Annotated in this window: 54 protein-coding genes and 9 pseudogenes; 32 read left to right on the top strand and 31 right to left on the bottom strand. The window is 63.3% G+C overall.

Annotated features, from left to right (window positions below):
* Nucleotides 1-545: 545 nt before the first annotated feature.
* The 14 genes and pseudogenes from ACUSIJ_RS23430 to ACUSIJ_RS23365 form a co-directional block, all read right to left on the bottom strand.
* On the bottom strand, nt 546-2,300 hold the full coding sequence (locus ACUSIJ_RS23430) for an ABC transporter ATP-binding protein/permease (RefSeq protein ID WP_449310836.1): 1,755 nt from the start codon (nt 2,298-2,300) through the stop codon (nt 546-548).
* A 5-nt stretch (nt 2,301-2,305) separates the two neighbouring features.
* Complete coding sequence (locus ACUSIJ_RS23425) at nt 2,306-3,226, bottom strand: ChaN family lipoprotein (RefSeq protein ID WP_449310835.1); 921 nt, start codon at nt 3,224-3,226, stop codon at nt 2,306-2,308.
* Nucleotides 3,223-3,963 carry a hypothetical protein gene (locus ACUSIJ_RS23420; protein WP_449310834.1) on the bottom strand — a complete coding sequence of 247 codons (741 nt, stop codon included), beginning with the start codon at nt 3,961-3,963 and terminating at the stop codon, nt 3,223-3,225. The genes ACUSIJ_RS23425 and ACUSIJ_RS23420 overlap by 4 nt, the downstream gene beginning before the upstream one ends.
* Before the next feature lie 73 nt (nt 3,964-4,036).
* Nucleotides 4,037-6,384, bottom strand: a pseudogene (locus tag ACUSIJ_RS23415) (TonB-dependent hemoglobin/transferrin/lactoferrin family receptor).
* Nucleotides 6,385-6,733: 349 nt separating this feature from the next.
* Nucleotides 6,734-7,966 (bottom strand): NnrS family protein, encoded by a 1,233-nt coding sequence (locus ACUSIJ_RS23410; protein ID WP_449310833.1) that lies wholly within the window; start codon nt 7,964-7,966, stop codon nt 6,734-6,736.
* The gene (locus tag ACUSIJ_RS23405; protein ID WP_449310832.1) at nt 7,963-8,706 is read right to left on the bottom strand and encodes an ATP-binding cassette domain-containing protein; all 744 of its coding nucleotides are present in this window, start codon (nt 8,704-8,706) and stop codon (nt 7,963-7,965) included. The genes ACUSIJ_RS23410 and ACUSIJ_RS23405 overlap by 4 nt, the downstream gene beginning before the upstream one ends.
* Nucleotides 8,703-9,599 (bottom strand): ABC transporter permease, encoded by an 897-nt coding sequence (locus tag ACUSIJ_RS23400; RefSeq protein ID WP_449310831.1) that lies wholly within the window; start codon nt 9,597-9,599, stop codon nt 8,703-8,705. The genes ACUSIJ_RS23405 and ACUSIJ_RS23400 overlap by 4 nt, the downstream gene beginning before the upstream one ends.
* Nucleotides 9,577-10,560 carry an ABC transporter substrate-binding protein gene (locus ACUSIJ_RS23395; protein ID WP_449310830.1) on the bottom strand — a complete coding sequence of 328 codons (984 nt, stop codon included), beginning with the start codon at nt 10,558-10,560 and terminating at the stop codon, nt 9,577-9,579. Before ACUSIJ_RS23395 ends, ACUSIJ_RS23400 begins: the two co-directional genes overlap by 23 nt.
* 28 nt (nt 10,561-10,588) lie before the next feature.
* Nucleotides 10,589-12,820: a TonB-dependent receptor family protein gene (locus ACUSIJ_RS23390; RefSeq protein ID WP_449310829.1), complete on the bottom strand. Its 2,232-nt coding sequence runs from the start codon at nt 12,818-12,820 to the stop codon at nt 10,589-10,591.
* 156 nt (nt 12,821-12,976) lie between these two features.
* Nucleotides 12,977-13,303, bottom strand: a complete 327-nt coding sequence (locus tag ACUSIJ_RS23385) for a LysR substrate-binding domain-containing protein (protein ID WP_449310872.1) — start codon at nt 13,301-13,303, stop codon at nt 12,977-12,979.
* Nucleotides 13,248-13,652 carry a hypothetical protein gene (locus tag ACUSIJ_RS23380; RefSeq protein ID WP_449310828.1) on the bottom strand — a complete coding sequence of 135 codons (405 nt, stop codon included), beginning with the start codon at nt 13,650-13,652 and terminating at the stop codon, nt 13,248-13,250. The genes ACUSIJ_RS23385 and ACUSIJ_RS23380 overlap by 56 nt, the downstream gene beginning before the upstream one ends.
* Nucleotides 13,653-14,046: 394 nt before the next feature.
* Nucleotides 14,047-14,490: an energy transducer TonB family protein gene (locus tag ACUSIJ_RS23375; protein WP_449310827.1), complete on the bottom strand. Its 444-nt coding sequence runs from the start codon at nt 14,488-14,490 to the stop codon at nt 14,047-14,049.
* A gap of 90 nt (nt 14,491-14,580) precedes the next feature.
* On the bottom strand, nt 14,581-15,075 hold the full coding sequence (locus tag ACUSIJ_RS23370) for a hypothetical protein (RefSeq protein WP_449310826.1): 495 nt from the start codon (nt 15,073-15,075) through the stop codon (nt 14,581-14,583).
* A 14-nt stretch (nt 15,076-15,089) separates the two neighbouring features.
* Nucleotides 15,090-15,818, bottom strand: coding sequence for an invasion associated locus B family protein (locus tag ACUSIJ_RS23365; protein ID WP_449310825.1), 729 nt, complete (start codon nt 15,816-15,818; stop codon nt 15,090-15,092).
* A gap of 376 nt (nt 15,819-16,194) precedes the next feature.
* Between ACUSIJ_RS23365 and ACUSIJ_RS23360 the strand changes: the two genes are divergently transcribed.
* The 10 genes from ACUSIJ_RS23360 (at nt 16,195) to ACUSIJ_RS23315 (ending at nt 24,410) form a co-directional block, all read left to right on the top strand.
* A complete protein-coding gene (locus ACUSIJ_RS23360) occupies nt 16,195-17,079 on the top strand; it encodes a MurR/RpiR family transcriptional regulator (protein WP_449310824.1) in 885 nt (294 codons plus the stop codon).
* A gap of 11 nt (nt 17,080-17,090) precedes the next feature.
* Nucleotides 17,091-18,128 (top strand): ABC transporter ATP-binding protein, encoded by a 1,038-nt coding sequence (locus ACUSIJ_RS23355; protein WP_449310871.1) that lies wholly within the window; start codon nt 17,091-17,093, stop codon nt 18,126-18,128.
* A gap of 218 nt (nt 18,129-18,346) precedes the next feature.
* A complete protein-coding gene (locus tag ACUSIJ_RS23350) occupies nt 18,347-19,363 on the top strand; it encodes an extracellular solute-binding protein (RefSeq protein ID WP_449310870.1) in 1,017 nt (338 codons plus the stop codon).
* 78 nt (nt 19,364-19,441) lie between these two features.
* On the top strand, nt 19,442-21,160 hold the full coding sequence (locus tag ACUSIJ_RS23345; RefSeq protein WP_449310823.1) for an ABC transporter permease: 1,719 nt from the start codon (nt 19,442-19,444) through the stop codon (nt 21,158-21,160).
* A gap of 154 nt (nt 21,161-21,314) precedes the next feature.
* Nucleotides 21,315-21,974, top strand: coding sequence for an ABC transporter ATP-binding protein (locus tag ACUSIJ_RS23340; protein WP_449310822.1), 660 nt, complete (start codon nt 21,315-21,317; stop codon nt 21,972-21,974).
* The gene (locus tag ACUSIJ_RS23335) at nt 21,971-22,771 is read left to right on the top strand and encodes an ABC transporter permease (protein WP_449310821.1); all 801 of its coding nucleotides are present in this window, start codon (nt 21,971-21,973) and stop codon (nt 22,769-22,771) included. The genes ACUSIJ_RS23340 and ACUSIJ_RS23335 overlap by 4 nt, the downstream gene beginning before the upstream one ends.
* Nucleotides 22,772-23,058: 287 nt before the next feature.
* Nucleotides 23,059-23,202, top strand: a complete 144-nt coding sequence (locus tag ACUSIJ_RS23330) for a hypothetical protein (protein ID WP_449310820.1) — start codon at nt 23,059-23,061, stop codon at nt 23,200-23,202.
* Between the two features lie 72 nt (nt 23,203-23,274).
* Nucleotides 23,275-23,430 (top strand): hypothetical protein, encoded by a 156-nt coding sequence (locus tag ACUSIJ_RS23325; protein ID WP_449310873.1) that lies wholly within the window; start codon nt 23,275-23,277, stop codon nt 23,428-23,430.
* Between the two features lie 12 nt (nt 23,431-23,442).
* A complete protein-coding gene (locus tag ACUSIJ_RS23320) occupies nt 23,443-23,634 on the top strand; it encodes a recombinase family protein (protein WP_449310819.1) in 192 nt (63 codons plus the stop codon).
* 83 nt (nt 23,635-23,717) lie between these two features.
* Entirely contained in the window at nt 23,718-24,410 is a 693-nt protein-coding gene (locus tag ACUSIJ_RS23315; protein ID WP_449310818.1) for a recombinase family protein, read from the top strand.
* Between the two features lie 168 nt (nt 24,411-24,578).
* On the opposite strand, the gene ACUSIJ_RS23310 is transcribed toward ACUSIJ_RS23315, so the two are convergent.
* The 9 genes from ACUSIJ_RS23310 to ACUSIJ_RS23270 all read right to left on the bottom strand — a co-directional run bounded on the left by ACUSIJ_RS23310 (nt 24,579) and on the right by ACUSIJ_RS23270 (nt 32,389).
* Entirely contained in the window at nt 24,579-25,493 is a 915-nt protein-coding gene (locus ACUSIJ_RS23310) for an extracellular catalytic domain type 1 short-chain-length polyhydroxyalkanoate depolymerase (RefSeq protein WP_449310817.1), read from the bottom strand.
* A gap of 2 nt (nt 25,494-25,495) precedes the next feature.
* Nucleotides 25,496-25,864, bottom strand: a complete 369-nt coding sequence (locus ACUSIJ_RS23305) for a hypothetical protein (RefSeq protein WP_449310816.1) — start codon at nt 25,862-25,864, stop codon at nt 25,496-25,498.
* Nucleotides 25,865-25,948: 84 nt separating this feature from the next.
* Nucleotides 25,949-26,368 carry a CopG family transcriptional regulator gene (locus ACUSIJ_RS23300; protein WP_449310815.1) on the bottom strand — a complete coding sequence of 140 codons (420 nt, stop codon included), beginning with the start codon at nt 26,366-26,368 and terminating at the stop codon, nt 25,949-25,951.
* A gap of 23 nt (nt 26,369-26,391) precedes the next feature.
* Complete coding sequence (locus ACUSIJ_RS23295) at nt 26,392-26,577, bottom strand: helix-turn-helix domain-containing protein (RefSeq protein ID WP_449310814.1); 186 nt, start codon at nt 26,575-26,577, stop codon at nt 26,392-26,394.
* A 468-nt stretch (nt 26,578-27,045) separates the two neighbouring features.
* Entirely contained in the window at nt 27,046-27,840 is a 795-nt protein-coding gene (locus ACUSIJ_RS23290) for an HpcH/HpaI aldolase/citrate lyase family protein (protein WP_449310813.1), read from the bottom strand.
* 44 nt (nt 27,841-27,884) lie between these two features.
* Entirely contained in the window at nt 27,885-28,754 is an 870-nt protein-coding gene (locus ACUSIJ_RS23285; protein WP_449310812.1) for an FAS1-like dehydratase domain-containing protein, read from the bottom strand.
* Between the two features lie 18 nt (nt 28,755-28,772).
* Nucleotides 28,773-29,963 carry a CaiB/BaiF CoA transferase family protein gene (locus ACUSIJ_RS23280; RefSeq protein WP_449310811.1) on the bottom strand — a complete coding sequence of 397 codons (1,191 nt, stop codon included), beginning with the start codon at nt 29,961-29,963 and terminating at the stop codon, nt 28,773-28,775.
* The gene (locus ACUSIJ_RS23275) at nt 29,960-31,141 is read right to left on the bottom strand and encodes a CoA transferase (RefSeq protein WP_449310810.1); all 1,182 of its coding nucleotides are present in this window, start codon (nt 31,139-31,141) and stop codon (nt 29,960-29,962) included. The genes ACUSIJ_RS23280 and ACUSIJ_RS23275 overlap by 4 nt, the downstream gene beginning before the upstream one ends.
* A gap of 27 nt (nt 31,142-31,168) precedes the next feature.
* Nucleotides 31,169-32,389, bottom strand: coding sequence for an FAS1-like dehydratase domain-containing protein (locus ACUSIJ_RS23270; protein ID WP_449310809.1), 1,221 nt, complete (start codon nt 32,387-32,389; stop codon nt 31,169-31,171).
* A gap of 276 nt (nt 32,390-32,665) precedes the next feature.
* Between ACUSIJ_RS23270 and ACUSIJ_RS23265 the strand changes: the two genes are divergently transcribed.
* Nucleotides 32,666-32,983 carry a hypothetical protein gene (locus ACUSIJ_RS23265; protein WP_449310808.1) on the top strand — a complete coding sequence of 106 codons (318 nt, stop codon included), beginning with the start codon at nt 32,666-32,668 and terminating at the stop codon, nt 32,981-32,983.
* 104 nt (nt 32,984-33,087) lie between these two features.
* Here ACUSIJ_RS23265 and ACUSIJ_RS23260 read toward each other — a convergent pair whose 3' ends face one another.
* Nucleotides 33,088-33,666, bottom strand: coding sequence for a cysteine hydrolase family protein (locus ACUSIJ_RS23260; protein WP_449310807.1), 579 nt, complete (start codon nt 33,664-33,666; stop codon nt 33,088-33,090).
* Between the two features lie 82 nt (nt 33,667-33,748).
* The gene (locus tag ACUSIJ_RS23255; protein ID WP_449310806.1) at nt 33,749-34,384 is read right to left on the bottom strand and encodes a GntR family transcriptional regulator; all 636 of its coding nucleotides are present in this window, start codon (nt 34,382-34,384) and stop codon (nt 33,749-33,751) included.
* A 56-nt stretch (nt 34,385-34,440) separates the two neighbouring features.
* Between ACUSIJ_RS23255 and ACUSIJ_RS23250 the strand changes: the two genes are divergently transcribed.
* The 6 genes from ACUSIJ_RS23250 (at nt 34,441) to ACUSIJ_RS23225 (ending at nt 39,890) form a co-directional block, all read left to right on the top strand.
* Complete coding sequence (locus ACUSIJ_RS23250; RefSeq protein ID WP_449310805.1) at nt 34,441-34,638, top strand: hypothetical protein; 198 nt, start codon at nt 34,441-34,443, stop codon at nt 34,636-34,638.
* Between the two features lie 400 nt (nt 34,639-35,038).
* Entirely contained in the window at nt 35,039-35,965 is a 927-nt protein-coding gene (locus ACUSIJ_RS23245; protein WP_449310804.1) for a Bug family tripartite tricarboxylate transporter substrate binding protein, read from the top strand.
* A gap of 183 nt (nt 35,966-36,148) precedes the next feature.
* Entirely contained in the window at nt 36,149-36,952 is an 804-nt protein-coding gene (locus tag ACUSIJ_RS23240; RefSeq protein ID WP_449310803.1) for an aldolase/citrate lyase family protein, read from the top strand.
* 68 nt (nt 36,953-37,020) lie between these two features.
* Nucleotides 37,021-37,491: a tripartite tricarboxylate transporter TctB family protein gene (locus ACUSIJ_RS23235; RefSeq protein ID WP_449310802.1), complete on the top strand. Its 471-nt coding sequence runs from the start codon at nt 37,021-37,023 to the stop codon at nt 37,489-37,491.
* Nucleotides 37,427-39,019 carry a tripartite tricarboxylate transporter permease gene (locus tag ACUSIJ_RS23230; RefSeq protein WP_449310801.1) on the top strand — a complete coding sequence of 531 codons (1,593 nt, stop codon included), beginning with the start codon at nt 37,427-37,429 and terminating at the stop codon, nt 39,017-39,019. Before ACUSIJ_RS23235 ends, ACUSIJ_RS23230 begins: the two co-directional genes overlap by 65 nt.
* A 73-nt stretch (nt 39,020-39,092) precedes the next feature.
* On the top strand, nt 39,093-39,890 hold the full coding sequence (locus tag ACUSIJ_RS23225; protein WP_449310800.1) for a hypothetical protein: 798 nt from the start codon (nt 39,093-39,095) through the stop codon (nt 39,888-39,890).
* 182 nt (nt 39,891-40,072) lie between these two features.
* Here the strand turns inward: ACUSIJ_RS23225 and ACUSIJ_RS23220 are convergent.
* Nucleotides 40,073-40,249 (bottom strand): annotated as a pseudogene (locus ACUSIJ_RS23220) (IS110 family transposase); the annotation flags it as partial.
* Between the two features lie 410 nt (nt 40,250-40,659).
* Here ACUSIJ_RS23220 and ACUSIJ_RS23215 point away from each other — a divergent pair.
* Together ACUSIJ_RS23215 and ACUSIJ_RS23210 are read left to right on the top strand one after the other, a co-directional pair.
* Nucleotides 40,660-41,886: a CaiB/BaiF CoA transferase family protein gene (locus tag ACUSIJ_RS23215; RefSeq protein ID WP_449310799.1), complete on the top strand. Its 1,227-nt coding sequence runs from the start codon at nt 40,660-40,662 to the stop codon at nt 41,884-41,886.
* A 211-nt stretch (nt 41,887-42,097) separates the two neighbouring features.
* Nucleotides 42,098-42,685 (top strand): annotated as a pseudogene (locus ACUSIJ_RS23210) (pirin family protein); the annotation flags it as partial.
* 95 nt (nt 42,686-42,780) lie between these two features.
* On the opposite strand, the pseudogene ACUSIJ_RS23205 reads toward ACUSIJ_RS23210, so the two are convergent.
* Nucleotides 42,781-43,122, bottom strand: a pseudogene (locus ACUSIJ_RS23205) (pirin family protein); the annotation flags it as partial.
* A 192-nt stretch (nt 43,123-43,314) separates the two neighbouring features.
* On the opposite strand from ACUSIJ_RS23205, the gene ACUSIJ_RS23200 reads away from it, so the two are divergent.
* Genes ACUSIJ_RS23200 through ACUSIJ_RS23190 form a run of 3 tightly spaced genes read left to right on the top strand, consistent with a single transcriptional unit; the run spans nt 43,315 to nt 45,879 of the window.
* Entirely contained in the window at nt 43,315-44,892 is a 1,578-nt protein-coding gene (locus tag ACUSIJ_RS23200) for a VOC family protein (protein ID WP_449310798.1), read from the top strand.
* Complete coding sequence (locus tag ACUSIJ_RS23195; protein WP_449310797.1) at nt 44,885-45,202, top strand: GNAT family N-acetyltransferase; 318 nt, start codon at nt 44,885-44,887, stop codon at nt 45,200-45,202. Before ACUSIJ_RS23200 ends, ACUSIJ_RS23195 begins: the two co-directional genes overlap by 8 nt.
* A gap of 38 nt (nt 45,203-45,240) precedes the next feature.
* Nucleotides 45,241-45,879 (top strand): isochorismatase family protein, encoded by a 639-nt coding sequence (locus tag ACUSIJ_RS23190; RefSeq protein WP_449310796.1) that lies wholly within the window; start codon nt 45,241-45,243, stop codon nt 45,877-45,879.
* 92 nt (nt 45,880-45,971) lie between these two features.
* On the opposite strand, the gene ACUSIJ_RS23185 is transcribed toward ACUSIJ_RS23190, so the two are convergent.
* Nucleotides 45,972-46,919, bottom strand: a complete 948-nt coding sequence (locus ACUSIJ_RS23185; protein WP_449310795.1) for a ring-cleaving dioxygenase — start codon at nt 46,917-46,919, stop codon at nt 45,972-45,974.
* 141 nt (nt 46,920-47,060) lie between these two features.
* On the opposite strand from ACUSIJ_RS23185, the gene ACUSIJ_RS23180 reads away from it, so the two are divergent.
* The 3 genes and pseudogenes from ACUSIJ_RS23180 to ACUSIJ_RS23170 all read left to right on the top strand — a co-directional run bounded on the left by ACUSIJ_RS23180 (nt 47,061) and on the right by ACUSIJ_RS23170 (nt 48,866).
* Complete coding sequence (locus ACUSIJ_RS23180; RefSeq protein WP_449310794.1) at nt 47,061-47,969, top strand: LysR family transcriptional regulator; 909 nt, start codon at nt 47,061-47,063, stop codon at nt 47,967-47,969.
* Between the two features lie 383 nt (nt 47,970-48,352).
* Nucleotides 48,353-48,430: pseudogene (locus ACUSIJ_RS23175) on the top strand (hypothetical protein); the annotation flags it as partial.
* Between the two features lie 147 nt (nt 48,431-48,577).
* Nucleotides 48,578-48,866, top strand: a pseudogene (locus ACUSIJ_RS23170) (conjugal transfer protein TraD).
* Nucleotides 48,867-48,953: 87 nt separating this feature from the next.
* Here ACUSIJ_RS23170 and ACUSIJ_RS23165 read toward each other — a convergent pair.
* On the bottom strand, nt 48,954-49,814 hold the full coding sequence (locus ACUSIJ_RS23165) for a LysR family transcriptional regulator (protein WP_449310793.1): 861 nt from the start codon (nt 49,812-49,814) through the stop codon (nt 48,954-48,956).
* A 169-nt stretch (nt 49,815-49,983) separates the two neighbouring features.
* Here ACUSIJ_RS23165 and ACUSIJ_RS23160 point away from each other — a divergent pair, with 169 nt between their 5' ends.
* Both ACUSIJ_RS23160 and ACUSIJ_RS23155 read left to right on the top strand, forming a co-directional pair.
* The gene (locus ACUSIJ_RS23160; RefSeq protein ID WP_449310792.1) at nt 49,984-50,847 is read left to right on the top strand and encodes a DMT family transporter; all 864 of its coding nucleotides are present in this window, start codon (nt 49,984-49,986) and stop codon (nt 50,845-50,847) included.
* Between the two features lie 211 nt (nt 50,848-51,058).
* Nucleotides 51,059-51,148 (top strand): annotated as a pseudogene (locus ACUSIJ_RS23155) (DUF3363 domain-containing protein); the annotation flags it as partial.
* Between the two features lie 68 nt (nt 51,149-51,216).
* Here the strand turns inward: ACUSIJ_RS23155 and ACUSIJ_RS23150 are convergent.
* Nucleotides 51,217-51,804 (bottom strand): TetR/AcrR family transcriptional regulator, encoded by a 588-nt coding sequence (locus ACUSIJ_RS23150; RefSeq protein ID WP_449310791.1) that lies wholly within the window; start codon nt 51,802-51,804, stop codon nt 51,217-51,219.
* 140 nt (nt 51,805-51,944) lie between these two features.
* Between ACUSIJ_RS23150 and ACUSIJ_RS23145 the strand changes: the two genes are divergently transcribed.
* From ACUSIJ_RS23145 to ACUSIJ_RS23125, 5 genes and pseudogenes are all read left to right on the top strand, one after another.
* Nucleotides 51,945-53,192, top strand: coding sequence for an MFS transporter (locus ACUSIJ_RS23145; protein ID WP_449310790.1), 1,248 nt, complete (start codon nt 51,945-51,947; stop codon nt 53,190-53,192).
* Nucleotides 53,189-53,326: a hypothetical protein gene (locus ACUSIJ_RS23140; protein WP_449310789.1), complete on the top strand. Its 138-nt coding sequence runs from the start codon at nt 53,189-53,191 to the stop codon at nt 53,324-53,326. The genes ACUSIJ_RS23145 and ACUSIJ_RS23140 overlap by 4 nt, the downstream gene beginning before the upstream one ends.
* Nucleotides 53,327-53,333: 7 nt before the next feature.
* Nucleotides 53,334-54,272 (top strand): alpha/beta hydrolase family protein, encoded by a 939-nt coding sequence (locus ACUSIJ_RS23135; RefSeq protein ID WP_449310788.1) that lies wholly within the window; start codon nt 53,334-53,336, stop codon nt 54,270-54,272.
* A pseudogene (locus ACUSIJ_RS23130) lies at nt 54,269-54,571 on the top strand (helix-turn-helix domain-containing protein); the annotation flags it as partial. The gene ACUSIJ_RS23135 and the pseudogene ACUSIJ_RS23130, both read left to right, overlap by 4 nt.
* A gap of 28 nt (nt 54,572-54,599) precedes the next feature.
* Nucleotides 54,600-54,749: pseudogene (locus ACUSIJ_RS23125) on the top strand (single-stranded DNA-binding protein); the annotation flags it as partial.
* 68 nt (nt 54,750-54,817) lie between these two features.
* On the opposite strand, the gene ACUSIJ_RS23120 reads toward ACUSIJ_RS23125, so the two are convergent.
* A complete protein-coding gene (locus ACUSIJ_RS23120) occupies nt 54,818-55,342 on the bottom strand; it encodes a DUF1097 domain-containing protein (protein WP_449310787.1) in 525 nt (174 codons plus the stop codon).
* Nucleotides 55,343-55,461: the final 119 nt, after the last annotated feature.

Below are 55,461 nucleotides of genomic sequence, written 5' to 3'. Positions count from 1 at the left end.
CAGGCTGATGCGTCAGCACTCATGCCGGATCCGTTCGCTCAGGACATATGCCTTGCGAACCAGTCCAGCATCGGATCCGGGCGGCGCCGGAATTCGAGCTAGCCATCCCACCGCGCGGTCGTGCCGCGGATCCATTGGAACTTCTTGTCCGCGATTCCTCGCTCATCATCCCAAGGTCGAGCTTGATCTCGTTTCCAGGGGCGGCTCGTGGACATCGTCGAGCAGGGGTTCGATGCCGGCGTCCGGCTTTGTGCGAACGCTCGTTGTGCCAACTACGGATCGTGTTTGCTAGAGCATGACATTATTTCACGGAAACGATGGCATGCTTAAAGTTTTTGATTTCAAGCGAGTTCTGATCGATCAGAACTCGCTCTAGCTGCCTCCGTGGCTTTCGCGGCAGCTGGTGTCATGGACATCAATCCTTGGCAGCAAGAAGCCTGACTTCACAAACCACCTGCGTGGGAAACACTCATCCACCATCACCTTTGAACAATTCTATGAGTTTAGATTGTATATTTCTCCAGCGCATTTCGGTTTCGCTTCTCTCAAATTGGTAACGACGCACCTGCCGTCAATGCCGCATCCGCTGTCCTCCCGTCCACCGCCTCCATATCGATGCATCGCGTGATGGCCAGCCCTGCCGGAGGGCGATGGGCAACAATGATCAGGCTTGCGTCCGGCAGCGCCTGCCGCAGCTGAATGAGCGTGCGCTCTTCTATGTGCGGATCGAGGGCGCTGGTCGGCTCGTCCAGAAACACCCAGTCCGGTTTGCCAGCAATCGCGCGCAGGAGCATGAGGCGTTGCAGCTCGCCGCCGGACAGGCCCCTGTGGGCTGTCGTCGCCGGCTCGGCGGCATGGACTTCCGCAATACGGCCGGCAAGGCCAGCGTTCGCCAGCCAGGTTTCCATATCGCCGGGGGAAAGGCTGCCGGCGGGCAGCGGATAGGTGACGGCGGCGGCGAGGTTGTCAAGCGGCAGATAAGGATGCTGTGGCAGGAAAAGGCGCCTGCCGCGCGGGCGCTCGATCAGGCCTTCCCCGTACGGCCATAGACCTGCAATCGCCTTCAGCAGCGTACTTTTCCCAAGGCCGCTGCTGCCCTTGATCCAGATGACCTCATTCCGCGCCACGGAAAAGTCCGGCACCTTGAGCAGCACCCCCCCCTCCGGATTGCGCAGCGTGACACCCCTCACCCGCAGGACGTCGGCGTCCGTATCGACGACCGTCAGGCCGCCCTTCAGGCCGGCGGCTTCTTCAGTCGCGGTCATGAACTGGTCGAGGCGGGATGCGGTCGCGGCGAGTTCCGCGAGGTCCCGGTACTTGAAGATGAACCACGACAATGTCGTGACCACGTTGGAAAAGGCGCTCGCCACCTGCATGAGACCGCCGAGCGTCAGCTTGCCGGCGATGAAGGCCGGCAGCGCCAGGAAGGTCGGGATGCGCAGGACGGTTTGCATGAAAGGCCGCGTGAAGCAGCCGAGGATCAGATCCCTGCGGATCAGTTCGTACCAGTTCGCCATGATGGCGTGGAAACGCTGGCCGAGAATGCGACGCTCGGCCTCCTCTCCGTCTTGCAGGGCGATGGCCTCGTTCGCCTCGCGCATATGGACGAGCGCGAAGCGGAAATCGGCCTCGCGCTTCTGCTGCGTGTAATGCAGGCGCTTCAGCGGCGCGCCGAGCCAATGGGTGGCGAGGCTCGACAGCAGCACGTAGACGGGCGCAGCCCAGACCATGTAGCGAGGGATTTCGACCGTGAACCCGAAAATCGTGAACGACAGGGCAAAGGTCGACAGACTCCACAGCACGACGAAATAGGACACGACCGCCACGACGGAATTGATGAGCTCGGTGCCCCGGTCCGTCACGAGCTCGACGAACAGCCGGCAATCCTCCGCAATCCGCTGGTCGGGATTGTCGACCGTCGGGTGTGCGCCGTTCCCGGCCCGCAGATGCCAATAGGCCTTGTTGCCGAGCCAGCGGTCGAGCGCCGCCTCGGTCAGGGAGCGCCGCCAGCGGATCTGTGCCAGGCTCAGAATGTATCTGCCGGACAGGTAAAGGGCGGCGGTGGTAGTGGTTATCACCCCGAAAATCCCGATCTGGCGCACGATTTCCGGCCCGTCGACCTTCTGCAGCGCATTGTAGAAATCGGCGTTCCAGTTGATCTGCCAGATCGACACCGTGATGCCGATGAAGCCGAGCGCGATGACGACGACGAAATAGAGAGCGGCCAGCCGCCCGCCCTCTCCGACGATACAGAGGCGCAGCAGGCGGGCGATCCGGCGCAGGACGAGCGGCACGAGCATGAAAGTCAACCGGGGTTGGTTCGGACCTCGGGCGCCGGGCGAGGCCTTTCGCCGCGTTCGGCAGGCGGTTCCGGCGTATCGATGCGGAACACGGCCTCCGCGATGCGTCGGTCCTGCTCGATCGTGAGCGTGTCGCGGTCGTTGGTCAGCAGCACCGCCACGTCGTCGATGCCGAGATCGCGCAGCTGGTAGGGCGTGCCGTAGCCGTATTCGAGGTGGCCGCGGCCGATGATCCCGACCACGAGCGGCGGCGCGTCACCGGCCGCCTGCGCAGCCGCGATCGCACGCGCGATGTTGCAGGCAAAGGCACGGTCCCAGGTCTGCTGGGCGCGCACGAAACGGTCATAGGCCGGGTCGCCGGGCGAGGACGCCTTGCGCGTTGGCGGTCCCCGCGTGATGGAGAATAGATATTCCCGATAGGCGTCGAGGGCGGGCGCGGCAGGCGTCAGCCCGTCCCGGTCCGCCTCTGCGATCGCCTCCCAGCCTTGCTGGCCGACCTCCGTCACCAGCCCGCGGCGGCAGTTGAGCGCCAGCATGGGAACGCGCTGCTGCCGGCAGAAGTGGAACAGCGGCAGGTAGAGCGCCGGGTCGAATCCCCAGACCTGACGCCATTGGCTCTCCTCGATGAACGTCGCTGTATCGTAGCCGCCCGCCACCCAGCGGTCGAGGACCGGCTGCAGGCGCCGTGGAAACATCTCGAAGCCCACCGCGAGATTGGGCCGCAGGCCGTGCAGATACGTGGTGACATGCAGTTGCCAGCGGTGGATTTCGGCAATGTCGTGTCTTTCTCCCAGCAGCACCGCCTGCTGGCCGGCCAGCGCGCGCATGAGCACCTGCTGATCCATGACCTCGCCCGTCACCGGATCGAGCCAGGCCCCCCTTTCGTGGGCGATTTCCATGGTGCTCGCGTCCATTCCGGCGGTCACGGCCCCTCCTCCCCGAAAGCCGCGGCCGGGCCGCTCACGGTCAGCCCGCTACGTTCGCCCGACGGCCCCGCGGCATGGAAGACGACGGTTCCGCCGTCTGTTTCCCGCTCCCAGCGCGCCACCGCCCCGCCCCGCAGGTGCAGATGGAAATCGGGAGTCATGACATTGATGAAGCCGCCGCCCGGCTTCACGTCCGCGACGACGCCGGTCCATGACTGCTCGAAACCCGGGCGCGCTACCCGGATCGTCACGGGCGCGCGCCCCGCTTGGATCTTGCCGAGGAGTTGCGCGCCAGCGTCGTCATCTGCGACGGTCGACTGCTCGCGCGGGGGTTTTTCCTTTTCCGCCTCCGGCTGGCCGCGGCCGAGCGACGCGAGCGCAGCATCGAAGGGATCGAGGCCGTCGAGGGCGATGACGGAAAAGATCACCTCCTCCCGCGCATCTTGGAACTCGACGCGCGGCAGCACGTTCCCGCCCAGGACGACGGAACGGTCGGCGACCGCGCTGGCGAGACGACCGGTGTCGATGACGGCGCTGTGGATGTCACCGCCAAGACGCACCTGTTCGCCCTCGCTTGCGATGCTGCCCACCGGCCCGATGCGCTCGTGCGTCGCGCCGCCCAGCCGGGTCATGACCATGACCTTGCCGAACGCCGGAACGCACTCGAGGATGGCGGTGAAATCCGCCGACAGGATTTCGCGCGGCGCCGGTTTGCCGGCCTTGTTTTCTGTACTCATGGAATATGGCTTCCATAAAGCGAAACGGGTGGATCGCCCGCGCCCCTCGACGCTGGCCGGTGCGGGCAATGGCTCAGAACTTGACCTGTGCGCTGACCTTGAAGGTGCGGCCAGGGGCAGTCTGCAGTTCCAACGGATTGCTGACGGCCTGCGAGGCCGGTGAGGGCTGATTGCCGAAGGAGTAGCCAAGCGGCCAGTCGAAGTAGCGCTTGTCGAAGATGTTCTGCACGCCGGCTCGGATGGAAACGGATTCGATGCCGTTCCAACCCCAGTCCTTGATCTTGGGCGACCAGTTGAGGAAGGCGTCGAACACCGCGTAGCCGCCGGGGCGGAACGTGTCGGGATCGGCGGTGCGCTTGACGCTCTGTGCGAAAATGCCGGTGAATTCCGCCTCAAGCCCCCATTCCACCTTCGTCCATTTCACGCCGAGAGTGCCTGTAAGCGGAATGGCGTCGTTATAGGGGTCGTGCGGTCGCCCGGCTCCGCCTTCTGCTCGCCGCGCTGCCACGACAGCGATCCGTTGAGCGCCCATTGTTGCGTGAGCTGCACCTCGGCCGACGCCTCGATGCCCCAGATGTCGACGCTGGAGAGATTGCGCGACGTGTAGTCGTTTTCCGAGCCGGGCACCTCCACCAGGCTCTGGATGAAGTTGGTATAGTCCGCGTAGAAGGCGCCGATCGAGAACCACGCGCTGTCGAAATAGCGGTTCCCGTCGAACTGCCCGCGCAGACCGCCCTCGTAGGAGCGAACCTTCTCCGGCTGCAGATTGGGGTTGGGCACGAGGTTGAAGGTGGCTCCCGGCGACGACATGTAGAGCTGCTGCGCCGTTGGCATCTTGAAGCCTTCGGCGTAGCGCGCGTAGACGGAATAGGTGTCGTCCAGCTTGAACAGGGCGCCGACCTGCGGAACGAAGCGGGTCGAGTCGAGCTTGCGCGGCTCGGCGCCGGGCGTGACCTTGTAATCGGCGTTGGTACGCGGATCGATGGTGTAATTGGCCCAGCGGACGCCCGGTGTAACGGTGAGCCGGTCGCCGAACAGCCGGATCTCGTCCTGCACGTAGAGATCGGCGCGGGTTGTGGTGGCATTGGCGAAATTGAAACCGCCACCGCGGGCGATGGTCGTCCCGCCCGTCGTCAGATTGCGCGTGATCGTAAGATTTTCATAATCGGTCTTCGTGTGATCGCCCTGGAAACCATAGGTCAGGACGTGCGACGCCCCCAGGAAGCCGAAGCTCGACGTGCCCTGGATATCGAACTGCGCAAACTTCTCCTCGTAGTTGGTTTCGCTATAGGTCGTCTGCTGCTGGCCGTTGGCGAGTACCTGCAAGCGGTTCGAGGTGAGGTCGCGCTTTTGCGGCGAATAGGACAGCTGCCATTTCAGCTGATCGAGAAATTTCGCCTTCACCTCCCATTCGTGGTCGAGCGAAACCCTGTAGCGGGTCTGTTCCTGCTCGCGGATGTAGGGGCCGTTGAACGCGCCCGTGGTCTGGCGGCCGAAATCGTAGCGCTGGTCCACAGTGCTTTCGGATCTGAAGCCCTCGCCGGTCAGCCGGAACTGGTGGTCGGCCGAAGGACGCCAGACGAGCTTGCCCAGCCCGTTCCAGACGTCGGCATCGAGCGGGTTCAACTCGTCGCAGCGGATGGCGTCCGGCACGCGCGGACAGCCCCAGCGGCCGCCGTCCGCGCGCGCCTTGCGGAGCTCCGCCTCGTTATAGCTGCGGTGCGTGAACGCCAGCAGGCCCTGCCATTCGGGCGAGAACTGGAAGGCGGCGATGCCCGTCTTGGTGAAGGCGTTGTTGAGGCTGTCGTACCCACTCTCGACCTGCAACGCGTAGGGCTTCTTCGGATCGGTCAGCAGATCGTCGGGATCCAGCGTGCGGTAGGCCACGATGCCGCCGATGGCATCCGCGCCCCACAGCACTGAACCGGGGCCGCGCACGATTTCAACCGCCTTCAGCAGGGAGAGGTCGACGAAATTGCGGTTGCCGTCGGTGATGCGCTCCGCCACGCGCGTACCATCCACCTGCATCTGTATCCGGTTGCCGGAAACGCCGCGGATGGTGAACGCGCCGACATTCCCGAACGGATCGGTCCCGGAGGTCTGGCGGCCGACCGTGATGCCCGGCTGATAGCGCACGAGGTCCTGATTATCCTGAACGATGTTGTTCTGGAGCTGGCTGCGGGAGATCACGCTGACATTGCCAGGTACGTCGAGAACCTGCGCGGTGCGGCGCGTGGCGACGACGGATATTTCATCCAGCTCAACGGCCTCCGCTGTCTCGCTTGCAGCCGCCCGTGCGAGCGAAGCTTCGCGGTTTCGAGAAGCAGGTTCCGTTACATCCTGCGCCTGCGCAGGCTGGAATGCCGCTACCAGGAGCGTGACTACACTGACCCGTGTGAACCACAAATGCAATCTGGGCATATCGCTTTCTCCATCAACTGCAGAAAGCAAGTACTCCAAAAGTGTAATCTCCTCAAATTACGGCTCAATCATTATTGTGTTCCTACAATTTAATCACTTGAAACAGGATATTATTTTAGAATTTATAAATTCAATAAATTGTCCTATTTTTTGTTTTATTCACTTCTTGAATATAGAAATTATCCTGTTTCTATAAATGGATAGCATCTGATACCCCTGCATGCGCACCAAGACTGTGGTGATCCCGCAACACCCGTGAGATATTTGACTTTTTAGATGATGGCGGAGCCCGGAGGACAAGTGCACCCGGCAGGGGTCGAGGAAATCATCGTGCAGGATTGACGCCCGATCACGAGGTGGGGTTACCATTCGGAAACGGCTCGACCGTGGGCGCGCTCATCATCGGCAGGAAGGCGTGCAGCCACAAGCCAAAGGCACCCGCCCACAGCGTTGCGCCGAGCACGTAATGGGGCCCCATGAGGAAGGCCGCGATGCCGAGTTCGGGCGCGACGCGGACGAGGGCTGCCGCCGACATCGCCGCCACCGCCGCATGGGCCTGCCACGGCAGCACCAGTTCGCGTCCCGTGTGGCGCAGCCCGGCGATGATGAACACGGCCATCACCGCCATACCGAGTGTGCCGAGGGTCAGCAGATGCACGCCCGTGGACGGCATCATCGCCACGCCCGCGATATCGAGGCCGAGCCCGCCAAGGCCGATGACGAAAAAACCGATGCCCGCGAACAGATTGGCAAGTGCCAGCACCAGTACCTCGGTCCTGAACAGGGCGCGGCCGATGAACCATTCGGTCAGCCGATCCATGAAGGCCGCCCCGACCGCAAGAGCCAGGAACGCCGGCGCGGAGGAGGCAGGAAAGACGAGCGCTGCCGCTCCGTAAAGCGTCACCATGCCGGCGGCGAGGTTCTGGCGGCCCGGATGCGGGCGGTAGGGCGTGGTTTCCCCGCTCGGGTCGAGCGCCAGATTGATCACCACGACCCCGATGCGCGCCACCGACAGCGTGAAGAAGGCCATGAATATACATACTGCCGCCATCAGCAAGCGGTGTGACAGGGCGAAATCCCCGACGCACCATGCGACGCGGATGCCGATCTCGGTCAGCGCGAAAAGCGCGGTCCACACGACGAACGAACCGTGCCGCGCGCTGCGGCGCAGCCACAAGGGCCACAGCACGTACCATCCGAGCACGAGAAGGAATGCGGTATCGGCCACGCCCGCCAGCGGCGAGAACGCATCCGCGCCCACGAGCCCGACGAGCCTGCCCGGCAGCCACAGCGCCAGCAGCAGAAGAAGCGCATGTCCCCGGCGCGGCGGCGTATCGGTCCATTCCGGCATTGCGGAGGTCATGAATCCCGCCAGCGCCATGGCATAGGTGCCGTAGATCATCTCGTGCGCATGCCACTGGCTCGAGGGAATCGCGGCCGCAAACGGCAGATCGAGTCCGTAGAGAGCGACCCACACGAGCGGCCAAAGGGCCCCGTGGAACGCCGCTGCCGGAAAGAACAGCCGCAACCCTTCGGTGAGCACCGGCGGCAGGTCGGCGGAAGCCGTGCGGTGGCAGCTCATGCGCGCACCCGCCGGTCGGCGTCGAACAGCTCGGAGAAAACGGGATCGTTCGACCAGCTTTCGACAAGGTCGAAGATCGCACGGTTACTGCGCGCGCCGGGCTCTCCCGCAATGGTGCGCCGGTCCGCGACGCGGCCGTCGCGGCCCGACAACACGACCAGCCGATGCGCCACCCGCACCGCCTCGGCGAGGTCGTGGGTGACGAACAGCGCCGAGAAGTGCGCTCGCCGCGCCGCCGCGATCACCAGATCCTGCAACGCCCGCTTGAGTCCGACATCGACCGCCGTGAACGGCTCGTCGAAGAACACCACGTCCGGCTCCACGGCGAGCGCCCGCGCCACGGCGGCGCGCTGGCGCATGCCGCCGGACAGCTCGACCGGGTATTTGTCGAGGTCATCCGGTTCGAGCCCGACGTCGAGCGCCCGCGCCTCGGCGACCGCGCGGCGCGCGTCCCTGTTCACCCCCGCGACCGTGAGCCCGTAAGCGATGTTGTCGCGCATCGTCAGCCACGGCAGCAGGCGCGGTTCCTGAAACACCACGGCGTGGCGGCGATAATGCCGGCGCACCCGTCCGCGCAACGGCTCGACGAGACCGGCGGCGATCTGCAGGATCGTGGTCTTGCCGCAGCCCGAAGGGCCGACGAGCGCCACCACCTCGCCCTCGCCCAGCACGAGGTCGAAATCCTCGAACACGGTCCGTCCGAGCCAGGCATGGCCGATCCTGTCGAGTGCGAGCTTCACCGCTTGACACCCCATGGCAGCCCGGCGCTGCGCCAGCGTTCCGTCATTTCCCGCACAGGGTTGAGCACGCCGTATTCGGTGATCAGCGCGAACGCCACCGCGAGCAGTATCCACGCCGTCACCAACGGGATGTCGAACAGCGCCCGCGCCGTCGCGAGCTGCCCGCCGATGCCGCCGGTATTCGACAGCAGCTCCGCCATGACCGTGACCTTCCAGGCGTTGCCGGCGGTTGTGGTCCAGGCCGGGAACAGATAGGACATGAGGTGTGGCAGGGTGACAGAGCGAAAGCGCATCGTGAGCGAGGCGCCGAGCGAGCGCGCCATGGCGTCGAGCGCCCGGTCACGGGTGGCGACGCCCTCCAGCGCACCGGCGAAGGAAATCGGGAACGACGCAAGCACCACCGTGAGAACGGCGGAACCGCCACTCGACCCGAACCAGATCAGCGCCAGGACGATCCACGCAATCGGCGGTACGCCGAGCATCACGGTGACGATGGGGCGCATGATACGCATGGTGGCGAAGGAATAGCCCGCAACCACCCCGGCCAGCGTGCCGAGGCCCGCTGCAAGCAGAAGACCGGTGAGCGCGCGCCATGCCGTTTCGGACGCCGCCTGTGCCAGTTCCGGCCCCTCGAACAGGCCGATGAGCACCGTCACCGTCTCCAGCGGCGCGGGCAGGATGAACGAACCGTAGATCTCGTGCCCTGCCTGCCACGCCGCCACGAGGCAGAACAGCCCCGCGAGACCGACCCAGCCGGCCCAGACATAACGGCCGAGCCAGACAGCAGCGGCCATGAGCGATCGCCAGCCTGCATGCAGCCGTGCGAGCACGACGCGGCGCGCCGGGCCGCTTGCGTCGGGGCCGCTTTCGTCAAAGGGCGAAGAAACCGTCATCGGGCTGCTTTCCGCCGATGATGCGCGGGTCCGCCTCGGCAAGAGCGTCGAACAGGATGGCGAGATCCGCCTTTGCCTCGCTGGCGCGGCGGACCACCAGATTGCTGAACGGAATGGCCCGCTCGATCACCGGCGCCGGCAATTCCAGCGCCGGCGAGGCAATGGCGGCGGCGCCGGCCGGGTCCTTCAGCACCCGGGCGAGCGCGTCCTCCAGCGCCTTCTGCAAAGCCGCGATGCCGCCAGCGCCGAGATCCGCACTCAGCCCATCGGTGATTGCAAGGCCGGCCTGCGGAATGACCGGCGTGCCGGTAACGGTCTTCCAAACATCCTGGGCGCTGACGGCGCGCTCCAGCGTCTTGCCGACCGCGCCCGCGCGCAGGATGGCGGCGCTGGCCAGCGGTTCGGTGAGAAGGGCGGCATCGGCGCGGTCGGTCAGCAACAACTGCACCGCCTCCGCCGGCGTGCCGGAGTAATCGATCCCGACATCGGAGGCGGCAAGGCCCGCGGACGCCAGCAGGCGGCGGAAGATGAAGTCCGGCATGTCGTTGCGGAACGGCACCGCAACCTTTCTGCCCTTGAGGCTCGCGACATCGCTCACCGCACCGGCAGGGGCGATGATGAACAGCAGCCCGTCGGTCAGCACGTTGAGAAGCCGCACGCCGAGACCGCGGTTGTAGAGGTTCGACGCGACATAGGTCGGCACGACGACCGCCCGGAACGTCCCGGAGCTGACGCCGGCCCGCATCTCGTCGGGCGTCTTCCAGATCTTGAACGAAACGTCGGGGGCGATCTCCTTCAGCGCGCCGCTGGCGACCGCCTGCGCCAGCACGATCGACGGAGCGGCAGGCGGCCCCCACAGCACCAGCGGTTCGGCGGCGCGAGCCGCGACAGGGCGCGCAGATATGCCTGCCGACAGGCCGGCGAGCGCAAGGCCGGTGACGAACAAACGGCGATTGACCATAGTCATCTCCTGTCCTTTGGACAAACGATCAGAAAGTTGCCTTGACCCCGGCGAAGAACCCGCGTCCGTCACCCGGCAGGAATGCCGACTGGTCGGCGCGTGCCTGATCGACCACCAGCGTCGAGGCGGCATAGGTTTCGTCGAAGATGTTGGTGATCTCGCCGAATACCGAGAACGTGTCGTTGATGCGGTATTCGGTGCGGAAGTCGGCTACCGCCCATGAGCCGGCCCAGAGGGTGTTCATGTTGTCGACGGGCGTCCGTGCCGGCGACCATCGCACCGAGCCCTGCAACGTCCATTTGTCGGTCGCCTGAAATTGCAGCGCCGCCGTCACGAAATGACGCGGCGCCCCGGCAAGCAAGTTGTTGCCGCGCACTGGGTCGTTATCGAAACGGAAGTCCTGGTAGGTATAGGCTATACGCCCCGACCAGCGGTCCCACAGCTTCGCGCCGAGCCCCAGTTCCACGCCGAAATGTGTCGTCTTGTCGGCGTTGATCGCGCCGAGCGACGCGCCGGTGGCATCGCGCAGGCTGAGCAGCTCATCGTCCACCCATGAATAATAGGTCACAGCGTCCCATGAGACGTCGCCATAGCGTCCGCGCCATCCTGCCTCGATGGTGGTGGCGGTCTGCGCGTCGAGATCGGGCGTCGCGAAGGCCGCCGCAGCCAGGAAGGGGCTTGGCGGATTGGGCCGTCCGGGGCTGCTGTTGGGCGTGCCGTTGACGGTCGCCAGCAGATCATCGTGGGTCGGCGGCTCGAAACTGCGGCTGACGGCGGCGAAAATCGTGTGATTTTCATTCGGCCGATAGGTTACGCCGAGGCTGGGGCTCCAGCCGTCATAGGTGCGGTCGTAGCTTGTATCCTGTGTCGGCACCGCGCCGTTGGGCAGCAGGATCGCGGGCCGCGACGGGTTGAAGGCCGCCGTCGGGCGGGTCGGCAGCGCCCAGCGGTCCCTGTTTTCGCGTGTCGCGTGGGCGTAGGAGATCGCGGGCGAGAGGGTGAACTTGTCCCACAACGGGATATTGAACCCCGCGAACAGCGCCAGCGTCGAGGCGTCGAGATCGCTCCGGCCGAACTGCGGCCCCTGTTGGCCGCCGATATTGAGATAATTGCCGCGATCGGCGGAACCTACCGTATATTGCGCCGTCGCCTCGAACAGCGGCAGCGGCCTTGCCGCGTCGGGCTTGTAGGCATAACGGCCGAGCAGGGTCAGATCGCCGCCCTTCGTCGTGCGCACGCCCGAGGAAATCGGGAAGCGGAACATATCGTCCGTATAGGTATAGCCGAACGCACCATCGAGGATATGCGAACCGAAGGTCGCGGTCGTGCGCGAACCGATCAGGAACTGCGTCGCCTCGCGCCGCGGCCGGTCGCGATGGACATTCGGTCCGGGATAGATGGCGCCCGATGGCGTTACCACCGGACCGCCCCAGTTCTGCTCGGGACGGGCCTTGAGCGCATCCCACGGCAGCGGCCCCGCGACGTCGAATGCGAGATCGCGATAGCCGACGAAGACGCGCGTCTTCACGTTGTCCGACCATGAAACGCCGACATTGCCGTTCACGCTCAGCCGTCGCGAGCCGTTGTAATCGCGAAAACCGTCGCGGTTGGTGAAGTCGGCCTGCAACAACCCGTCGTATGTTTCTCCGCCGAAGCCGGCCTGTCCGGCAACATTCACCTGACCGAAGCTGCCGCCGCTCAGGGACAGGCGCGCACCCGGAGCACTCGTGCCGGTAGGCGAGATGAAGTTCAGCGCGCCGCCCAGTACCGTCGCACCGAGCCGATTGGCCGTATAGCCGCGAAAAACCTCGATGGCGCTCGCCTGCTGTGGATTGGCGAAGCCGACGATGTACGAGCCATCGGCGCGGTTGAGCGGCAGGCCGTCCTGCAGCACGAGGATACCGCGCTCCACCGGGTTCTGCTGAAGCCCGGAGCCGCGTATCTGGATACGCGGCTGATCGTTGCCGCCGAAGAAATTCTGCACGATGACGCCCGGCACGCCTTCCAGCGCCGTTGCCACGGTCGGGTTGCCGGTGGGCGCAAGCGTATCGGCCTCCACCAGCGCCACACCACCGGCGATGACGTTCAGCCGTTCCCGCAGGCTGGTGTAGTCCACGCCGGTCCGCGTCGCCTCGACGACGATGGGGTCGAGCTCCAGCACCGCTCCCGGCGCCGCGGATTGCGCCAGCGCCAACTGGCTCGTTGTGGACAACAACAATGCCGCGGTCACGGCCGACGCCATTCCACCTGTCATCTTCATGCCCGCCTCCATGATCGCGCGCCCCCGTATTCGGTTCACTGGAGCAATTCTAAAGATATATTTTGAACTCATCTTTTATGCCGAGAGTCCACATTCGCCCAAACCTGTCTTTGATCTATCGCAAGAACGCGCGTGGGACATGCTGCTGCCGGCAGGTCAAGCAGCGGGTCGGGCGAATTCCTCGAACAGGAAATCAAGGAAAGCGCGCAGCTTCGGCGCGACATGGTGCCGGGATAGATAGACCGCATAGAGCGTGGTCTCGACACTCGACCAATCTTTCAGCACGGCGCGGAGCCGCTGCGCCTTCAGGTCCTCGGCGACATAGGGAAGCGGAATGAGGCTAAGGCCGAAGCCGGCGAGCAGCGCACCGCGCATGGCAAGGCTCGATGTCACCTTGTAGCAGCCGTTCGGGCGGATGCGCTCGATCTCACCGCCCTTGCGGAATTCCCAATGGTCTGCATGGCCCGACAGGGTGAAGCGGATGCAATTTGTGCCGCTTCAGGTCGGAGGGCGCCTCAGGCGTGCCGAAGGCCGACAACCACGCCGGCCCGCAGTTCGATGAAGGAATCCTCGAACGGTTCGACCTCGACTTCCGGATTATTCCGGCGGAAATCGTGGAGAGCGGCGCGCAGCTTGCCGATCGCGAGCGACTTGTAGAAGCCGATGACGACTCCCCCCGCCAGCCGACGCCGCTCGCCTTCGCCTGTTCTGTGAGCCGTCGGACATCCTCGACGATACGGTGCGCATGGACGACGAACTCCTCCCCAGTGGGCGTGAGACGCGCTCCCGCAGTGGAACGGTCGAACAGGAAGACGCCGAGCTCATCTTCCATTTCCTTGATGCGCTTGCTGCGATGGGTTGCCTGACGTTGAGTTCGTTCGCGGCGGCGCTGAAGCTGCCGTTGCGGGCGCTTGCCACAAGGTAACGAAGATGGCGCAGTTCCAATCTTTTCTCCCTCCAGCCCCCTTTCCCTCTGTTGTCGTCTGGCGTGTCCGCTCCCGCCGTTCTCCTGTCCTGCTCCAGATGATCGGAAGGGACCTTTCAGCCACGGTGGTCTCCGCTTCATGGGGCGGTTGTTACTCCTGCATGGATGGAACAGCGTCCGGCAGCAGCGCCAAAGCGGCAAGGGCGACAACGGCGGATAACGGCTCGGCGAGCAGGATATTGCGCGGCATTCCGGTTGCTTTCATGCGGGTCGGATCCTCTTGCCTCCTGCATCCCTGCGTTCACGTGCCGGTGAACCGCACCGGGGCGGTGATTGTCCTGTTGGCATCCGATGGTGGTGCCGGAGCCGGCGATGCGCGGCGCACCAGGTCGAGCACTTCGGCGTCGAGTTCGAGATAGCCGGACGGACGGGCGATGCTCGCCGTGAGCACGTTGCCGTTGTCATCGATGCGGAAACGGACATAAGCCGTGCCCTGTTCGCCGCGCGATTTCACGCCCCGCCGGACACTGCTTACGGCGTTCGAGATGACCGTCTGGCGGGCGGCATCTCGGTTTGACCGCACAACTCGCGTAGCCGCCTCAAGGGCGGCCCTCGATGCCGGTGCCGGCTTCGCGCGCTTTGGCCTTTTTGCCAGTTCCCTCCTTTTCGGTGTCTGCTTTGAATTCTCGACAGGCTTTTTCTCAACCGGCCAAGTACAAGCAATGGGGATCGGTTCGCGCAACATCCAAGCCAATCCGCCCGCATGCAGGGCCAAAGTGATCAGGCCGGCGATCGTCCGGATCCGACGCGAAGCGCTGACTCATCAGTGGCAAGCTTACGTTGTCGACATAATATCAGCGCGGTTATCCGCTTTCAGGTGGAGCCCGATGTGCTCGAGCCATAGCTCGATCTGTATCGCGGTGGAATGCCCGATGCCCGGTTCTTCAAGCAATTCAGCCATCGTGTATGCCGCCGCGATCCTTGAAAGTGCGCGGGCACGTGCCTCATCCGTGTTTCCTCCGAGATATGCGTACCGCCCTCGGAGAAGAATCCTGATCGCACGGTCTGGAAGTTTCTTCCACTGGCCCACCTCGTCGCGAAGGCGCTTGATCTCTAGAATATCTTTCGAGGGCTTCGGGCAGAAGGCGCTTGCGTCTCGTGGAGAAATGCCAAGAGCTTGTGCGATCACCGAGGTGGAATAGCCAGCATCATGAAGCTTGCCGACTTCCTTGCGCAAGTTGGCCAGCATGCGCCTGCGGACCAGCAGCAGCCGACGTGAGGCAGCACGGGCTCCTCGTCCTTGCTCGGCGGATTCGATAAGTGAGTTCATATCGCCTCCTCCGATCATCCATCGAGCTGAATCACGCGCCTGAACGCCTCGCCGAAACCGTCGAGGGACACCTCAATCATATGAGGCTCTCCACCGTTGGGGGTGGGAGCGATGATGAATAGACTTGTGCCCCTCATCATCGCATCTGTTGTGACAGTAGGGAATGAGATCGGAACAATGCAGCCATAAGGCAGGCATGTCGAAAAACGTGCGCCTTCATCCAGACTCTGCTCGTCGATCTTCAGCCTGACCCCTTCGTCGATCCCCAACCCGAAAGGCATCACCATGATTCCTTCGGTCTTTCCATCCCTGGGGACTCGCAACTCGATGGCAAAGCTCCGCTGTCCAGTGCGACTGTTGCTCTGGACCTGGGAGAGTAGACAGACTTTCTGACCTTGAGGGGTTAAACAGGAAACCGTCCAATCTCCATAGATTTCGTTGATCGAGCTCGTGCCGTTCGGAAGAGACGCGGCCTTGTTGTCGGGTTGGGAGACCGCCGGAGGAACGTCTTCGGTTTGCACCGGAGGCGGGCTTGTCCTCCCTAACTGCTCATGTTCTATCTCATCCCGCTCCTCGGCAGTCGCATAAAGCGGCTTATCCCTCAACATCGGGGCCACAACGCCGGGGTGTCCGGTTGCGGCCGTTACCACGTTCTCATTGGAATATCCGCCAGTTGCGAACGCGAACGGCAACGTTGCCAGCATGGCAATCGCTGGTCCGATCGAGATCCACCTCAACCTCATAATGATTCTCTTCCCTGGATCCTCGTGATGATCATGCCGCATGCTTGGCCAGGGAAACGGCAACACAGTTGGATGTAGCAGTAAAGTTTCAGGCACATGCTTGCACGAGTGCCTCATGCCGGCGTAGAGCGCTCTCAGTTACCCATATTTCTAAAGCCATCTATTCGAAAATAATCACATGCTCGCTGACGACAACGATCAAGCGAATCCTTGAGCGATTAACGAAGCACATGAATCGGCCAGCAACAGCCGATGGAGCTCACGTAGCATTTACTTTCTGATGGATTGAATGTAACAGACACTACAAGGACGATAGTCATCTCAGAGGGCGCTCATGTCCACAAGGCCTGGTACCTCGCGAGCCAAGAAACGGGATGTGTTCAGCGACCGTCTTGCGCGTCGTCGAGAGAATCTTTCGCCGACGTTCAAGCGAGTAGCGGCTTTTATCGACGCCAACCGGCTGATGGTGCTGACCTCATCGGCCGTTGATCTCGCGCGGGAAATCGGGACATCGGATGCCACTGTCATCCGTGCCGTCCAGGCCTTGGGATTCGACGGGCTGCACGATTTAAGGAACGAGATCTCAGCATCTTACGGTCGACGTAACGCGCCCCTCGACAATCTGCGGCGCACGCTGGCCGAGACGTCGGAAAGTGTCGAGACGGCGCTCGATACGGTTCTCGACGTTTTCGCCGCAGGGCTGGACGCGTTGAGCAAGCCCACATTTCGCGTCAATGTGCTGGCAGCGTTGGATATCCTGCATACGGCGGAACGGATTGTGCTTTTCGGTATCGGGCCGACGGCCCATATCGCTGCCTATTTCGCGGCCCGGTTGCGGCGCAAGGGCAAGAAGCAGGCCGTGCTTGACCGAACGGGCGCGGGACTTGCCGACCAGCTCCTCGACCTGGAGTCACGTGATGCCCTGCTGATGCTGGCTTATGGCGAACCCTACCTTGAAGCGGAAGTCGCACTTGCCGAGGCGCGTCGACGGCGGATACCGGTGGTGCTTGTTTCCGACGCGGATGAAATGCCATTCGCCCGGCGAGCGGACGTCGTATTGGCCGTTCCGCGCGGTCAAAGTGAACGAATAGCACTGCACGGCGTCACCGTCTTGTGTCTGGAAATGCTTCTGCTCGGCCTGGCAACCTCGGATTCGGAGAGAGCCGTGTATACGCTGGGGGAGCTTGAGCGCTTGCGCAAAGCAACACGCTCCCAAAAACTATCGACCCACCAAAGAAAACTTCTGGACGAAAACCGATGAACATCCAGCTGATGAAAAGCGACCGTCATCTCGAACTCGAAGGAATATCCCGCCGCTTTGGCAATGTGCAGGCGCTCGACAACGTTTCCCTGGCAGTGGAGCGTAGTGCTGTCGTCTGCCTCGTCGGGCATTCGGGATGCGGCAAGTCGTCCCTGCTGCGCGTCATCGCGGGGATAGAGTGGCCCGACCGGGGCCGTGTGCTTCTCAATGGTCGGGAGGTTTCCGGCTCTGCCAGCCACGTCGAGCCCGAAAACCGCAACATCGGCTTCATGTTTCAGGACTATGCGCTGTTCCCGCACCTGAATGTTACGGACAATATCCTGTTCGGCCTGAAGCGGCTCGGCCGGCGCGCGGCGCGCGATCGGTGCGATGAAATCATCGGGCGGCTTGGTTTGGGGCGCCTGGCGATGCGTTTCCCGCATATGCTTTCGGGTGGAGAACAGCAAAGAGTGGCGCTTGCCCGCGCTCTCGCGCCACAGCCCGAGATCATGCTGATGGATGAACCGTTCTCCAACCTTGACCGGGAATTGCGCCACGATATCCGCACCGAGACCATTGACCTTTTGCGGGAGCTGGGCACGACTGTCATCATGGTCACGCATGATCCGGAGGAAGCGCTTTCCGCCGGCGACGTAGTCGTCCTCATGCGGGCCGGCAGGATCATCCAGTCCGGTGCGGGCGTGGAGCTCTACGAGCGCCCCTCGTGCCCTTACGCCGCGGAGTTTTTCTGCTCCTTCAACAAGGTACGGACCGCTTGCCGGAGCGGTTACGCGGAAACGCCTCTCGGAAGGTTCGCGGCTCCTGGCTTCGCCGACGGCGAGCAGGCCACAGTCTACATCCGTCCCCAGTGCCTGCGCGTGAACTGTGACGGGGACGGCGTGGAATGCACTGTCGTGGATTGCGAGCTGATCGGCGAGATCGAGGAAACATCCATCACTGTAGCAGCGTTGGCCGAGCCTCTGAGGATCCGTTCCACGGACCGAAGCCGCCTGCGCAAAGGCGATACAGCGCGCGTTTCGGTGGCTCCCGAGCAGGTGCTCGTTTTTTGAATTATTTTAATATATAGGGAAACTCACTGCATGCACAATAGTTTGCGTCGTAATGTGATGCAATAGATATCGCGCACGCACCCAGAGCAAACAAGATAGTTTACTGCTACAGGTATATGTCGTTACTCCATCTCATCGATCAGATCGACGATCTAGATTGTAATCATTATAGTTCTATTTAAGCGCCCAGTGAGATGGAGTCAAGTATGAAAAATAATCTGACGTTGAGGGCTGTGCTGGCGGGTTCGCTCCTCGCGACTCTGGCCGGCCAGTCCGGTGCCATGGCTGCGGAAGTCAACCTTTACACCACCCGTGAGCCGGGTCTGATCCAGCCGCTGCTCGACGCCTTCACCGCCGCGACGGACATCAAGGTCAACACGATCTTCCTGAAGGATGGCCTCACGGAGCGCGTCGCATCGGAAGGCGACAAGTCGCCCGCCGATGTACTCATGACGGTCGATGCCGGCAATCTTATCGATCTCGTGGAGAAGGGGCTGACGCAAGGCATCGACTCCGCAGCGCTGACCGACACGATCCCCGCTTCCCTGCGCGATGCGAACGGCAACTGGTTCGCGCTATCTCTGCGCGCGCGTACGGTTTATGCGGCAAAAGACCTTGATCTGAAGGAAATCACCTACGAGGAGCTCGCCGATCCGGCCTGGAAGGGCAAGATCTGTATCCGCTCCGGCCAGCACCCCTACAATATCGCTTTGATCGGTTCATATATCGCCCACCATGGCGAGGAGGCGGCCGAGAAGTGGCTTGAAGGCCTGAAGGCCAATCTCGCCCGCAAAGCCGGTGGGGGCGATCGCGAGGTCGCGCGCGACATCCTGGGTGGTCTGTGCGACATCGGTGTGGCCAATTCCTATTACGTCGGCCTGATGCGCAGCGGTAAGGGCGGCCCCGAGCAGGAAGAGTGGGCGAAGGCGATCAAGATGGTCCTGCCCACCTTCGAGGAAGGCGGTACGCAGGTGAACATCACCGGCGCCGCCGTCGCGCGCCATGCCCCGAACAAGGACGAGGCCGTCAAGCTGCTTGAATACCTCGTGTCCGACGAGGCACAGAAGATCTATGCCGAGGCGAACTTCGAGTACCCGATCAACGCAAATGCGACGGTCGCGCCCCTGATCGCCGAATACGGCGTGCTCAAGCCCGACACGATCGACCTGGCCAAGGGCGTCAGCTTCCGCAAGAAGGCCAGCGAACTCGCCGAGAAAGTCGGGTTCGATAACTGATCCGGATAAGTTGCGGCTGCCGGCCCGCTCGGCCGGCAGCCGCTCGCGCTGATCACGATCGCATTGGTTTCCAATCCCATGAGAACTGTTTCGCGGCGTCTTTCCGGGCTGAGGTGGCGCCTTGCGGCGTTTACGATCGCCGCTTTCGTCTGCCTTCCGATTGCCGCGCTGATCCTGACCGCGTTCGAGGGCAGCGCCGGGCTGTGGCCGCATATGCTCCAGTATGTGTTGCCAACGGCCCTCAGGGAGACGCTGCTTCTGCTGCTCGGCGTCGGCATGCTGACCACGCTGATCGGCACGACCACAGCGTGGATCGTGACGGCCTACACGTTTCCCGGCCGGCGATTCCTCGAATGGGGCCTGCTGCTGCCGCTTGCGGTTCCCACCTATATCATTGCCTACGCCTACCTCGATGTTCTCCATCCCGTCGGTTCGGTTCAGGGCCTGTTGCGGTATCTGCTCGGCTATTCCAGTCCCCGCGAGTTCCGCCTTCCGGACATCAGATCGATGTGGGGGTGTATTCTCCTTCTCGGGCTCGTGCTCTATCCCTATGTCTATCTGACCACGCGCTCGATGTTCCTGACGCAAGCGGCCAACCTGGTCGAAGTGTCGCGCACGCTGGGCAACCGTCGTCACGATGTGTTCTGGCGTGTGGCCTTGCCGCTCGCGCGCCCCGCCATCGCAGTCGGTGTCAGCCTGGCACTGATGGAAACATTGAACGACATCGGCGCTTCCGAGTTTCTTGGTGTCAAGACTTTGACCGTTTCCATCTATACCTCCTGGGTCAGCCGTTCCGACATGCCGGGTGCGGCGCAGATCTCTCTTGCGATGCTGGTCCTGGTGGTCGGCCTCGTGCTGATCGAGCGCCACGCGCGCCGCGACCAGCGCTATGCGGCGGCGGCCCAGCGGCCACGCGCGATGAGACCTTCCCGGTTGACCGGGTACCGCGCAGCGGGCGCATTCGTGCTGTGCGTCATTCCCATCGTGCTCGGCTTCATCGCGCCTGCCGCCTATCTGTGCGCGGAAGCCTACAAGCGGTACCGGTTCGCCGGGCTTTCGGACAGGCTGCTGGGGGAGGTCATCAACACCATCACCGTTTCAACCACCGCAACTGTTCTGATCCTGCTTTGCGGCCTTGTCGTCGCCTATGCCGCGCGAACCTATCCGGGGCGTCCGACCGCAATCGCCGCGCGGATCTCCACGGTGGGCTATGCGGTTCCGGGCACGGTGCTCGCGCTCGGCCTCCTCATGCCGGTCGGCGCATTCGACCGCATGCTCGCGTCGGGCGCGGAGCAGTATCTGGGCGTGTCGGTCGGTCTCGTGCTGCTCGGCTCCGGCACCGCGATCGTTCTGGCCTACTGCGCCCGCTTCATGGCTATCGCCACCGGCGGCATCGAGGCCGGGTTCAGCCGCATCTCGCCGTCGCTGGATCATGCCGCCCGCATGCTCGGGCAGACATCCGCAGGGGTGTTCCGCAAGGTCCACCTGCCTCTGTCGAAGCCGGCGCTCGTTTCCTCGGGACTGCTGATCTTCGTCGACTGCATGAAAGAACTGCCAGCGACGCTGCTGCTGCGCCCGCTGAATTTCGAGACCCTGGCAACGCATCTTTACGGCGAGGCCGCGCGGGGCACCTATGAGGAGGCATCAATCGCCGCATTGCTGATCGTGGTGATCGGCATATTGCCTGTCGTGGTGCTCTCCCGGGTGGGCCGGATAGAGCGGCCGGATGGAGCCCGACAGGTGGAGCGAGGACTCCTGAACATGGATGGGAGACCGCTTGCGGACAAGCGCGAATAGGCAAGCACGCAACCAACACACCACAGCCATTTGCATTCCATGAAACCTGTTCGCTTTTGCCAGCAGGCACTCCTTTCGGGAGGGGCCATCCATCGCTTGCGTCTCCCAAGGCCATCTGGTAGCGTTCACTGCATTCTAGACGCGTGATAAGCAAATGCTACATGTGGTGAGCCGAGAAGTCGCGAATTCACCGGTCGATCTCGCTGCGGCGGAATCCCTGGTCGTCGAGAACCTGTCGCGCGGCAACGGCCACTCTGCGTTCAGTTTGACTGTCGCGGCAGGGAGTTGCGTTGCACTGTCCGGTCCGTCGGGCAGCGGCAAGAGTGCGCTGCTCCGGTTGATCGCGGACCTCGATGCCGGAACAGGAATGGCCCACATCGGGAAGCTGGCGCGGGAAACGATGCCGGCGAACCAATGGCGGCAGCTTGTGACCTATGTAGCCGCCGATTCCGGATGGTGGACGTCCCCTGTTTCTGCCCACATGTCGGATCCCGATGCCGCGCGGCGCCTGCTGGCCGAACTCGGCATGTCCGAAACCCTGATGGAAGCCGTCCCTGAGAATGTCTCGAGCGGCGAGCGTCAGCGGCTGGCGCTCGTACGGGCGCTCATCCAGCGACCGCGTTTCCTGCTCCTCGACGAGCCGACATCGGCGCTCGATCCAGAATCCACGCTCCGGGTTGAGAAGCTGCTGATGCGCGTGAAGCGGGAAGGTACAGGGTTGCTCGTCGTTTCCCACGATCCGGCGCAGGTCGCGCGCACCGCGGATCGCCGTTATGTGCTCTCGCGCGCAGGACTGGCCGAGGTCACCCCATGAGGCCGATCAACCTCTCCGTTATAGACCTGCTGCTCGCCGCCTTGAGTCTGGTGATCGCCTCGGGATTCTCGATTCTCCTGGCGCTGAACGTGCACCGGCCGCTGGCGATCGCGGCCGTGCGTATGGTCGCCCAATTACTCCTCGTGGGGCTGATGCTGCGTTATGTCTTCGCGATTGCGTCGCCGGCGGTGACCCTTCTCGTCCTGGCCGCGATGATCGTCGCGGCAACATATGAAGTCTACTCGCGGCAACAATTCCGCTTTGGCGGCTGGAAGCGTTTCGGACTCGGTGGCCTGCCGATCACCATTGCAACCGTATTCGTCACAGGCCTTGCGCTGACGACGGCGCTACGGGAGGCGGCTTGGCTCGATCCACAGCACACGATCCCGCTGCTGGGCATCATTCTGGGCAATGTCATGAACGGTACGAGCCTTGCCCTGAACGCGATGCTGACGTCCGTCCAGCGTGAGAAACGCGCCATCGAGGCGCGTCTGTCATTGGGAGCCGATCGCTTTCTGGCTCTCGGAGAGATCCGGGTTTCGGCCACTCGCAATGGCCTGATTCCGGTCATCAACCAGATGGCCGGCGCCGGCATCATCGTCCTGCCCGGCATCATGACGGGTCAGATTCTGGCGGGCATGGACCCGCTGGATGCCGCCAAGTACCAGATCCTGCTCATGCTTCTTCTGGCCGGTGCGGGCACCATCGGTGTCATTGCCGCTACCCAGCTCTGCGTCGTCGCGATCACCGACGAGCGGCACCGGCTGCGCCTCGACCGCCTGGTCGCGAGGAATTAGCCGATGGACGCTGCCGATGATACCACGCTGCACAGTCTCGGATGGAAATGATCACCATCATGTTTGCTATTCGCGCAACAATTTTCCACAGTCGTCATTTTGCAGGGTCGGATAAATAATCGCAATTCCTCCATCACCCTTTCTAGCCTTGCTCAAGCATCCGCACTCCCCCCGGCACCTCCTGCCTGAGCAGTGGCTCGCTGGCTAGGCGGCGGCCGAGGGCTTCGAGGAATCTGTCGTAGCGTTCGCCGCCCTTGGCGTGCGCTGCAGCCTGAGCCGTGTCCGGTATGGCGGCCATCGCCGTCATCCAGGAGCAGATGAAGATGGGCGAAGGCTTCGTTGGCGATGCCCACGTCGCGTTCAAGCCGCTGAATAATGCCCGCGATTTCGTATTCACCTCCATCAGGTTTAGGCCCAGTCTTGGCCCGTAGCGGAATGGTCCGCCCGAAGGCGAGGATGGCGCGGTGGTGAAGCCGGGGCGAACAACAGTCGAAGGTATGCGGGTGGTTCTCGTCTCCTCCGACCGCGTGCTGTCAGTCCGCCCGTCGAAGCCCGACCCGCGCCTTCGGGAGCTTGTCCGCCTGCTTGCGCGGCAGACCGCACGGGAGTTCGTCGACGCTGAATGGAAGCGGGAGGACGACGAGCGCCTCCGCAAATAGGGAGGCCGTCTCATGAACGTCTCGCTCTACGCCCGTTATTCTTCCGACAGCCAGCGCGATGCCTCGATCGAGGATCAGCTCCGGCTTTGCCGCGCCTGTGCGGAACGTGAGGGCTGGACGGTCGTCGACAGCTACTCGGACCGCGCCATTTCTGGCGCGTTGCTTCTGCGGCCGGGCGTTCAGGAACTGATCGCCACGGGCTGAAGCGGCGCTTCGACATCATCCTCACGGAATCGCTCGACCGGCTTTCCCGCGATCAGGAGGATATTGCCGGCTTCTAGAAGCGCATGCGCTTTGCCGGTGTCAGCATCGTTACCCTGTCAGAAGGCGAGGTTAACGAGTTGCGTATCGGCCTCAAGGGCACGATGGGCGCGCTCTACCTCAAGGACCTCGCCGACAAGACGCGGCGCAGCTTGCGCAGCCGTGTCGAGGACGGCAAGTCAGGTGGTGACATTTGCTATGGTTATGATATTGCGTGCCAGTTCGGCGCCGATGGCGAGGCGATCCGGGGAGAGCGCCGGATCAACGAGACCGAGGAGGCTGTGGTGCGCCGCATTTTCGCAGACTATCTCACCGGTCTGTCGTCACGCACGATCGCCATGACGCTGAACCGCAAAGGCGTGCCGGGACCGTTTGGCAACGCATGGGGGCCGTCGACCATCCACGGCAATCCGAAGCGAGGCACCAGCATCCTCAACAATGAGCTTTATATCGGCAAGCTGGTCTGGAACTGGCTGCGCTATCTGAAGGACCCCAATACGGGCAAGCGCGTCTCGCGGCTCAACCCCGAGAGCGAAGGGGTCGTGCAGGAAGTGCCCGCGCTGCGTATCGTCGACCAAGACATCTGGGACGCGGTGAAGCGGCAATACAGGAGCATCGCAATTATCGTTGGTTGCGGGGGCGCGCAACCACCGATACCGACATTCCCTGCAGGTGGCGATCTGATGGCGTCGCCTTACCAAATGGCACCTTCTCGGTGAAACAGTTTGCCTCCTCCCGCCCGTCGCCCGCTTCATCTCGGCAACTTCGGCCATGGCCTCGCTAACCGCGCCCCGGCGGATTCGAGAAAAGCCTGACAATCGCCGACCATAACGCCACGAAATCGGCAGCAGGCCAACAGGATTCCATTGCATGCGCTTACACGATCACTATTGATCCAGAAAGAAGCGCACCATTTCATGCGATGCATCCGGGCCGTGCGGATCGGTGTAGGAGCCGCCCGCCCGACCGCCGGACCAGGCATGCCCGGCGCCGTCGATCAGCCAGTATTCCACGATCGGCGTTCCGGCCGCGTCGGTGACAGTCGTCCTCGTATAGGTTCGCCCGCCAGCCGCGCGGGCGGATTCCCGCCGCGCGACACCCTGCGTGCCGGGCGGGCTGACCTGCGCGACGATCCGCTCGGCATTCGAAGGATGGACCGTCCGGTCCGCCGCTCCCTGAAAGACGATGGTGCGTATCGGGGGCCGGCCGGCGGCCGCGTGCGGTCTTGCATGCGATGCGGGGTCGCCCTCCCCGCGCATGGCGGAAAAGGCTGACAGGACATCGTTGGCCGATCCGCAGGCCAGCCCGGAATGGATTCCGGCAGCCGCGTATAGATCGGGATAGGTCTCGCCCATGATCGCCGCCATCGCGCCGCCCGCCGACAGACCCACGACGAAGATGCGGCTGCGATCGAGGCCGAATTCCTCCATGATCGCCGCCGTGATCCCGGCGATGATCGCCGGTTCCCCGGCGTCCCGCATCTGGTCGCAGGACCGGAACCAGTTCCAGCAGGACGACGGGTTGTCCGTGCCCGACTGGCCCGGATAAGCCACCAGCAGACCGTGGGTCTCGGCGGCGGCGTTCATGCCGGTGCCGGCGGCGAAGGCTTCCGGATCCTGCTTGCAGCCATGAAGCATGACCACGAGGCCGTGTGGCCGGTCCGGCGCGCTGGCGGGAACGTAGAGCCTGTAGCGTCGCGTGCCGGCCGCGCAGGTGAAGGAACGCGACAGGAATTGCGCCCCATCCGGAACGGCTATTTCCGGGGTCGGTTTCGGCACGCCGGGCAAGCGGATACCCGGCAAGTTCATCTCGGGCGAGTGAATGGGGGCGGGGGCGTGTCGGGAGCGCCGAAAGCGCCGGCCGCCAGGCGCCCCTCGCGGAGGATCCGCGAGGCCTCTCCCAAGGGCCTGCGCAGCCTCGGCGATGCGGCGGCGAGCCGCTCGGGCGCGGCTTGCGATTGTGCGGGAGGTGCGACGATCTCGGCATCCGCGTCGATGGAAAACGGTGGCGGACGCCTGGGCGGAGGCGTGATCTCCGGCTCGGCCGGAGCGCGCCAGTGCGGAGCCGGCCGCCCGGCCAGCGCGTTCTGGATCATGCGGGTGGCCTCGGCGAGAATTGTGGCGCGCGTCGACAGCCCCGCCCGACGCATGGCGTCGGCGAAATCATTGTTCATGGGCATGGTTCCCTGCGAAATGGGCTTGTGTCGGTTAGCCAGTGCGTTGTCCGCCTTGAGCGGGCAATGGATTGCCGGATGGGACTATCGGATGCGGTCGGCCAGCGCGGATTTCAGTTCCGCGCTGGCCTGCAGCGCGCCGAGCACGGTGATGGACGCGATCGTCGCGAGCGCGAGTTCGGGCGTGACGTCGGGTGCGATGCGCGCAAGCCCCACCACCTTGATATGGAGCTTTTCGCCAGCGGCCCTCACCGCCTCCAGATCCGCCCGGCTGTAGTCGCGCAATCCCAGTTCCAGCGTATACCGGTCGATCGACTGCGCGACGGTCTCGGCATGCACGGCAAGCTGATTGCGGATCGCCGTGCGGATGAAGTCGGTGCGGTTGGAATAAAACCCCTCCTGCACCAGAAGGTCGACACGGCCGAGATCGACATAGCCGAGATTGATGGTGATCTTCTCGGACTCGCCGCCCTTATCGCGCAGTCTGTAAACATTGTTGGTCATATTTATTTCCATCTATATGGATGTCATATGGATGGTACTCGGATGCTTTGCAAGAAGCCGCGATGCAGACTGCGGTAGCGGGCGGGCGAGCGGCCGGGAATGTGGCGGAAGGTGGCAGCGAAGGCGCTATCCGAGGTATAGCCGAGCGACCGGGCGATGCGCGACAGAGGCTCGTCGCCGCGCCGGAGCCGCGCCGCCGCAAGCCGCATGCGCTTTCAGCAGAGCCCATGGTCTTTCCTGCTACAGTCTGGCCGGCGTGAACTGCGTAGGACGGGCGAGCTTATCGGACTGTTTCGTGCCGCAGCATAATTTCGGCGACACACCTCCGCTTCAATGTAACCCCATGGTATCCTCTTGCTTTTTCACGACAACCATGGGGACATGCTTATTTTTCGGTTATTTCAGGTTCAGGCCCAGGCATCAGAGAAGTTCGGCAAAGCTGCCGAGTTCGGCCGCCCTGGCCACAAGTCCCAGCTGCGTGAGCGTGCCGAGATGAGCTTCCACGCAATAGGGCGGATTCTTAAGCCGAGCACGAACCTTGCAGACAGCTTGCGGAAGACGCCAAGCGCGAGATGAAATCGAGATCGCTGATGGAATTAAGCGTCCATACTGTCAGGGTTCCGCTGCCGGTCGCCCTTTTAGCCTCTGCGGGTCTGCCGTCGTCACAGGACGCCGGATCAGGCAATCTCGGCAAGGATCGACCGGGCACGCTCGAGCACGGGCCGGTCGACCATCTTGCCGTTCACCTGCACGGCCGCACCGGCGCTTTCCTCGATGGCGCTTACGATACGCCGCGCCCAGTCGATTTCCGCGTCCGACGGTGCAAATCCCTTGTTGGCATGCGCGATCTGGCTCGGATGAATGCAAAGCTTGGCCGTGAAGCCAAGGTCGCGCGCGCGTGCGATATCGGCCGCCAGAACCGTCTCATCCTGCAACGCGACGGTAACGCCATCGATCGGAGGCGGCAGGCCGGCCCGACGGGAAGCGACGACGATCTGGAACCGTGCGGGGTCCAGAACCGCGCCCGGACCGGGAATGCGGGCATCCAATCCGAAATCGAGGTTGCCGAACGCAAGCCGGACAACACCCTGTGACGCGGCGACTTCGCTGACCTCGACCAGTCCATCGACGTTCTCGACAAGCGCTATGATCGGCCTGTCCGGTAGAAAGCGCGCCACTTGCGCAAGGCTCCGCGGATCGGCTTTGGGAACCATGACGGCGGCATGAGGCAAGTCGGCCAGGGCAGCCAGATCCTCGCCGAACCACGACGTATCGGCCCCGTTGATACGGATGACGCCGGTTCCACCCTGAGCGAGCCAGAGCGTAACCTGCCGCCGGGCGATGTCCTTGTCCTGCGGCCCAACCGCGTCCTCCAGATCGAGGATGATCCGGTGAGCACCCGATGCGGCCGCCTTGTCGAAGCGGTCGGCCCGATGTCCGGGAACGAAAAGGTAACTGCGCGGATGGCCCATCTTCTGTCCTTCGATGACGGATTATATTGTCGTGTGGAGGCCGGTCAGGACAGGAACGCCGCTTCCGCGCGCATCGCCAGTTCGCCGTCGGGTCCTTTCGCCCAGAGCGAGAGCCCGTCGCCGCTCTCCCGCTTTGCGGCCTCGATGTGAAAACCGCGATCCACGAAAAGCGGCGCCATGGCACGGAATTCGAAACGCGACAGCCGTGCCTGCGGCCGCGAGCGCGCGGCAAGCCCCTGCAGCAATGTAGCGATCAGCGGGCCGTGCACCACCCGCTCCGGATAGCCCTCCTCTTGCGTCGCATACGGCTGGTCATAGTGGATGCGGTGCCCGTTGGAGGTCAGGGCGGAATAGCGGAACAGCAGCACCGGATCGGGCTGCACCGCCTCGGACCACTCGGCCCCCTCCGGCGCAGGAGACGGACGCGGCTTGGCGGCGCCCGGCACGGGAGCATCCCGATAGACGATGTCCTGCTCCTCCTCGATGAAAACCGTGCCGTCATGCACGATGGTATGGCGAACGGTGACGAAGACCAGCGTGCCGGCGCTGCCGTCCTTGACGGTCACATCCGCGATCTCGCTGTTGCGGGCGACCGTCGGGCCCATCGGCAGCGGCGCATGATAGATCAGCCGGCCTCCGGCCCACATGCGCCGCGGCAGCTTTACGTCCGGCAGGAAACCGCCGCGTTTCGGATGTCCGTCAGGCCCGACAAGGCCGCGGCGCACGAACGGATTGAAGAACAGCCAGTGCCACCCCGGCGGGACCGTGCCGCCTCCGCCCGGAACAGCCTCCAGATCCAGCGTGGCGGCCAGGGCTTCCACGCGATCCGCGGCTATTGTCGCATGCGTGGTCTCCGTACGGCCGATGGCCCCGTCATATTCATCAGCGCCGATCTTATGGGCGTCTTGCGACATGCGTCCCCCCCCCGATTTTCAGTAGATGATCCGGTCTGCGACGAGTTGTTCATACTCCTTCCTGCCGATGCCCAGAAGCTCGCCGTAAACATATGCCTCGTGCTCGCCCAGTTCCGGCGTTCCGCGTACGATGCCCGCAGTGCTTTTCGAGAACCGGGCCGGAAAGCCGACGGCGGCGCGCTCACCCCCTCCCGCCTCCGCGACGGTTACGATGGCGGCCCGTTCTCGCAGATGCGGATCGCTCACGATGTCCCTCGCACTCCACGAGACATGAGCCGGCACACCGGCCCGCTGCAACCGTTCCGCGGCAGGGTTGGCGTCCCGCGACGCGCTCCAATGCGCGACGATCTCATCCAGCGCCGCGCGCCGGGCATAGCGTTCCTCGGCGGTGGAGAAGCGCGGATCGTCCGCGAGATCGGGCCTGTTCATGACGCGAAGAAGCGCGAGCCATTGCGGCTCTGTTTCCACGGCGATGCTGAGCCACCGATCCGGCTCGGCCGTCGCGTAGACGCCGTGCGGGGCCCGCCTGTAGTCCTCATTGCCCATGCGCTCCATGGTCGCGCCCGCCGCGACCGCAACCAGAGCCTCGCCGACAAGCGAGGATGCAACCTCGCGCGCCGCGACGTCAACATGCATCCCCTCGCCCGTCCGCCGGCACCGATGCAGCGCCGCAACCGTCGCAAGCGCGGCATTGAGGCCCACCGAATGATCCATGACATGCCGCATCTCGACCGGCGGGCCATCCCGGTAGCCGGTGAGATAGCCGAGACCACCCCACGCCCCGAAGAGCGGCGCATAACCCGCGAAATGCGAATCCGGCCCCGTCTGGCCCGACGACGACACGGACACCATGACGATATCGGGCTTGACGGCGCGCAGGACATCGTAGCCAAGGCCGAGACGCTGCATGACGCCGGCACGAAAGCTCTCGGCCGCAACGTCCGAGATGGCGACGAGGCGTTTGGCGATCTCCACGCCTTTTGGTTGCTTCATGTTGAGCCGGACAGAGAGCTTGTTGGACGCCACCTGATCGAAGCTCGCCGGTCCGCTGCGGCCATATACGGTGTGCGGCTTGCGGAAGATGTCCGGCCGCAGGGCGGTTTCGATCTTGATGCATTCCGCCCCGAGCTGGGACAGCATATGGGTACAGAATGGCCCTGCGGCATGCACAGTGAAGTCCGCTATGCGAATTCCTTGCAGAGGTTTCACGCGCTGTCCCTTTGATCCTGGCCGACATCGTGATGGCGGCGATGTTGCGATGCGGGCCGATCCGCGTCCGGCTCCTCCGGCAGGCTGCGCACCGGCAAAGGCTTGTCACCGAAGCGGAAGGGCGCAGTCTGGATCCGGCAGGCGCCGGCGCCGGGAATGTCTACGTCGGAAAACAGTTCCCGGGCGTTTTCGTGGTGCCCCGCCAGGACTTGCGCGGGCGAATTGAATCGCGCCATCGGCACGCCGAGCTCCTGGGCGCGGGAGACGAGATCGTCCACCGGCTGCTGATGCGCCCACGCGCGTATCTGCCGGTTGAGAAAATCGCCGCGCGCGCTGCGTTCGGCGGGATCGGAAAAGGCAGCGTCCTGCGCCCAGGCCGGATGTCCCATCAGTTCGACAAGTCCCTCCCACTGGCGCTCCTCCAGCGTGAGGAGTTCCACGTGGCCGTCCAGACACGCGATGACGCCACCGTAGCGGAACGATCGGCTGACGCGATGCTCGAGCGAACCGTCGCCGTAGCGCTGCACCGTGAAGGCTCCCACTGCGACGGCGGCATCTTGCACCGCGACATCGACGTATTGCCCCTTGCCTGCCCACAACGCAGCCAACGAAGCGAGTGCCGCAGCGATGCCGCCCTGCATCTGGGCAAAGTGCCCTGCAATCTTCAGCGGCGGACGATCCGGAAACAGGTCGGCCGACAGGCCATTGGGGAGCAGAAAGCCCTCGCCGCTGGCGTGGATGAGGTTGAGCTCGGCCCCGAGCCACCCGGCCTTCGGACCCGTGGCGCCGAACGGCAGCACCGACAGGTGCACGACATGCGGGTGGATGCCGGCGATGCGCCCGGGAGTAAGGCCGAACGCTTCGCGCTCCGCAACCGGCGTATCGTCGATAAGGATATGAGCCCCCTCGACGAGCCGGTCGAACGCAACGCGCCCTTTCCCGGTCGCCAGATCGCAAACCACGCTGCGCTTGCCGGCTGAATGATAAACGAAGAAAGCGCTCACCGCCGGCTCCGGCGAGAGGAACGGGGGCTCCCGCCGGAGCGGACTGAGGCCGGGCGGTTCGATCATGGTCACTTCCGCGCCCATGGCCGCGAGCAGGCGCCCTGCGTAGGCCGCCGCGACGCCCGAGGCATGCTCCACGACCCTGATGCCCGAAAGGGGTAATTGCGTGTCCATGATCTTATGCGCTCCGCAGATGCAGGGTCAGCGCACGACAGGCAGGTCGAGGTCGAGATTCGCACCATCGGAGCTGACGGGGATCTGCGGGTCGCGGCTCGGGAGGATGACGGTCGCCAGCCCCGGCGTCGTCACTTCGCCACGCTGGTTCTCGCCCCAGATCTCCAGATCGACGAGCGCATGCCTGTCCTTGACGTATTTGCGGCTCACGCGCCCCCTGCACCAGGTTGAATCGCCCATGGTGTTGAAACGGCGCATCTCGGTGCGGATGCGCTTGAGGAAGCCCGCATCGCCCATCCAGTTGGTCACCAGCGAACACATCCAGGAGGACCGCTGCGGGCCGTAGTCGTAGACGCCGGGCACACCCACTTCCTTGGCGGTGCTCTCCCGGTGATGGCCGATACCCGTGTACTCGATGCCGCCGCCCGCTTCGGGATTGCGGAAGAAGTGCCCGGGATGCTTCATCGCCGCCTTGAAGACGACACCGTGGGTATGGCCGCGGCCGCAGCCGACCAGAAAGCCCATCGTGTCCATCAGCGACAGCGGCCCGCGCACGATCGGGTCAAGCTGCTCGCCCTCCTGAACGTCTTCCCAGTAGCGGACGTTGCTGCCACGAATGCGCTCCTCCTCGCGCAGGATCGCCTCGTCGAGCTTTTCAAACTCTTCCGGCGTGTATTCGTAGGGCTCGATGTCCTTGTACTTGCCCGTATCGCGGGCGGCCTTGCGCTCGTGGCGCGTGCAGGTGCCCAGCGCCCGCGCGACGCGTTCGCCGCGCTGGTTGACATAGGTCGCCTCGACATACTGGAGCACGAGGCGGCCGGAGAACTTGCTCTCCTTTTCCTCGACGCCGACGACGCGCTCGATCGCGCTGATCCGGTCGCCGGGACGAACATGACGGAACAGTTCCCAGTCGTTGCCGGCGTAGAAACCATGGACGCCGGGCAGGCCCCAGCGCGTCCGCCCGACCCAGCCGAAGGCCATCGGGAACATCGGGTGTCCGACCTGGATTCCGAAGCGGGTGTTGCGGCCGTATTCCAGTTCGCGATAGAGCGGGTTCAGATCACCGATGCCATTGCAGAAATTGCGCAAGGTATCGGTTGTTGCGTCCTGCAGGTACGGCCCCTCGGGACGCAGCTGCAGGCCGATCATGGCCCGCGCGTTCGCGACCGCCTCATCCGTAATCCGGCCCTCCGCGGGCGCACCACCCACATCCTGCTTGTTCGTGTCGCTCACCTCTACTGTAGCCAAAGGTCCGTCCTCCTTGGTGGATATGGTCGTTACGCGGTGGGGATCACAGTCGCGGCGCTGCAGCGCGGATCAGGTTCCCGCCCGCGAGGGGCTCATCGCGCCGCGGGAAATCCGGATGACTGCCGTTGCCGGCTTCCCGCTTTTGGAACGCGCCGCGCCCCTTTTTGCAGGTATCGTGGGTCTAATAATGCATTTTATACTAAAGGGGTCAACTCGATTTTTCGGTCCAGTCTGCGCCAGATGTCGACCGATGAAGGAGCTCTTTCAAGAAAATGAATGATGCGCATCGCCCACTGGCATCACAAGGAAGTCGTATGCGCAACACGTTTTGAAATAAAATGCATTATTATAAGCGCCGCAGATTTCGGTGCTTTTCTCGCCCGGATCGAAGAGCATCGGACGGGCGCCCTATCCGGCGAAACCGGGGCCAATAAACGACAAGGGAAAGGTTGCACAGGCAATGCGATGTCGCGGCGTGTTGGCGAAGCGCTAGAGCAAAATGCATTGAACCCGAATTGCTATTTTTCCCTATCTCTTTGGTTTTGCATCAAATTTATCCTAAAAACGGTACCCATTTTTGGTTTGATGCAATAGGGCGTGTTTAATTTGGCGATCGAATTAACGCAAGTTATGGGACAATGTGAAAGTCGGAGAGGCTTGCGCGGTGGGGGGCTCTTTCGACATTCATCCAAATTTCTCTAAACCTTGAACTCCGCCGCCGTCGTCACGTCGGCGAAACGGCGTACGCTCGCCAGAGCGAAGGCATGCTCCTCATCAGTCGCGCCGGCGCAGCAATCTTCCAGCACGACGCAGTGGAAATCGCGGTCGTGACCCTCGCGCGCCGCCGCCTGCACGACGCCATTCGTGGACACACCGGTCAAAAGCAGTCGCCTGATTCCCTGCGCGCTCAGGAGCGGCGCAAGCGGGGTGCCATAGAACGGACTGACGCGATGCTTGACGATATCCGCGTCCCCCTGCCGCGGTGCGAAATCCGCGTAGACTTCCGTGCCCCAGGTGCCAAGCTTGAAGAGGCCGCTATCCCGGGCGCGGGAAAACACCGGCGAAGCGGGCGGGCATTCCCGGTAATCGGGAGAGAATCCCACGCGCACGTAACCGACCCTGATCCCCACCTCGCGGGCGCGGGCGATGGCGTGCGCGGTATTGCGGTAAACATTGCGCTCGCCACAAGTGATCGCGTAAGTCTTGCCGCCCGCCCCGTCGGGATGCACCAGATCGTTGATCATGTCCATGACAAGTAGAATCGTATCGGAAGGCATTGTAGGCTCCTTGGTTTGACGCGCCTATTCGGGAACGCGGGCAGGCAAAGTCTGGTAAAGAGCGCGCGGCGGTCGCCCTGCCCTAATCTGCGTAGCTCGCCTTGAATTCATCCCAGCCCGAGCGGATGTGCAACCGCAGCGCCACGAGCAGCGCCGCCTCGTCGCGCACGATGAGCGCACTCAGCATTTCCCGGTGCTCCCGCGATGCCCGCTCGATCCGGCTCTCCAGCCGATTGATGAGATCGAACGGGTACCGCGCCCAGAGGATACGGACGAAACGCAAGGTCTGCGGCAGATCGGCCGCCATGTAGATCAACTCGTGGAAACGGTAGTTGACGAGTCGTACCGTATCGCGGTCGTCTTTTTCCGCCGCGTCCTCGATCTGGCGCTGAAGTTCGCGCAGTTCCTCCAGATTCTGCGGCGTGAGGCGCGAGAGCGCCGCAAGGGCGAGCTTGGACTCGAGCATCATACGCAAGTCCACGATCTCTTCGGTCGCATTGATGTCAAACGGCGCCACCACCGCACCCCGGTGCGATGAGCCAAGCACGAATCCTTCCGCTTCCAGCAGCTTGATCGCCTCGCGCACCGGCGTGATGCTCGTGCCGATCTTCTCGGCAAGCTCCGCCTGCTTGAGCTTCGATCCGCGTGGAAAACGGCCCGATATAATACCTTCCCGCAGGTAGTCCGCGACCCGCTCTTCCTTCGTCTGGTGCCTCAAATTGTTGTCCTTCCCCGGATACGTCCGAAAAGGAATAGACTGGATAATACTGCACAATGCAATCTTTCATCGTCAGGATTCCGGTGAAGGCACGGGACTGCGACCGGCCTGCACCCAGCTTGCCGTCGAGGCCGGGCCAGGATGACCGTCTCGACGGCTTCCGGCGCGACGCCGAGGCGCTGCAAGGCTTCGACCGGATGCTGCAGGATGTCGTGCCCGAGCTGCCGACGAGTTCGCAGCCTTCCGGCCCATAGACAATTCCGGCGACAATTCCGGCTCCCGCCCGCTGGCGCGCCGGCAGGGACAGTACCGGCTCGCCGCCGAAGACAATCTCGCCAGCGGCCGGGATGAGACCGGCGATGGCCTTCCTGATGGACGACCAAACCAACCATGCACTAACATTCTCACTGGACCAGTCATCGGGACCCGGCCGCAAGAGCTCGCCGCTTGACTCTATCCAGCCGTTATCATAATTGAAAAATGCACAATGCAAAATTTGTCCCGCCTCGACAGTGGCTCGCTTCCGGGGTTTGCGAGGAAATCAGAAACCGTACGACATCTGAAGTTCCAGGATGAGGATACGAATTCCGAATTGACTCCGCCCACGATAATGGACAATATTTTTTATAAATTCCGAGAAAAAGGGAGGGGAATGTGAAAAAGATATCTTGCCAGCTTGCCGGCGCAGCGATAGTGGCGGGGCTAGTTGCGTTTGGCGTGCAGCCAGGTCTCGCTCAAGGTAAATTTCCCAACGGTCCCGTTACTTTGGTCGTGAACACCTCACCCGGCAGTTCGGTCGACCGCTTCGGACGGGCAGTGGCGGCGCAAGTAGCGCCCATCCTTGACGAATCGGTCGTGGTCGACAACAGGGAAGGCGGTAACGGGGCGCTGGCGCTACAGTTCCTGCACAGCCGACCGGCGGACGGGCAGACGCTCGGCGCATGGACCATCACCTATTCCGGTATCCTGGCTCAAGGCGTGCTTCCCTACAAGGCAGACGATTTTACGCCGCTATGCGCCCTGGTCAGTGCGCCTTATGCCCTTTGGGCCCGCAACGACCGCTTCGCCACGCTCGACGACTTTATCGCCGAAGCGAAGAAGCAACCGGGCAAGCTGCGCCTCTCCGGCGGCGGCGGTCCCGGCAGCAGCGTCTATGTGGCAGCGATGCAGATAAAGGAGGCGCTGGGAATCGACTTCACTTGGGTTCCCTTCGACGGAAGCGCCGAGGCGGACCTTGCTGTCATGAACGGTGATGTCGATGCCACCCTTGGCGCGACGCGCATTCCCGACGGCTCCCATCTGATAGCCCTCACCGGGCCGAAGCGCGATCCGTTCTCACCCGGCATCCCCACCTTCGCGGAACTCGGCTACGCTGGGGTCAGCGTCGTCGCCTGGCGCGGTCTCATTGCCAAGGCGGGCACACCCGAAAGCACGGTCAGGATCATCGAGGATGCACTGCAAAAGATGGCGGCCACCGACGCCTGGAAGGCTTTCGTGGCTGAACTGAAGGCAACCGAGAACGTCGTTTGCGGCGAGCCGTTCAGGGATCAGATCCTGAACGAGATCGAAAGCATCCGGTAGTGTCTGCCGCAGGACACCTTCGGACGTCCCGCGCTGACTACAGCGGCAACACGCACGTCGATGCCGATCATGTAAGGGCGCGTGCCCAAGCGCGCGCCACCATGCCAAGAACAGATCGTTCCACGACTTTGTCCCGGCCTTCCCGAACTCTATGATTCAGGATCTACTTCAAGGAGAGTATCCATGTACCGGCTTTTCGAGAATATCCGCAACGGAACCGTCTCCATGGGTTTGCTCACCAAGGGCGGTCCCAATCTGGTCCGTCATCAGGCGGCCGCAGGCGCTGATTTCATCATCGCGGACATGATGCACAGCCGGCTCGAATGGGACGAGGCCGCCCATATCTCCTGGGTGGCGCGTGCGGACGGCGTCTATCCCTTCATCCGGATCCAGGGGCATCCCTGGGGAACTGCGGCGGACATGCTGGACCGGCGCTTTTCCGTCGATGCCATGCGCGCGCTGACCGTCGGCGCGGAGGGCGTCATGTTCTCCGTCACCTCCGCGGCAGAGGCACGCTCCGTCTCCCACCTGTTTTCGGACTGGCACCAGGGCAAACCAGTGACGAGCCAAAAGGCGCTCGAGGAGATGAAGAAGTCGGTGGCGAGCACGCGACTTCTCATCCCGCTTATCGAATCGCGGGGCGCTCTGGACGAAATCGAAGAGATCATGGCCATCGACGGCATCGGCGGCGTGTTCATGGCGATGACCGACTTATCGCACCAGCTTGGTCATCCGCATGAATATGAGCACCCCGACGTGTGGGCTGCCGTGGATCGGGCCGTGGCGCTGGCCCGCAAGCACAACAAGGTGGTCGTCGCCAACACCGGCTATATCTTCCCCACCGTCGACGGACAGATCGGCCATGCCAGCCGCCTCGCCGAGCATGGCGTCAACCTCGTCATGCTGCAGACCACGGAGTATTATATCTACGTCATGCTGAAATCCGTGATCGATGGCGTGCACGCCAATCGGGGAGAGGTCAAATAGTGCTGCGGTTGCTGCTGGCCGACATGCCGCACACCGTCCACGGATGACAACGACAGAGGACACGAGTCATGCCTCCCTTTACAAGCGGACGATGGATTGCCGAGAAGGTATTCGCAGCCCTTTGGCTCGGCATCGGCGTCGCCGTCTTCATTTTAGCGGGCAATTTTGCTGACGGCGGGGCCATGTACCCGCGCCTGATCGCTGTCGTGATGGCGGGTCTGGCGGCGGTAGAGCTCTTTTCCGGCAAGCATGAGAATCCGCCGAAGCTCAAGATCAACGAGGAAGGCGAGGAAGAGGACGGGCAGGAAACCAGCCTGCGGACCGCCTTGGGCTTCTTCGCCATCTTCATCGGCACCATCTGGCTCATGACATGGGTCGGATATCTGATCGCCGGCTCCATCGGCAGCTTCCTCTTTGTGCGCTTCCTGTTCGGCGAGACGACCGTCCGCTCGGTGCTCATGACGCTCGGCATCATTGCCTTCACTGCCGGCCTGCCGCTTCTGTTCGGCATGGAACTGCCGGCTGCAGCTCTTTGGTGAATCGGCGGGGAAAACCATGGAAAATCTCGGACTCCTCGTTGGCGGTCTTGGCATCGCCATGGAGCCTCAAAACCTAATGTTTGCCTTTATCGGGGCGTTGATCGGCACGCTGGTGGGTATTCTTCCCGGACTAGGGCCGTCGGTGGCGCTCGGCTTGTTGTTGCCCTTCACCTATGGCCTGCCTCCCACCGGCGCCCTCATCATGTTCGCCGGCATCTACTACGGCGCCATGTACGGCGGCTCCAGCACGTCGATCCTGCTGAAGGTGCCCGGAGAAGCGTCTTCGGTGGTGACGTCGATCGACGGATATGCCATGCGCCAAGCGGGCCGCGCCGGGGCGGCATTGGGCATCGCCGCGATCGGCTCCTTCATCGCAGGCGTCCTCGCCGCTTTGGGTCTGGCTTTTCTCGCCGGCCCCATGACGAAGCTTGCTCTCGTTCTTGGACGGCCGGAGATATTCATGCTCGTGGTGCTGGCGCTTACCCTGGTAGTGACGCTGAGCAACGGCGAGGTCTACAAGGGGCTTATCTCGGCTTCAGGCGGTCTGCTGCTCGCCACCGTCGGACCGGATCTTTTCAGCGGGATGCCCCGCTTCACTTTCGGCATTCCGGAACTCTTTGGCGGTTTCGAGATCGTCATCATCGTCCTCGGCCTCTTCGCCATCACCGAGGTCGCCAGCACCATGCCAACAATCACCCTTGTCAAGGGAGCCGTGAGCTTCCGTCTGCGCAACCTGCTTCCCAATCGCGAAGAGTTCAGACTGTCGCGGATGCCGATCTTTCGTGGATCTATCCTGGGTTTCTTCCTTGGCGTCATGCCTGGTGCGGGACCAGGCATCGCTCCCTTCATCTCGTATGCGATCGAGCGCAACCTCTCGCGCCATCCCGAACGGTTCGGCAAGGGCGCGATCGAGGGCGTAGCGGGACCGGAATCGGCCAATAACTCGGCGGCCACCGGCGCGCTGCTGCCCCTGCTGACGTTGGGCATCCCGGGGTCCGGCACGGCTGCCATCATGCTCGGCGCCTTCCTGATCTTCGGGCTCGAACCGGGTCCGCAGCTTTTTCGCGATCATCCGGACGTGGCGTGGGGATTGATCGCCAGCATGTTGGTCGGCAACCTTATGCTGCTCGTGCTAAACTTGCCCCTCGTAGGCGTGTTCATCCAACTTCTGCGCCTGCCCTATGCGGCGCTGGCCACCGGGACGGTCATGTTGTCCGTGGTCGGTGCCTACAGCATCAATAAGACGATGTGGGACGTCTGGATGGTTCTCGCCTTTGGCCTGCTGGGTTTCGTTATGCGCCGCCTGAGCTACCCGCTGATTCCGCTGGTACTTGCCTTTGTTCTGGGCCCATTGGCCGAAAAATCGTTCCGGCAGTCAGTGCTCCTGTCGGATTCGGGATTTGCCATCTTCGTGGAGCGGCCGCTGTCGCTGGCACTTTTGATCGCGCTCGTCGTGGTGCTGCTGCTTCTCGTTATCAACCAACTCTCTCCGGACACCTTCGGCCGCTTGGCGAAAGTTCGGAAATGACTGGAGTTCAGGCAGCGCCTGCCCTTCCATGAGCACATCGCCGCCGATCACTGTCGCAGGAGGATAAACGACCATGCTGATCGCCAAAGCCGAAAAGGCCCGGGCCGGGCGAAGCCGTAAAGTCTCGCATGGGGTCGGCTTCTGGTACAGCAGCTTCATGGGGCTGGCTCGACATGACATCAAGCCTGGCCTGAAACTACCCGAGCCGGGCTCGCTGTCTCCCGCAGTCTTTCTAGTCGAACAGGATTCCGATACTGAAATTCAGCCGCATTTCCATATCGCCGATCAGTTCCAAGTCTTCATCCACGGTTCCGGCTGGATAGGCAAGCACGAAGCGAGGGATCTCAGCGTCTACTACACTTCGGCCTATACGCCGTATGGCCCGCTTCGGTCTGGTCCCGAGGGGCTTTCCTTCTTCACCTTTCGGGATAGCATCGATTTCGGCGCCCGCTACATGCCGCAATCGCGAGAGGAACTGCGTGGCGTCGAACGAAAAGCCCGGTTCGCTTATGCAGGTCCGGTAGATCGGCCTTCGCTCGCCGAATGCGAGTCTGCCGGGTGTGCGGTCGCAACACTTCTGGCTGCCGAGGACGGGCTTGGTGCCTGGCTCCACACCATGCCGGAAGGAGAAACGGTCGCCGGCCCCCGGCCCAGTTCGGGCGGCGGCCAGTTCTGGCTGTCGCTCGGCGGTCAGGGGACGGCGGGAGACCGTTTGCTTGCCGCGAACGACTGCCTGTTCGTGGCCCCCGACGAACCGGCGGCGACGGTGGTGGCGGGCGCCGGCGGCACTCAGGTTTTGGTGGTGCAATTTCCCCTTCGCGCGTCTCTCGGCACCACCGACAGGCCGTCGCAACAGGCCAAACAGCTGTGAGAGAGCCTTCTTTGCCAGCGTGCGCGGGGGCGGCGGAGATACACGTGCGGGACCGACGGCCCGTTATGCGGTCATGTCGTTCGAGGGTGCAGCTTCGTAAGGCGTGTGACAACCCCGTCGGCACTCTTGCCGCTGAGCGGTGGCGCGCGAGGATTGCACGTACAGTGCACCATCGTCGACCCCATCTTCTGGACAGCGCGAGCATCGAAACTTTTCACACGTGCCTCACGATACCAGCCAGTGCGCACGCGTTGCGCCAAACTCCCGGCGTCTCTCGCGTCGGTCTTGTTTCGCTGCAAGGCGGTGGCGGCACGGGCATGGCGCGCATCCGGACATATGACAGGAAGCTCTCCGCTTTTTCTGCGAGGCTATTGTGATGACATGCCGCAGCCAATATAAAAATGCACCATGCACTATATAAACCATCAGCACTCTCTTTCATGCCGGAAAGCGAAGCCTTTTCCATTCGATTCTCAAGGCCGTTTTCCCACCAGAAAATCACAGCCAACCTTTCCACCCACACGAAACTGCCGGCGCCGGAGTTGGTGTGTTTATCTTTAATTTCAAATAATTATAGATGTCATGCCTTGCGCGAGGCATGTTGAGGCATTGGCATCGCACGGCTTGCCGCCGCAGCAATCGCGGCAACCAACGCGACATTGACCGTTGCACCAACCTGCACCCTCATATATAGCATATAATGCATTATTTGATCGCTTACACGCCAACTCGGGCCGGCGATCCGTATCCATAACGCCAGGGAGGGGTCATGATCACCGGGGTTCTCGCCAATCGGACAGTGCTCGAACTGGGGAGCATGATCGCGGCGCCGTTTGCCACCCACATCCTCAACCAGATGGGGGCGGAGGTAATCAAGATCGAGCCGCCGGCGGGAGATACGACCCGAAAACTGGTTCGCGGCGGCCCGAGCGGCACCTATATCGCCTACAATCGCGGCAAGAAGAGCATTTGTCTGGATCTGGGGTCGGAGGATGGTCAGGCGATTTTTCACAGGCTCGTGAAAGGCGCCGACGTGGTCGTTCACAATCTGTCACCCGGTGCGGCAAGGCGGCTGAACGTCAGCTACGCAGGTTGTTCGGCCATCACCCCCGATATCGTCTACTGCCACATCAAGGGATATGGCGCCGGACCGCTTTCGGAGGCGGTCGCCTCGAACCCGATCGCGGAAGCCGCCACGGGGGTCATGTATGCCAACCGCCTCGACGGCAGGCCATCGCGCCTTGGCCCCTCCTACCACGATCAGTTCGCCGGCTGCTACGCCGTCATCGGCATCTTGTCAGCCCTTCTGGACGCCGACGGGACGAGCGCGCGCCGCAACATCGAGTTTGGCCTCTACGAGACCGGTCTGCATGTTGCAGCACGCGAGTTGGTTGGCGTTCAGTTGAATGCGCAGCTTCTCGGGAAGCAGGAACAGGAGCCCTCCCCCGAGTTCAGCATCCCGGGATATGGCGCCTACGAGACCCGCGACAACCGGTGGATCTATCTCGTCATGCTGACCGACGAGCACTGGCGCAAATTCTGCAAGGCGGCGTCCGTAGCCGCAGACTCCGACCTGTCGACTCTGCGGCAGCGGAGAAAGAACCGGCCGCAGATCGAGCAACTGGTGAGCACGGCTGTCAAGAGCCTTGACTATGACGAACTTGCCCGCAGGCTATCTGAAGTCGGCGCCGGCTTTACCGAGGTCCTGTCTCCAGACAGGGTGCTTGATGCGCCGCAGGCACGCGAGCCGGGAAAGTACGCGCAGTTCCCCTTTTCAGGCTATGAGTTCGCGGTTCCGAATTTTCCTCTGCCGGCTGTTGTGGGAGAAGATATCATGGAACTGCCCCCGCCACTGCTTGGGGAGCATACATACGCCGTACTGCGACAGATCGGCTATGAGGAAGACAAGATACAGTCATTCATCAAGGAAGGCGTGGCGGTAACACCCGACCGAGACGCCGAGCTGTGGGCGAAAGTGCGCAATGCGACGGTGTAGGCGAGGCCACCACCTGAGTGTCCTTTCTCCACACGTCCCCGGTGTGTCTTAACAAGTATCTGGGGTAGAGTGAGGCTTTCGGCATATTTGTCCGGGGATGCAGAAAGCGGCGCTTGTGCCACTGATCCGGCCGGACTCTGGCCTTATCACGCTAGCCAGGTACTGTGGCGGTTTCAGCTTTCGCAAGATCGCCGATATCCCTCACGGGGACCACTCGGAACGCACGTCGGCCGAGGTGCGCAGCGGACCGAACAGCCTGTTCGGCATCCAGACCTGGTTGGCTTTGCCCGACACACACGAGGACATGGCGCCGACATTCGAGCATCACGGCAAGGAGACGTTGCCGGTGATCGAGAGCGACGGCATCTCGGCGCGGCTCATCCTCGGCACCGCCTATGGCGAGCGAGCACCGGCCACCATGTTCTCCGAGACGTTCTATGCCGATGTCAGGCTTGCGCCGGGCGCGCGGCTGCCCATGCCAGACGAGCACGAGGATCGCGGCATCTACATCGTCGAAGGCACGATCTCCATTGCCGGCCAAGCGTTCGAATCAGGCCAGATGATGGTCTTCCGCCCTGGCGACCGCATCACCATCGCCGCCGGGACGAACGGTGCAAGGCTCATGATTCTCGGCGGCGCAACGCTCAACGGTCCGCGCTACGTCTGGTGGAACTTCGTCGCTTCCTCCAAGGAGAAGATCGAAGAAGCCAAGGCGCAGTGGCAAGCCGAGAGCTGGGGAAGCGGCCTCTTCGATCTTCCCGTCGACGATCGCACGGAGCATATCCCGCTACCGGAGTGAGTTTCGACTATCACGCATCATTGGCGGCCAGAGGATTTTTCCTTGTTTTCCTCGCAGCCGCTGACCTGCGGTGCCGCTATCCATCCCGCCTCCCCCCCACGACCGGCAACCATCAAGTTCAGCGCGCCCGGATGGATGATCTGATCGGTGCCGAGACTGTCGCGGTGGCGGAAGTCACCACGGTAGAGATAGGTGACCGTGCCGAGGCCGATATGCGGATGCGGCCGCACGTCCACTCCCTGCCCGGTAAGGAACTCCGCCGGCCCGGCCTGATCGAAGAAGATGAACGGGCCGACCATCTGCCGCTTCGGGGCTGGCAGCGCGCGGCGCACCTCGAAGCCGCCGAGGTCACGGGCGCGCGGGATGATCAGCGTCTCGATCGCGTCGACGCCGACCTCGTCGGGGCAGCCGGGCGTGAGGGCAGGATTCCAGCTCATGGCAATGGTTCTCCTGTTCACAATCGGTCCATAGACCATACGGGACACGCGCTTTCGCCAAAACCCCGATGCCGTTCGGCGATACCGAACGCTGGTTTCGCTGCATGCGATCTTGGAACGGACGGTGTCGATGCCACTTTGGCACGATAGCATAGGGTCAGTTTGCACAAGCACGGCCTGGAGAATCCGAAAATGTCCGCTAGCGATTTCGAACCATCCTCCGACACGGGCCTTCATCACGTCACGCTGATCACCAGGCGGGTGCAGGCCAATGTCGATTTCTATGCCGGATTTCTCGGCCTTCGCCTCGTCAAGCGCACCGGCGGCTACGAGGATGCGAGACAGCTGCACCTCTTTTACGGCGACGGAGTTGGCTCACCCGGCTCGCTTGTCACCTTCCTCGTCTGGGAGGATGGCGCGCCGGGCCGTGTTGGCAACGGCCAGGTCTCCGAGATCGCCTTCGCCGTGCCGCGGGCGGCCATCGGCGAATGGATGACACGCGCGCTGAAGCACGGCGTGCGGGCCGAGGGACCGAGCCGTGAGTTCGGCGAGCCAGTGTTCAGGTTGAAGGATCCCGACGGCATCATCGTCAAGCTGGTGGGCGCTGACCTTCCAGCCATGCATCCATGGGGCGATGAGACGACCGCCATACGGCGGCTGCGCGCCGTGACGATCCTGACGGAAACATCTGAGGAGACCGGAGCTTTCCTGAAGCGCTTCGGCTACCGGGCGGGTCCGCAGGCCGGTGCGGTGCGGCGGATGCTGTCGGATACGGATGCCGTCGACATCCGTGACGCAACCGGCTACGTGCCCGGCATTCCCGGAACGGGAACCGCCGATCATGTCGCCTTCCGGGCGGCGGACGCCGGGGCCGTACGCGCCGCGCAGGAACAGCTTTCGCGTCTCAATTCGTCGCCGACAAACTTCCACGACCGCAAATACTTCACTTCGCTCTACGTGCGCGAGCCGGGCGGCACGCTGTTCGAGCTGGCGAGCGACGGCCCCGGCTTCGCGATAGACGAGGACGAAGACCGGCTGGGCGCGACATTGTTCGTACCGCCCGGTGACAGCGAGCGCGCCGAGGCGCTGAAGGTCATGCTGCCGCAATTCGCCATGCCCGGAGAGGAACGCCGCCCCATGAGGGACCTGCCTTTCGTCCATCGCTTCTACACGCCTGACGACCCGGACGGCGGCATCATGGTGCTCCTGCACGGCACCGGCGGCAACGAGGCCGACCTGATGCCGCTCGCCCACGCGATCGCGCCGCACGCGACGCTTCTGGGTGTGCGAGGACGCGCCCATGAGGAGGGCATGGCGCGCTGGTTCAGGCGCTTCACCGAGACCCGCTTCGACCAAGCAGACATTCGCGCCGAGGCGGAGGCCTTCGCCGCCTTCGCGGAGGGCGCGGTTTCCGGCTATGGGCTTGACGCTTCGCGCACAACCTTCCTGGGGTTCTCCAACGGCGCGAACTTCATCGCCGCCGTCATGGGGCTTCATCCCGGCGTCGTGCGGCGCGCGATCCTTTTGAGGGCGATGCCGGTGCTGGAGAAGCTGCCGGAAGCCGACCTGACGGGCGCACAAGTGCTGATGCTGAGTGGCGCGCAAGACCCGTTCGGCCACTCTGCTCCGGCGCTGGAAACCTGGCTAGGGGAATGGGGCGCCGCTCTCGAAGCCCGTACGATCGATGCGGGACACGAGCTGACGCCTGCCGATACGGCGCTGGCACGGGAATGGCTGGGCGGAAACCAGGGAGACAGAGGAAATGACTGAGATCGATATCGTCAAGCAAGAAGGAAGCGGACGTCGCGGACGCTATGTCGCCCGCATCGAGGGGGTCGAAGGCGAGGCCGAGGTCACCTTCACGAAACGCGGCCCGGATCGCATCAGCGCCGACCATACCGGAGCGCCGGACACGATGCGGGGCACCGGCGCGGCCGCCGCGCTTGTCGCCTTCATGGTCAAGGACGCGCGCGGGAACGGCTTCACCATCGTTCCCCTGTGCCCCTATGTCCGCGCGCAATACGCCAAGCATCCGGAATGGTCGGATGCCTTCACCACTAGGCCGGGCGAAACGCCTTGACGGCGCAAGGCCCGGATCATCGACAAGGAGGATCGAGAATGCCCAAGACCCAAGCCGAACCTGTCCGCGACCCGAAGACCGATCACCTGCTGACCCCGGAAAACTGCCTTCTGGTGCTGATCGACTATCAGCCCGAACAGTATTCGGCGATCACTTCGGGCGCGCATGAGGAGATCACGCTGAACGCGGTGGCGGCCTGCAAGCTCGCCGCCGCCTATGACATCCCCGTGATCCTGACGACCGTCGGCGTCGACATGGGCGTCAACGAAGGCACGATCGCCGCCATCCGCGAGGCGCTGCCCGGCGTCGCGGAAATCGACCGCACCGGCGTCAATTCGTGGGAGGACGAGGATTTCCGGAAGGCGGTGGAAGCGACCGGGCGGCGAAAGGTCGTGATCGGCGGGCTCTGGACGGAAGTGTGCCTGGCCTTTCCCGTTCTCGACATGCTGGCGGAAGGCTATGAGGTCTATCCGGTCGTCGATGCCGTGGGCGGCATCTCGCCGGTCAGCCACGAACGCGCGTTTGACCGCATGATCCAGGCCGGCGCGCAACCCGTCACCGCGATCTCCTTCGGAAGCGAACTCATGCGCAACTGGGCGCGCGAGAGATCGGACAGGTTCCGCAAGGTCCTTCAGTGGTACTTCCCGGAGCGCCGACGCCTCCAGGGCAGCCGCTGAATTCTGCCGGAGAGAAGGCGGGCGCAATGCATCGCCTTCTCTTTCAGGGGCGCATGACCTGATTGCCCCTCACGTCCGTGGTCGCCCGCGGTCTATTCGAGCGGCTTGAGATTGGCTTCTATCGCCTCGCGCCGCGCTTCCAGAAAAGGCGGCAGCGCCAGCCTTTCGCCAAGGCTCTCCAGAGGCTCGTCCACCGCGAAGCCGGGGCCGTCGGTGGCGATCTCGAACAGATTGCCGCCCGGCTCCCGGAAATAGAGCGAGCGGAAGTAGTAGCGCTCAACCTCGCCGGAGCTTGGAACCCTGAACTGCGACAGCCGCTCGGCCCAGTCGCGGATCGCCGCGACGTCCGGGGTGCGGAAAGCGACATGATGGACCGCGCCCGCGCCCTGCCGCGCGACGGGAAGGCCCGGCTGGACCGCCAAATGCAGCTCGGCCGCCGGCCCACCCTCGCCCATGCGATAGACATGAACGCGGCCCTCGCCGTCCGGCGAAGCGTAGTCGCGCTCCTCGCTCATATTGAGGATCCGGGTCAGAAGGGCGTCGGTCGGTTCCTTCTGCGGCACGGAGATCGTGATCGGCCCGAGGCCGCGTATCTGGTGTTCCGCCGGAACCGTGCTGCGATCCCATGGATGCGCCGCCCCGGCGCCACCGTCGTCGACCAGCCGGAAGCGCTGGCCCTCCGGGTCCTCCAGATCGAGGCTGGCGCGGCCGTCGATGGTGGCGACATCGCCGGTCTTCAATCCCGCGTCACCTAGGCGCGCGGCCCAGTAGTTCAGGCTGTCCTCGCCGGAAACGCGCAGGCCGGTGCGGCTGATGGAATGGGTGCCGCGCCGCTCGGGCGAGACCGGCCAGTCGAAGAAAGTCAGGTCGGTGCCCGGCGTTGCCTCTCCATCCGCGTAGAACAGATGATAGGCGCTGGTGTCGTCCTGGTTCACGGTTTTCTTGACGAGCCTGAGCCCGAGCGTGTCGGTGTAAAAGCGCTTGTTGGCGGGCGCATCGGCGGTGATCGCCGTCAGGTGATGAATGCCGGTGAGTTGCATCGTGCCGCTCCCTTCGGTGTTTGCGTTGCTGCGAATATCGGCCATGCCAATCCGAAACGGCAGTCGTCGGCTTGCGCATGCGGCGTTCACATTCTTCGAACGGCGATGTTCCGCCGCATCCCGCCGCGCTATGCTGTCGCAATGAGATGGACCATAGACGAGATCAGAACCTTCCTGGACGTGATGGAGACCGGCACGGTATCGGGAGCTGCCGCGCGGGCCAATCTTTCCAAATCAGTCGTCAGCAAGCGCATCGCCGATCTGGAACTGGCATTGGGCGCGGCCCTTTTCCAGCGCCATGCCGGGCGCATCGCGCCGACCGAAACCGCCGAGGAGCTCGCCATCAGGTTGCGCCCGGCACTGGCCGAGATGACCCAGGCGGTCGAGAGCGCGGCCTGGGGCATGGCGGGCCTGCGCGGCGCGCTGGCGATCACGGCGCCCATGAGCTTCGGCATCCGGCATCTCGGGCCCGTGCTCGCCGAGTTCGCACGTCAGCATCCCAACCTCGACATGGTGGTGGACTATGAAGACCGGATCGTCGACCTCGTTCGCGGCCGGTTCGATTTAGCTATCCGGATCGGGCAATTGCCGGATTCGGGGCTAATCGTGCGGAAACTGTGCGAAGACCCGCGCGTCATCTGCGCGAGCCCCGACTACGTCGCCCGCCACGGGGCTCCGGAAACTCTGGCCGAGCTGACCGGGCATCAGGCCATCGGCTATCTCAACGTCCACTCGGCGCAGGTCTGGCAGTTCGTGGACGAGAGTGGCGAAGTGGCCGGCCTTCCCATGCAGGGCCGGATCGCGGCAAACAACGGCGAGGCGATGCGCGACATGGCAGCCGCCGGTCTGGGCATCGTGCTGCTGCCGCTCTTCATAGCCCACGATGCGCTGGAAAGCGGCCGTCTGGTCAGGGTAGCGGAACACCTGACACCCACGCCGCTACCCGTTTCCGTCGTATGGTCCCCCGCAAAGGCGATGCCCATGAAGCTGCGCGCAATTGTCGACCACCTGGCGAAGGCGTTTGCCGGGCAGCCGCCATGGATGGGCTGAGATCGGGAGCATCGGCCGACAGGACACCGTCCCATCGCCCCATGGTGGCTACGGTTGCCTCGTGGACATTAGAACGATTGCCGTCAGAATCATGGCCAGTCGAGTGATCGCTCGTGATGACGATCTCTGTACAAGCCGACAGCTCTTCCACCGCATCAATGATGAAGCGAAACGGCTTTGCGAGGCCGAGCCCCTACGCGTAGTCCTTGGTGAATGCGGAGGGCAGCTCTTCCAGGACCTCCAGTACGCCGTCAGATGTCGTTGGTACGGCGCCGTCGAACCCTGGAAAGATGATATCCGTATCATCGAGCGTGATCCGCTCGACTTGGCCATATTTCGCTTTCAGGAAGTCAGACTTGTCGCCAAAGGTGCTGATGGGATAGATCGTCAGACTGGTCATCGCCGCCGGGGCCGATGCGCTCACCGCCGAGGAACTAGCCAATGCGCTCGCCGCGCTGACCGAAACCAAAGATGCCGCAAAGCGGGGGGCATGGGCCAAGCGCGGGGCCACGTTTTTCCAGAGCCGGTCGCGGCGATCTGCACCAACGCCTGACGGCGACGCTGGCGGCGCTCCGGCGCAACCGGGCGGCGCGGGCGCGACATGTGACATGCGGACATGGCAGGTCGAACGGCGCAAGCCGCACGCGGCACCTGATCGAACTCGGCGGCCTCGTCGTCAAAGCCGGGATCGTGGACCTGATCGGCGATGATCGCGCCATGATCTACGGCGCGCTTATCTGGATGGTCGACAAGCTCAACCGCCAGGGCGGCGAACGCGCACGCGATGTCTGGACGAAACTCGGAAAGATGGCGTTCGAGGCAGAGCGTCCGGCAGGCGTGCATGACAGAACTCAACTGCGGCAGGATCGGGCGGCGCGGAGACCTCAAATATCGTAGCGCCGCCCGTCCTCGCGCGGCTTGCCGCGCAAAGCCAACGAAGCTCACCCTTATCGCGTGGTGGCCGATCCCCGGTTTCGTATCAGGTTATAATCGGCTACCCCAAGCGGAGACGGCCGCTTTGATGCCGGCGACATGGGCGTCAGACAAATCCGAGCGCCAGCGCAGACCAATAGCCCGCGACAAGTCTATATCCGAGAATGGCAGGGCGACGATGTCGTCCCCTGCGAAGCTTCGCGGCGCAATGGCCACGCCAATTCCCTGCGCGACCAACTTCAATGCCAAATCGTCGCGCTCGGCTCTTGCGGCGACACGGAGCTTGATGCCGGCGGCCTGGAGCTTTCCGCTTCTCAATTCGCAGGATGTTCGCAAGATGATGTTTTCGCCGGCCAGATCGGCGATACTGACCGCGCCATCGGGGTTTCGAGCCAGCCGATGACAGCGAGCCACCAGGAGGTCGAAAGGCTCATGCCATAGGATTTTCGCTGTTGGAGAGGGCCTGTCGATCACGGTCCAGGCAATGTCGATACGTCCTTGCGCGAGCCACTTGCCGATCTCTACGGCCGTACCCTCGCGGGCTTTCCAGACGGGTGAAGACGAACGCATGACATTGCCGAGAACGGCCGCCACATCGTTGCCAGCGAGGGTTCGAAGGACGCCGATCCGTGCTACGGCCCGTTGCGGTTCAGTCTTGGCCACCCTGGCGCGCGCGGCTTCGCACCGAATGAGAATGTCCTTGGCGTCCTCATAAAAACGCAGAGCCGCAGGCGTGGGAAGAATGCGCTGCTTACCGCCGGAGCGGTCGAACAATGACAAGCCGAGATCGTCCTGAAGGGCCTTCAAGCCGGCCGAGAGGGCGGGCTGTGAAATATGCAGACGTTCGGAAGCGGCCGTCACGGACCGACTCTCGACAACCGCACAGAAGAACCTGAGCTGCTGTAGCTTCATTCCCGCCCGCTCCCGAGGTTACGCCAACCGAATCTATATCATCAAAATCTATTTGGTTTTTTCCGAAATATCAATTTTCCTTATGCGATCGTTCGCCGCTACGTTGGGCCGGTTCAGGATTCGACCGAGGCTCAACTTGGCAAGAGAGATCAAAACGCGCGAAGAGACTATGGAACGAGCGCAAGGCGTCGCCTATGCCTGCGTGGTTGTCGCCCTGTTTTCGAGCTTCGTCCTTGTGTCGCGGGTTGGGCTGTCCGCCACGCTCACGCTACCGGACATCGCAGCGCTACGTTTCGGCATCGCTGGTCTTTTGCTGGCGCCCATCCTTGTCAGGCATGGTCTGAGCGGCCTGCGTGTTCATGAAGCAGTGTTCCTTGCGACCCTCGGTGGCCTGGGCTTCGCCTTGTTCGCCTATACAGGCTTCGCGCTCGCGCCCGCGTCCCACGGTGCAACCCTGCTTCATGGCACGTTATCGCTGGCGACAGCGGTGCTGCTCTGGCTATTCGTCGACAACCGGATCGGCAGGCGGCAGGGGTTCGCGCTTGGCGTCATCGCCTTCGGCGTCGTGGTGATGGCCTCGGATGGGTTGCGTCAGGCCGCGCCGTCGGTGTTGTTCGGCGATCTCAGTCTGCTCGCCGCTTCCCTCTGCTGGTCCGGCTACGGCCTGTATGTCAAACGGCTCGGCCTGACGGCCGTGCGTGCCGCAGCGATCGTTGCCGGTCTCTCGGCGATGATGTTCCTACCGGTGTACGTCATGCTGCCGGGAACGAGGCTTCTTCAGGCCGAATGGGCCGACCTGCTCATCCAGGGCGTCTTTCAGGGCGTTCTGATCGGTGCGCTGTCGGTCTTCGTCTATACGCGCGCCGTCGCTCTTCTCGGCGCTGCGGAGGTCGCGATCTTCACCACCGCCGTGCCGGTATTGACGACGCTCGGCGGCTTCCTGCTGCTCGGCGAAACACCGAGCCTCGCCACGCTGATCGGCCTTGCCCTTGTCACCTTGGGCATGGCGATCGGAATGCGGCGGGGTATCTGATGGCCCCGCTTCGTGCTTAGCCGCGATGACCATCGGCGGACGCAAGGTGCCTTATGAGATCCAACGCTTGCGAGGTCAGATCCTGATCCGAACGGAAGCAGACCGACAGCTGGCGCGTCGCCCAATTGTCGACCAGACGCACCGATCCGATCCGTATCAACCTCGGCAAACGGCGTACGGCAGTTTCCAGTACAATGCCGAGGCCGAGGCCGACACCCTTGTCCCATGACGGCCGGTCATCGACCGCCAACTTGGGCGCGAAGTCATGAGCATCGCGCAGAGCGGCTCGGTTTCGTGGTAAATTGGACAAGCGAGCGGCGTTTCGCGGGAATCACGACGTTGGGAGGAACTGGCATAGGACTTCTTGCTTTACGCTCCCGTTGGTATGGCTGCGCGGATCAGGCTCGCCGCCGCCTCTCCGGCAGCCTCCATGTAGCTCGGATCACGGTGGAGGAGCACGACGGAGAAGGCGCCGTCGAGCAGTAGGATGACCTGCCGGGCGAGCTGTCGCGCACGGTCCGGGCCGCATACGTCTTCGAACACCGAGCATAGCCAGTCCTCGACGCGCTTCTTGTGGGCGCGTCCGATAACGATAGCGGGATGGCCGGGCATGTTGATCAGCTCGACCGAGGTGCGAAGGAAGCCGCAGCCCTTCCATTTCGGGTGTCGGGCCGACTGCGCGAGATTGCGGAAGATGCCTTCCACCTTGTCAGCCACATCGCCTTCGGTGTCGGCGAACCATTGCTGGAAAAGCTTCAGGTTCGGCTGGTCGCGGTTCGCCAGATGGGCGGCGATCAACTCGTCCTTGCTGCGGAAATGATAGTAGAGCGTCCGTTTGGTGACACCCGCCTTTTCCGCGACGGCATCGATGCTCACAGCACGAATGCCCTCGTTCTGAAACAGCTTGGCGGCCGCCTTGATGATGCGGTCCCTGGTCGTCATCGTCGCAACAGTCATGATCTCATGTATACCGTCTAGTGAATATACACAATCCTTCTCCTTTCCTATCTTGACCTCGCGGATCGCAGGTTGTCCGCAAATTCCGCCGAGGTCGCCGCCGTGAGTGCCTGTGCTCGCAGCGGCAGGAAGGTCCACGCATGACGCCGTCGAGCAAGCTGCCATTGCCCTCGGGAAAAGCCTGGCTCCATACCCTGTGGGTGCCTGTCCTGGCGGGCGGCGTAATCATGGGGCTGGCGCTCGGCGTTCGGCATGTGCAGGGGCTGTTCCTGTTGCCGGTGACGCTGGATCGGGGATGGTCGCGCGAGATGTTCGGGTTCGCGCTGGCAGTCCAGAACCTGACCTGGGGTATCGCGCAGCCTTTCACCGGCATGATCGCCGATCGCTTTGGCACTGCCAAGATTGTGGTCGGTGGCTTGGTGTTCTATGCCCTCGGCCTCTACTTCATGATCCACGCGCAGACCTCGACCGCGTTCCTGCTGAGCGCGGGCATCTGCATCGGCCTCGCACTGTCAGGCACCGCCTTCGGAGCGATCTACGGCGCGCTGAGCCGGATCGTTCCGCCCGAACGGCGGAGCTGGGCACTGGGCCTTGCGGGTGCGATCGGCGGCATCGGCCAGTTCGCGATGGTTCCGGCAACGCAGGCGATGATTGGGACATGGCAATGGACCGGTGCACTGCTGGCGCTGGCGATCGTCATGGTGGTCATCCTGCCGCTGGCCTGGCCGATGCGCGATCAGCAGGCAGTGCCGGAAACGACCGGAGCGGACATTTCCCTCCGCGCTGCTATTTCCGAAGCATTTCGGCACCGCGGGTTCTGGCTGCTCAATCTCGGCTTTCTCGCCTGCGGTTTCCAGCTCGCCTTCATCGCCACGCATCTTCCCGCCTATCTCATCGACCGGGGACTGCACCCCAACGACGCGGTCGCCGCGCTCGCGATCATCGCGCTGATGAACGTCGCCGGCACATACCTTCTCGGCTTGTGGGGCGGCTTCCTGCCGCGCAAGCATCTGCTTGCCGGCCTCTACCTCGTCCGCACGCTGGCGATGGCGCTGTTCGTGATGCTGCCGCTCAGCACGTGGAGCGTCTACGCCTTCGCCGCCGTAATGGGTTTCCTATGGCTCGGCACGGTGCCGCTGACGAACGGCATCGTTTCCCAGATATTCGGCGTCCGCTACATCACGACGCTGTTCGGGTTCGTGTTCTTCGGCCATCAGCTCGGATCGTTCTTCGGCGTCTGGCTGGGCGGCTATGTCTTCGAGGCGACGGGCTCCTATCAGGGAATCTGGCTGCTCGCGATGGCACTCGGCCTGCTCGCCGCGATCGTCCATTGGCCGATCGACGATCGGGCGATCATCCGGCCGGTCGATCGCGTGGTGCCGGCATGAACGCGAAGCCGAACTTCATCATCTCATGGTTGCCGTTCGCGTTCCTCATGGCCGCCGGCCTCGTCGTGTTACGGTTCTGGACGACATCCGACCTATCGGCGCTCTGGCTGACAGCCCTGTCGATGTGCGGGTGACGACGGCATGAACGAAGCGCTCTCCATATCGAGACAACATGCGACGGCGATCGAGATCCCATGCTCGGACGGCGTCCGGCTCGGCGGACATCTGTGGCCCAGCCGGGGCGGTGCCTTGAACGGTAGCGTCGTCATCAACCCCGCGACCGGCGTGCTGGCGCGCTACTACCATCGTTATGCGCACTTCCTGACCGCCCGCGGGTTCGACGTTCTGACCTACGACTATCGCGGCATCGGAGCCTCGGCGCCGGCAGACCTTCGACGCTGCGGCTACCGCTGGCGGGATTGGGGAAAGCGGGATTTCGACGCGGCCGCACGCCTGATGCATGAGCGCCGTCCGCACGATCCCCTGATCGTCGTCGGGCACAGCATCGGCGGCTTCCTGCCTGGGCTAGCCGAGAGCGCGCCGCTGATCGACCGGATGCTGACGGTCGGAGCGCAATATGCGTGGTGGGGCGATTATGCGCGCGCCAAGCGGCTCGGCCTGTTCCTCAAATGGCATGTGGCCATGCCCGCCGCCACGGCACTCTTCGGTTATTTCCCCGGCCGCAAGCTCGGATGGCTGGAGGATTTGCCGGCAGGCGTCGCCAACGAATGGAGCTTTCGCGGCCCGCGCTTCGAGCGCACCCATCCGCGTGAGGAACGCGCAGGCGCGGTCGCCCGCATGGCCGCCGTGACGGCGCCGATCCTCGCCATTGCCATGTCGGACGACGAGCTTGGGACGGTGCCCGCGGTTCGACGGACGCTTGACTATTACACTGGCGCCTCCCGTACAGCCGTACTGCTCAAGCCTTCGGACTACGGCCGCGAGCGGATCGGACATTTCGGCCTTTTCCACGACAGTCACGCGAGCGGGTTCTGGATCGATACGCTGCTCTGGCTGCGAGACGAAGTGAATCCCTGGCCGGGAAACGTCATCGGCCTTCAAGACCAACGGAAAGGATGATGGGAGAATGGCCTTTCATCGTTACGCCGACACGGACGCGAATATGCCGTCAGTCAGGTGGTCCCATGCGGCGTCGATTGCATAAGTCCGCCGATCCGACGAGCCAGATATCGTGGCTCGGCTACCGTATTCCGCTGGCCGCGCTCATGCAGACCCTGGCCGTCGTCGAGCACCTGAATTTTCGGCACGCCGCCAATGCGCTCGGCTTAAGCCAGTCGAGCGTGAGCGCCCGGATCAAGACACTGGAGGAAGACCTCGGCATCCTCCTGTTCGAGCGTCATACGCGAGGCGTCCGGCTGACTGAAGCCTGTCGGCATTTCGTCGAGCGGTCGCATCCACTACACCAAATGGACCGACGCGGCTGGGGGCGATCGCTATGGCTGCGAGATCATCGCCGAGACGGTGGACTTCCTGAGCCGAGCGAAGCAGACCCGGAACGATGACGGCAAGTTCATCGACGACGACATCCCGCTCTGAGCGGGAGGCCGCGAGACCCGGCGGCGCAAGCCGCCGGGTCTCGCCACGTTCGCAGTCTTCCCGTTCTTTCACTCCGCCCAGCGGCGATTGAGTGTCTGGCAGGTGTAGCCGGCGAAGCCGCCGATCGCGGTGGCGCTCCCCAGATGGATGAACGAGGCGCTCGAAAGACCGAACTCGGCAGCGAACCACGTCACCATGCCCAGAAACCAGGCGAGCATGTTGCCCAGCATGCTGTTCGTTCGCAGTCCGACGATGATCAGCGCAACGACGAAAACCACGACGGGCAGCGCCAGATGGCCGAGGGAGATCGCCAAGGCTCCGGTGACGACGTGGGATAGCGCTCCGATCAACAGCCCCAGCCACAGGCACAGCATCGCCGAGAGGCTGTTCGTCAGGGACGTCGGCCGCGTGAACCACGCGATGAAGCCGGCGAACATCACCCAAACCTCGAGCGCAAGCGCCGCGCTCGTCCAGGCCGCCATCGCAGCGACCGCCGAAGCAATGACGGTCCACAGAATGAACTTCGACCGGCTTGTCTGGTGGCTTGGCCGGGGAGGTGCTCCATGCTCGTCGGGAGTTTGCACACTGCTCACGATAGTATCCTTTCCAGCTAGGCCGAATGATTGGCCACGAGAAATCGACGTTTCGCCGCGCCCGGCGAAACGATCTTCTTGGGAACGGCGGCTTTTATTTTCGCAGGCCGTCTTTCAGC

Source organism: Pseudochelatococcus sp. B33 (assembly GCF_053570585.1).
Note: the sequence above shows the minus strand (reverse complement) of the source record. Positions and strands in the feature narration are given on the sequence as shown.

Coding starts and splice junctions, on each gene's coding strand:
- ACUSIJ_RS23430 (WP_449310836.1), bottom strand. CDS start 2,300: ATGCTCGTGCCGCTCGTCCTGCGCCGGATCGCCCGCCTGCTGCGCCTC.
- ACUSIJ_RS23195 (WP_449310797.1), top strand. CDS start 44,885: ATGACTGAGATCGATATCGTCAAGCAAGAAGGAAGCGGACGTCGCGGA.
- ACUSIJ_RS23190 (WP_449310796.1), top strand. CDS start 45,241: ATGCCCAAGACCCAAGCCGAACCTGTCCGCGACCCGAAGACCGATCAC.
- ACUSIJ_RS23295 (WP_449310814.1), bottom strand. CDS start 26,577: ATGCGGCTTGCGGCGGCGCGGCTCCGGCGCGGCGACGAGCCTCTGTCG.
- ACUSIJ_RS23225 (WP_449310800.1), top strand. CDS start 39,093: ATGCTGATCGCCAAAGCCGAAAAGGCCCGGGCCGGGCGAAGCCGTAAA.
- ACUSIJ_RS23140 (WP_449310789.1), top strand. CDS start 53,189: ATGAACGCGAAGCCGAACTTCATCATCTCATGGTTGCCGTTCGCGTTC.
- ACUSIJ_RS23135 (WP_449310788.1), top strand. CDS start 53,334: ATGAACGAAGCGCTCTCCATATCGAGACAACATGCGACGGCGATCGAG.
- ACUSIJ_RS23410 (WP_449310833.1), bottom strand. CDS start 7,966: ATGAGCTGCCACCGCACGGCTTCCGCCGACCTGCCGCCGGTGCTCACC.
- ACUSIJ_RS23345 (WP_449310823.1), top strand. CDS start 19,442: ATGAGAACTGTTTCGCGGCGTCTTTCCGGGCTGAGGTGGCGCCTTGCG.
- ACUSIJ_RS23320 (WP_449310819.1), top strand. CDS start 23,443: ATGAACGTCTCGCTCTACGCCCGTTATTCTTCCGACAGCCAGCGCGAT.
- ACUSIJ_RS23375 (WP_449310827.1), bottom strand. CDS start 14,490: ATGTTGCGCGAACCGATCCCCATTGCTTGTACTTGGCCGGTTGAGAAA.
- ACUSIJ_RS23250 (WP_449310805.1), top strand. CDS start 34,441: ATGCAATCTTTCATCGTCAGGATTCCGGTGAAGGCACGGGACTGCGAC.
- ACUSIJ_RS23420 (WP_449310834.1), bottom strand. CDS start 3,963: ATGAGTACAGAAAACAAGGCCGGCAAACCGGCGCCGCGCGAAATCCTG.
- ACUSIJ_RS23160 (WP_449310792.1), top strand. CDS start 49,984: ATGGAACGAGCGCAAGGCGTCGCCTATGCCTGCGTGGTTGTCGCCCTG.
- ACUSIJ_RS23165 (WP_449310793.1), bottom strand. CDS start 49,814: ATGAAGCTACAGCAGCTCAGGTTCTTCTGTGCGGTTGTCGAGAGTCGG.
- ACUSIJ_RS23235 (WP_449310802.1), top strand. CDS start 37,021: ATGCCTCCCTTTACAAGCGGACGATGGATTGCCGAGAAGGTATTCGCA.
- ACUSIJ_RS23315 (WP_449310818.1), top strand. CDS start 23,718: ATGCGCTTTGCCGGTGTCAGCATCGTTACCCTGTCAGAAGGCGAGGTT.
- ACUSIJ_RS23290 (WP_449310813.1), bottom strand. CDS start 27,840: ATGGGCCATCCGCGCAGTTACCTTTTCGTTCCCGGACATCGGGCCGAC.
- ACUSIJ_RS23145 (WP_449310790.1), top strand. CDS start 51,945: ATGACGCCGTCGAGCAAGCTGCCATTGCCCTCGGGAAAAGCCTGGCTC.
- ACUSIJ_RS23390 (WP_449310829.1), bottom strand. CDS start 12,820: ATGAAGATGACAGGTGGAATGGCGTCGGCCGTGACCGCGGCATTGTTG.
- ACUSIJ_RS23240 (WP_449310803.1), top strand. CDS start 36,149: ATGTACCGGCTTTTCGAGAATATCCGCAACGGAACCGTCTCCATGGGT.
- ACUSIJ_RS23185 (WP_449310795.1), bottom strand. CDS start 46,919: ATGCAACTCACCGGCATTCATCACCTGACGGCGATCACCGCCGATGCG.
- ACUSIJ_RS23285 (WP_449310812.1), bottom strand. CDS start 28,754: ATGTCGCAAGACGCCCATAAGATCGGCGCTGATGAATATGACGGGGCC.
- ACUSIJ_RS23335 (WP_449310821.1), top strand. CDS start 21,971: ATGAGGCCGATCAACCTCTCCGTTATAGACCTGCTGCTCGCCGCCTTG.
- ACUSIJ_RS23215 (WP_449310799.1), top strand. CDS start 40,660: ATGATCACCGGGGTTCTCGCCAATCGGACAGTGCTCGAACTGGGGAGC.
- ACUSIJ_RS23260 (WP_449310807.1), bottom strand. CDS start 33,666: ATGCCTTCCGATACGATTCTACTTGTCATGGACATGATCAACGATCTG.
- ACUSIJ_RS23395 (WP_449310830.1), bottom strand. CDS start 10,560: ATGGTCAATCGCCGTTTGTTCGTCACCGGCCTTGCGCTCGCCGGCCTG.
- ACUSIJ_RS23340 (WP_449310822.1), top strand. CDS start 21,315: ATGCTACATGTGGTGAGCCGAGAAGTCGCGAATTCACCGGTCGATCTC.
- ACUSIJ_RS23150 (WP_449310791.1), bottom strand. CDS start 51,804: ATGACTGTTGCGACGATGACGACCAGGGACCGCATCATCAAGGCGGCC.
- ACUSIJ_RS23330 (WP_449310820.1), top strand. CDS start 23,059: ATGGCGGCCATCGCCGTCATCCAGGAGCAGATGAAGATGGGCGAAGGC.
- ACUSIJ_RS23305 (WP_449310816.1), bottom strand. CDS start 25,864: ATGAACAATGATTTCGCCGACGCCATGCGTCGGGCGGGGCTGTCGACG.
- ACUSIJ_RS23300 (WP_449310815.1), bottom strand. CDS start 26,368: ATGACCAACAATGTTTACAGACTGCGCGATAAGGGCGGCGAGTCCGAG.
- ACUSIJ_RS23400 (WP_449310831.1), bottom strand. CDS start 9,599: ATGACGGTTTCTTCGCCCTTTGACGAAAGCGGCCCCGACGCAAGCGGC.
- ACUSIJ_RS23370 (WP_449310826.1), bottom strand. CDS start 15,075: ATGAACTCACTTATCGAATCCGCCGAGCAAGGACGAGGAGCCCGTGCT.
- ACUSIJ_RS23275 (WP_449310810.1), bottom strand. CDS start 31,141: ATGGACACGCAATTACCCCTTTCGGGCATCAGGGTCGTGGAGCATGCC.
- ACUSIJ_RS23365 (WP_449310825.1), bottom strand. CDS start 15,818: ATGAGGTTGAGGTGGATCTCGATCGGACCAGCGATTGCCATGCTGGCA.
- ACUSIJ_RS23180 (WP_449310794.1), top strand. CDS start 47,061: ATGAGATGGACCATAGACGAGATCAGAACCTTCCTGGACGTGATGGAG.
- ACUSIJ_RS23200 (WP_449310798.1), top strand. CDS start 43,315: ATGTCCGCTAGCGATTTCGAACCATCCTCCGACACGGGCCTTCATCAC.
- ACUSIJ_RS23265 (WP_449310808.1), top strand. CDS start 32,666: ATGATGCGCATCGCCCACTGGCATCACAAGGAAGTCGTATGCGCAACA.
- ACUSIJ_RS23355 (WP_449310871.1), top strand. CDS start 17,091: ATGAAAAGCGACCGTCATCTCGAACTCGAAGGAATATCCCGCCGCTTT.
- ACUSIJ_RS23380 (WP_449310828.1), bottom strand. CDS start 13,652: ATGGAAGATGAGCTCGGCGTCTTCCTGTTCGACCGTTCCACTGCGGGA.